The sequence below is a fragment of the Serratia sp. BNK-4 genome, assembly GCF_048685115.1.
In the GTDB taxonomy this organism is placed as follows: Bacteria; Pseudomonadota; Gammaproteobacteria; order Enterobacterales; family Enterobacteriaceae; genus Serratia; species Serratia bockelmannii.
The window spans coordinates 1-41,680 of record NZ_JBLQTM010000002.1 but is presented as its reverse complement, the minus strand read 5'-3'; the positions used below and the strand labels follow the sequence as shown (position 1 = coordinate 41,680).

Below are 41,680 nucleotides of genomic sequence, written 5' to 3'. Positions count from 1 at the left end.
ATCGTTAAACATGTCCTCAAGCTGGGAGAAGTCCGCCGAAGTCAGGCGCTCAACGTCAACAACGTTCATATTGCAAAGGTTCGCGATCATGGCCACTTCATTCTCCAGGTCATTCCCTTTCATCCGGGAGAACTCAATACGGTCACGCACCAGAGGCTCCCGCATGAGCACACTCGTTAACTGGCTGCCGTTTTCGAGGGTCAGCGGGGAGTAAAACTTGATTTCTTTCGTATTGGCTGGATAGCTCATAAAAAACTCCAATAAAAAAGCGGCCCGGAGGCCGCTTGTCAGCGATAAGGAAAGGTTTAAAGGCGGATTTTGGCGGCGATACCGCGCAGCTGATCCACGCCGTTCACGCGGCGAATAAAGCGCTCTGTGTCGATTTCGAACAGCTCCCGGCCTTCAAGGGTTTGCTTGTAGTAGTTGATCGCGATTTCGACCGTTGTCGCCTTCTCAGACAGCGTTTGATTGTCCCGGGCGTCAGGGGTGATCTTCGAGACAAAGCCCTCAATCTCGTCAATCGACCCCAGCGCCCCGCCGTTGCTGAGATAGCCCTCGTAAGCCGCAAAGCGGTTACGGTTGCCCGTCACAAAACCAAAGCGGGACAACATGTCCGCATCGATGCCGTAAAACTTGATCTGACAGGTGAGCGCCTCCATGCCGTCATCCATCGGCGTCGGCGCGTCCTGCGCGCCGGTACGCAGGTCCGTTTTAACAATCGACAGTTCCGGCGGCGTATACTCATGCGCGCCCTGAATACGGAAACCGCCGGCGAAAAACGTCCAGGCCCTTAACGTTGTTGGTTGGCTCATACAGTCCCCAGCTCCTCTACAGCATATTTGTTGTTAATGCGGACCCGCATCGTGATCCGTTCCGTCGGCGACTTTGGCCCAAAATCGTAATCGATATAGACTTCGCCGGCCGCCAGGGTTTCGGCTGTGTTCAACTCCTCATCCAGCCAGGCGCGCCCGCCAAAAATGGCCTTGAGTTTGGTCAATGTGCGCATGTAGGAGTTAATCGTGCCCAGGATGTCATCGATGTTTTCGAGATCCAGCGGGCGATCGACGTACAGCAATACAGTCTCCTGAATGCTGTCCTCGATGACGTCAGCCGTTCGGCGCACAGACTCAAATTGCCATTGCGGATCCTTGATGCAAAGGCGGTTCCCCCAATGGCGAAAACCATCACGGCGGATAATTGTTGTGACGTTTTCCATATTCAGGAGGTTAGCCTGGCAGTTGCGATCGCCGAGAATAAACTCGTCAACCTGTTCAACGCCGAGAATATTGGCGATCGGCTGATTCGACTTACTCCACCACCAGCCCTTTTCCAGGTCGATTTTGGCACGCAGGCCGGCCGCACAGGCGGAGTAAGGGCGAAATGCAATCTCACCGTTGGCCTTCACTTTCGAGACGCGGGGGCGTAACAGCTCAACCCGGGCGCCGTACATCTGGCGGCGGGTCACAACCTCTTGCGGCGTGGCCATCGACTCACAATCCACATAGGCCACTGCACGCAATTTGTTTGCGGCCGTCTCCAGCGCCTTCCCGATCGCGTCATCTTCACTAAACCCCGGGGCAATCAAGATCCGCGGGCGGTAGCCGGTGATTGATTCACTTTGCGACCAGGCACCCATTGCGGCGATCAAGCTGGCCCGGGTATTCACGTCAACATCAAATTTTTGCTCTGTAAGAAGTTTGGCGCCGCCCTCTGTAGTTAAGGCCTCCCCTTTCTCAGTGCTCAGCACGCCGGCGGACTTCCCTTCTTCTTTGTCAGCTGCACGCACGACAATGATCAGCGCGTTCGTTTGATCGGTGATATCCGTGATCGCCTCGCCCAGCGTACCACCAGCACCGAGGGCGCTGAGTTGAGTGCCCCCAATGACGGCAACAGGCGTATTGACAGGAAACGGCTCATCGGTCCCGCCGGTTAACAGGGCAGTGAATGGCGCCACAATCCCCGCCGCCGTCGTTTCTTCGGCCTTGATTTTGCTATCGGCCACGGCATTCACCGCTGTCACCACGTCGGCCGTCGTCGCAGTCACAGCGCCTTTATCATCTGCAGCCAAGATGATCGACAGCACGCCGGCCGCATAGCTGGCCGAGGTTTTCACGCCGGCGGCGCCGGCGACAGCTTCAACACTGTACTGATTACCCTGGCGGCCAGGGTCTACCGCTCTGAATACCAGCTCGTTATCCAGTAACGGCGTCCCGGTCGTCACACTGGCCGGCGAGCCTTTCGACGCGTTCGGCGCCGTTCCCACCAGGCCGATAATCGCGGTCTGAATCGTCGTCACAGCAACAGATCCGCTATTCAGCTCTATCGTTTCAACACCATGTAATTCTGCCATTGTTATCTCCAGGCATAAAAAAACCGCCGGCGGCGGTCAAGGGAGGGGGGTTATTCAGCTGGCAATGGTGGCCAGGGAACATCTGGGGCCTTGTCGAGGCTGATACGGCTCAACATCACGCGGTATTTCTTCCACGCAGCCAGGCGCTGCTCATCGCCGGCGGCAGCAATTCCCGTTTCTGCTGCATCGTTTAGCAATTCGATTTGCCGATCTGCCTGCTGCCGCAGCTGCAGCCTCGTTACCGTCGCTTGTTCTACGGCGGCCCGCTTCATAGCATCCGTATCCGTTACCCATTGCTCACCGTCCCAGCGGTCCCATTGCGACGCCGGCGCGGTAAAGGTGCAATCAGGAGGGAGGACAAAATAAGCATTGGGAACCACCTGGGGACTCCCGTCGGCGGTGTAATACGTCTGCCCTGAACGGTCCTCAATTTGCTGCCAGGCGCCGGCGGTATACAACACAACGTGGCCAGGTTCAGGCGCCGGCGGCGCTTCGGTTACTGCCCACTCAGGAAATGCGGCCAGCTCCATCATGACAAACGGCCGGCCCTGTTCATCCCAATATGTAGCGCCGCGCACGTCGGCCACATACTTCCAGGCTTCCCCGTTCCATATTCCCGCCTGGCCAGCTTTCGGGTTGCACTTCACAGGCGTGCAATTCGCCGGTAAGCCGGTATGCGGTGCAACGTAAAAGTTGAGCGACCCGGTAAAAATGCCTGCATCATCAAAACGGTATACCCATACCCAGCGCGGGCTATCAGAAAATTCAAAACTATCAGTCATGCAAGCCTCACGATGTAGTTAAAAGCGATGTTATCAACGGTATTTTTTGCAGCCCCGAATGCATCGATGCGCAGGCCGTGGCCGTGCGGACCAAGCCAAAGAGAGTGTTTATGAGGCGGAACTCCTTCAATTAGCCCGTAGTCCGTAAACTCTTTTGACTGATCAACTGAATGCCTGTTGCTCGTACCGCCATCCAACGCAGTATTGGACGGATAGGACCGCAGGCGAGGACTATAACCACCGGTTTCATTCGTTTCTCGCGACCCTAAATCAGCCGCATAGACCTCCCCGCTGTGGCCGTGGCTCTTAACCTGCCCCTCTGCCCAGGACAATACGGCGCGATCATCAGGTTTCCCCATAATAGTTAGGCCTCGCATATCTGGAAAAACCCCAGATGGGAAGGCCTGCGCCGTGCGCGGATAGGCGTTTTTATCGAAAGCCTGCCCAACCATGAAGGCATGATCTATCGGTGGGGTATCACCAGAAAAAGGCAGCGGAACGATCGGCTGCAGCTCCTCTATCGCGAACGTACCCGCTTTACTTCTCAGCCCCCCGCTCTGTGTATCAAACTCCCAAATACACTCCATCCCGCTATCACCGATTGCGTGGATAACAGGATGAGCGTGCATATCTGTACCCGGCATAAGGTAGCCAAAGCTAACGGCCGTCGGCCACCCTTTGCCTTTTCGAGTCCCTCGCCCTTTAACCAGGGGGATATAAGTGCTTCCAGGTGTCACGGACCAGTGATAATCAGGCGAATAAAATGGGGCGTGGTTGTCCAATTGCTCCTTGTACATGCCTGCGCCGGCCGGTATGCCGTTCGTGCCGTTTGCCTGGAACATTGGGGCGCCTAGATCCCCCGTCGCTGTGTCGCCCTTCCTGAAGAGATAGCGGGCATCAGCCTCTTCAATCGTCAGCACCGAAATATTGGGGTCAATCTCGAGCACCACGCTTTCGGCATGTACCAGCGGCATAGCAAAGTTCACCACCAGCTCTTTTACGATCGAGTCATTTTGTTCCGGTAAGTAGGTGTCTGGATAGGCGCCATAGGCAATCAGAACGCCGGCGCTACTCATCAGCCCAAACTCCCGAACCACTTTACCCGGGTGCTTACGGGCGTTAATCACCGCCTGGCCGGCAATCATGCCGCTACCCGATTCCCCCTGCGTAAAGGGCACATCCCCAAATTTATTGACCAGTTTGGTTACGGCAGGGTCAGGGGTCACAGAGGCCCCGCCACCATCACCGAACGCGACGATCGGGATAGTGACCACCTCACCGGCCTGATAGGCCGCCTCTATCGCCTCGGCCCCGACGGCGGTTAAAATTAATCCTGCTGCCATTATTCACTCTCCAGTTCAATTACGGCGGCCGTGCAATATCTGTCCGGGTTAGTCAGCCCCAGATTTTTCCCTCGGCCATACTGCAAAATAATGGCCCACCGGGTACTCTCTGGATTTGGTCTTCCCGGGGTGTCTGTGACATACAAATGCCGGTCTGTGTTATCTTGCAGCCATCCATACACCACCATGTTTCCCCACTCGTTCCACAGCGCACCATTACCTCGCGGAGCAAATTCGTTGCTCTTTAGCGATAACTCTTTTTCATGTGGCCAGCGGCCGTTGTTCGACGCCAGAAAAGCAGGCATATCGGCCTGATACATACGCTCGGGGGTTGGTATGAGATAAAGACGCGGATTAATCGTGTGTACCAGTTCGCGGCCTTTGGCGTCAGTTGCAATGATTGACACTTTCCCCGGACCCGTAATGGTTACCGTTCCGTCAGACGCCACCGTAGCCGGGCCATCCGCCCGCCAGGTTATCAGGCCAAAATTGCCTTGCGCCGAGAGGGTATAGGTTGCGCCCTTAAATGATGTCGTCGGGGTAAAATTTGACGTCATCCAGCCATTGATATGCACACCGATAAATTCAAACGGCTGCAAAATCTGGATAGACTCCGACGCAATCATGTAGCCGGCTAAAATCGCCTTACCGTCCAGGTTCCCCTTAAATGTCACATCGAACCAGGAGCGCAAATTCTTACCTTTCATCACCGCGCTTTTCAGGTCCTGCACATCGCCCAACGTGATCGGCCGGTCGTCCTGCGTCACCTCAAGAGAGAACGTGTAAGGCTCCCCCCGTGGCGTCTTTTCGAACCACTCGATAACATCGCTGGCGAACGGCGAGGAGGACAACGACATTTCGATCGCCGCCCGCGTACCTCTATGCCGATGGATATAGGCAGCACGGGCAATAGCCGCCCGTTTCTCCTCCTCCGTCCAATCCGTATTCCAGGTGTCCACGCTGTACTCCCACGCCAGCCACGGCAGCAGCTCAACGGGACATAACGCCGGGTTTTTCACTATCCGGATCAGGTCCGGGATAGAGAGCACCTCTTCAATTGTCGCGCGCTCCAGGGCGCGCTCTGCCGGAATGGCATTGGACGGGAGGAGGGTTTTAAATTTATTCGGCATTGATGATCACCTTACGCAGCGTCACTTTTGAGCATCGCGGCGCCTGCCCCATTCCCATGCCGATATCTGCAGCAGGTGAAAGCAGCTTTACCGTCACTATCCCGGGCTGATGTAAGGCGCGGTCTATGGCCGAACGTGAAACCAGCCGGCCGAGGCGGTGAACAATGGCCAGGTACTTGTCCAGCGCATCCTCCGCCGCTTTCATCACCGTGTCAGTGTCCGGGCCGTAGGGGATCTGGATATCTGCGGTCACTTCAAAATCCACCAGTTCCGCCGGCTTTACCGTGACAAAATCGGTCAGCGGCCGAACCTCTTTTTTATTGACCGCCTCGGCGACCTTCTTCAGCACCTCGGCCGAAGGGATCCCCCCGTTGGTGCGGGACAACACATAGAGATAGACCTCGCCGAGAAGCTGGTGATCTTCAGGGCCGTATGCGCGGACGTCGAGCACATCGGGATCGGCAGACGCGGCAAAAAACGTATACGCATTTTCAGCGCCGGCGGTACTTAAACGGGACCACGCCAGCTGTATTCGGGTACGAAATGCCTCATCATCTTCGAATACCGGTTCAACCGGCGGGACCGCACTCGGATCCCCGGGCTTTATCAGCAGCCGCTCCACATCAAAGTTGGCGCCGATCTGGTCAAGGTCATTCCCTTTCGCGCTGGCCAGCAATACAGCCCGAATGGAGTCATTCATGCCCTGGCGGATCAGCGTTGAGTGATACGCCAGGGCTTCCCCTTGTTTAAAAACGGGGTCAGACTCCAGCAAGGCATCATAAACCGGGTCCAGCTCGCGGAGCCGCGCCAGCCAGCCGGCAAAAATCAGCGCCGGATCGGGCATCTTTACCGCATCGGGTACGGGCAGCTCCGACAGGTTAATCGTTGCGGAATTGGTCGCCATTTATCGTTAGCTCCTCCAAAGTGATCGGGTAGCCCGTTTCTGTGTTGATGCCGTAAATCGTCAGGTCAAATTGCCCGGAGCCGGAAAACTGCACCGTCACCGATTTAACCTGCAGGCGTGGCTCCCAGCGAGCCAGGGCGCCGGCAGTCGCTGCGATGATATGCACGCGAGTGCTTTCGTCCTGGGGATTGTCCACCAGGTCTAACAGGCGGCTCCCGTAATCTCGCACCAGAACGCGACTACCGATCGGCGTTGTCAGAATGTCAAAGACGGACTGGCGCAGGTGCGCTGTCCCGGCCAGGCGCTTGCCGCTGGCCGCATTAACTCCCTGCATATTGCCCCCATAAAAAAACCCGCCGGAGCGGGTTACATTTCGTTGTTCGGTTTATCGGTGTCCCCACCGTGGGGATCGCGATGGGTGTGAATATTGAAAATTTCTCTGACCCGCGCCAGCGTGCTTTTGCCGTCGGAAATATCCCCCGTGGCGGACAGGTCGCCGGTAACGGCAGTGTCTGCCTGCAGTTCCGTTTTGCCTTTCACCGTCAGCGTGTCCGTTATTTCTACCGGACCGCGCAACGTCCCTTTACCGATGATTTCATAGGTGCCGTTTTCGGGGAGTGTCAACGTAAACGCGTGCGTTTCGCGGTTGTAACGAAACTCGGCGCCGTCGCTGAATCGGGTGATGTGTTCCGCGTCGCTGCCTTCTGGCGCCGGCATGGCGCCCGTATTCCAGCCAGGGAAAACGCGGCCGTTATTCAGCTCCCCGCTTTCTGAAAGTACCGTAACAGGATCGCCCACTGCACAGGGGTTTGAGTCACTGCGATGGGCGCCGGCGAATCCCTGACATAACGGAAGCCAGGTTGTAATATTCTCGCCAATCTCCACGCGGCAGAATGGCTGAGGACCGTGCTTTACCGAATGAATAACCCCTCGGCGGACCATGTTGGCAACCCGGCGCTGCAGGTCTGATAACACGTCATCACTCATCGCCGGCGCCCTCTTTTTTCTCGTAAATAAGGCGATAATCGTCAACGTGCGCGCGGCCGATGTTTGGCGCCTTGCCCAGAAAGACCTTTTTCAATGGCCCGGCTTTCGATTCAAACGGATCTTCGCCCATCGCAGCCACCTGGCTGAACGTGACACGCCAGACGATATAATCTTCCATTGCGATATCAAATTCATCCGGGCCAGCTCTGACAAACTCCGCCGGCTCCAAGCCCTCAAGCCCAAACGTTCTCCCCTGGATCCATTGGCTCAAGTCCGCGGCCGCCGTTCGGATGTAAACCTGGGGCTTTGTGATTTCGTTTGTGCCGGCACGGTCAACGACAACAAAGAGATCATGCTCAAACTCAACGCGCAGTTGGCCATCCGAACCGGGGGCATTTTCCCAGCCGGCGATCGACAAATACACCGCCGGCGTTTCCAGCTGCGTCACTACTTCCGGGTAATCATCTGCATTGGCTATCCACTCAATTTCGCGCAGTGCGGACAATATCGCGTCGTGATAACTCGCCATTAAAATCGGTGTTGGCATAAAACCCTCACACGTTGATCCGCGCCTTCACGCGGCCTTTTAAATCCGTTTCAAAGTGATGGAAGAAAATCCGCGCCACGTCCGAAAATGCGTTGTCTTCGATGTAATCCAGCATCGGAGCATAGATATCTACCTCGGCCTCTTTTGCGCGGCGGGTCTGAGGGTCGCGGATCAATACTGTCCGACGGCCGGCGCGCGTTCGGCCCACTTCACCATCAGGGAAGTTTTTTGCAGCCAGCAAGGCCCCTTTAGGCTCAAACCCAACTTCAGCGGCGGCCCGGCGCCTGGCTGCGATAAATCGCCCCGTTCTCGGGTCCCGACGGTCATGATGAGGCCGGATCCGACCTTTTACCCGGCCTTTCAAGTCCTTCACCTTGATAGCATTCAGACCAAACCACAATTTACCCTCGTCCAGCTGGGAGCCACGGGTTAGGCGAAACGACAGGAGACGCCGGCGGATCATGGATTGGTTGCGCGGCGCTATGCCGGCCTTCATATCGGCAACGACACGCTTTCGCAACGTCACGGCAGTACGGTTTAATGCCCGGGAGTAGGCGCGCAAATACTGCTTATGGTTCGCGCCGGCGGAAACGGCTATTCGCTGTAGCACCTGCAGATCGATATCAAACGGCAGATCACGCCTTAACCTGCTTTCTCGGGCCATTATTTACTCCATTTATCGATCGCTGGCTGTTGTCGCCCAGGCTCCCCTCTGGCAAGGCGAACCCGCGTTCGGCCTTCTTCATTCGCCCCGATGTGCGTCACCCAATAACTCACGCTATCAATAAGCACCTGGCAACGGTTTTTCAGGCCGAGAATATCCCGGGTATACGCGCTGATTGCTGGCGATCGGTCATCGATTTCACCACCGCCAGGGATAGTGACCAGAGCATCCGGCTCCTCAAAAATGACCGTAACGGGGCGATGTTCCGCCCCGATCACTAAAACCGCCTGCACGTCCTCCGCAAATGCACGATCAACACGCTGATCGGCTCGCCTTAGTCGTTCAGAAAAACGGGACATTTAGAACCCCAAACGCACCGGGGCCGATTCTTGCCCTGCTTCGCCATCACTCCAGGCGCTACCGGCCAGCGGAGAGGCGACGGCCTTCGCCTTGGCGCCGCCATCATCAGCTTTAGCCGTCAGCGCGCCGGTAGCATCCAAATACAGCTTATCGCCGGCGTTCCAGGTCTCATCGGCCAGTTTCGGCAGAACAAAGACCCCCACCATATGCAACACACCCCACAAACCGGCGGGAATGTCGTTATGTGCAACGCCGACCAAGCCCCCCACCGCGACAGGTTGCCCCGAAAGGACGGCTTCGGCTGTGGTGTTGTGCCAATCCAATGTTGTGCCGTCTTGCTGTAAATTCGTTGCCATATTGATTCTCTCCAGATATGAAAACGGGTAGCCGTAGCCACCCGCAGATATAAAAAAACCGCCGTATCAGGCGGTTTATCAGGCTTTGCCGGTAGACTTCACCAGGCCGCGATAGTCGAGCGGCGCGACACCGGCATCGATGCGTACCTTGAAAGCGGCCCCGTCGATAGTGAATCCCTGTTGTTGCTCCAGATAAACCGTATCGATGCCATCAAGATATGCCACCTCGATCGTGTCCTTACCCTGCGCGGCCGTCAGATACCAGGCATCAGCGCTATTATTATCAAGACGCGCCTCCCCGATCACTTCGACAAAGTTTTGAATTGGGTTGCTGATACCGCTGTTTGCGTCGGCACCCGGCACACTGACCGATTTAATCAGCTGATTCGCTTTGGATTCCAGCGCTATCGGCGTCAGCATGAAGGCAGGGCGGATATTGAGCTGGCGCTTGCCGTTAGTCTGCAGCAGCATCGCCTGACGCGCTTTATCCAGGCCGTCGATCGTCAGCGGCTGATTGACCAGGTTTTTGTGTTCGGCACTGAACAGCGCTTTTTTGTCGCTCATGGCCGGGTTAGTGGTCAGCACCGCCCACACCAGATCGCCGACGGTATAACGGGCGGCGCCGCCCATCATCTGCGGGATGCGGGTTAACATATCCATGTCATCGTTGATAATGGTCTGGCGATCGATACTGAACAATTCGCCGTAGGTGGCCAACGCGATAGGCTCCCCTTTATCGCCGACTGTGACATATTTGTATTCAGCCCCCGGGCGAACCTCGCGCAGCTTGTCGAGCGCCCCCAGGCCCACACGATGAGCCGTTTTGAAGTCGGTCAGCGTGCCTTTACGCGTCCAGCGATCGAAACTTTCGTTTGCCTCTTCCCAGCCCAACAGCGCCGACTTGTGCGCCACATCCATCAGGATGTTGCCAAAATCCGAACTGGAATGCGTGAAGGCCAGGCCAACCATAGTTTGGCCAGACATACCGGAAACCCCGATACCGCGATCGGCTAAAGATGCCCGCGCCAGCTCGCGCAACGTCATTCCCTGGTAAGGGTTGTCTTTTTCTGCCTGCGCATGGCCGGCACGGCTCATCACCGACGCGCGAACACCATCGCCGACCAAGTTACCATTGCCGGCATAAATGTGAGCGCTGGCGCCACCGCTCGGCGTAGTCCCTTCCGCCAGCTTCGCCAGAAGGCGATCTTTTGCCGTACCCGCATCACAACTCATGTCGTTAACGCATTCAGAGCACAGGGCCGCCAAATGAGGGAACCCCTCAAACACAGCTTTCACCGCCGTAACACGCGCGGTATTGTTGGCCTGCAGGGTTTGCTGCAGCTGCACAGCCAACGCGTTGACGTCGATCTGCGTCGCCGCTTGAGTCGTCACTTGAGTCGTGGCTTGGGTTGTGGCCTGTGTCGCATTGTTTTGCGCCGCCTGCGTTGTCGCCTGAGCGCGCGCCCCAAAGAGAGAATTGGCTTCTTGTGGCATATTTTGGTAATCCTTCAGTTTATTTTGATTAAGCGATGCAGCTGCATCGAGTGGTTCTTCAAGCACGTCGGCGAAGCCTTTGGCCACCGCCTCCGCACCATCCATCCAGGTTTCAGCTTTCAGCAATGCGGCGATTTCATCGCGGGAGAGACCCGTTTTGGACATGTACGCGGTCAGCATCATGTTTTCATTGCGATCCAGGAAGTCGGCATAGTCCCGCATTTCATCCGAGTCCCCCGCCATACCTCCCCACGGTTTATGGATCATCATCCAGGCGTTGGAAGGCATATGCACCGTGGCATTAGGCAGACACGCAATCACCGACGCCATGCTCGCCGCCAGCCCATCGATATAAATATCGACGGTCCCTGTCAGCCGCTGCATCGTGTTGTAAATGGCGAACCCATGCATAACATCCCCGCCTGGGCTATGAATATGCAGCTCGATGTTTGTCGCCTCAAACACCCCGGCATCACGGCAATCATTGATAAATGACTGCGCAGAGATCCCCCACCGGCCGATCTCTTCGTAAAGATAAATTTCTACGCGGCCAGGGCGCCCAGCTGCAGCCCGGATTTCATACCAACTTTCATTATTTACAGCATCAATCCCGCTCAGGCTTGCCTTTGGCGCCATCCACTGCGGGGGTTGTGTCTTCTTCATTCGCTTTAGCTCCTGAGTCATTGGCGGCGTCAGAATCCAGCACCAGCCCATTTTTGCGGTTAAACTCAATTTCCCGCACGCGCTGGCGCTTAATCTCTTGAGGGGACTCACCCCGCGCGCGGATCCATTCGGCCTCTGTTCCAGCCCCACCCCTAACAATCGCTTTCCAGGCTTTGGCCTCCTTCTCCGGATCGATCCACGGCATCACCGGCCCCAGGTAGAGCGCGTTATAGAGCGTGGACATATCAACATCATCGGGAAGTTTAATTTTGGACAGGCGCAGCATATCGACCCACGCCCGATAAATCGGCCGGCTTTGTTGGCCTACAAACCAGTTTTGCAGGACGTAATACCCCTCAAACCCTTCAACCAGTTCCTGACGCTGGCTGGAATAACTGCCGTTGTAGTCCCGGGCAATACTCGAATAGCTCCCTCGAGTCCCGCCGGCAACCGCGCGTAACTGACCGTTACGGAACTCATACAAATGCACATTGGGGCGATTTGACTCCACCATGCCCAGATCTTCACCGGGGCGCAGGTCGTCATAAATCACCCCAGGCGCGATATCGAAATGGCGATGTGTCCCTGGCTCAGAATATTCCCCATCCTCTCCCTGACTCGCATCGCCACGCTTGATATAAAACCCCAGCGAGGCCGCAATACGAGCGGCAACGCGCTCGGACTCCTCATAGTCCTTAATGTCTGACAGCCGCGTAATGACGCCATGCAACAGACTGACGCCACGCAGCTGATGGAGACGCTTGCGCATGGCCAGGTGCAGCATGTTCTCTGCCGGCACACGTTTGGTTGCGGTAGACATTCGGAGAGAGCTGGCCGGGTGAGCCTTGTAAACGTTGAACGCTACCGGCCGCCCCCAGCCATTCACCTCGATCCCCTGCACAACATTCCCACTATTGAGGCTGTTCAGGTTCATCGGCACAAAATCGGCTTCAAGACACTCCAGGGAAAGCGGTACGCTGGTCGCATGACTTAACCCAGACACAGGGCCTCGCACCAGCTGAGTAAACACCTCTCCATCACGCAGCGCCGAGCGCAAGATCAGCCGCTCCATTTCGGCCCGGGTGAACATTCCCGTCACCTCGGGCCTTACAGACCACTCCGACCAATGCTTAGCCAGGATCTCCGCACACTCTTCATGCAGCGTGCCATCATGGCGCAGGGGTTGAGGCTCCACCTGGATCCCATTAGAGCCGATCACCCGCTCTTCCAGCTTGTCGAGGATGCCGATCACAATGTCGTGGTTTTCATCCAACCACCGAGCTTGTTCTCGCAACGACACGCCGGAAGCAAACACAGCCGTATCTGCTGCCCGCCCCTCTCGCTTCGCCTTGTGCAATCGGGATGAATTCGTCGCTTCATAGGCTTTTAACTGGTATCGGCTTCGCGCGCGTGACAAAGCCCACCCAGGCGCCAGCGCACCGAGTGTTTTTTCGAATATCCCCATGTATTACCTACAAGAAATTAACGAGTTTATACCCACTGCCGCGATTGCTTGCCTTACGCAGACGCCGCTCCCAATATTCCAACTCTGCTCGCATGGCGGCCGGATCATGATTGGTAATCGCTCGGCCATTGACTCCAGTGAACGACACGGCTTTTCCGTCCAATGAGTCGTTGTAATATTTTCGAACCAGTTCAAGCTGAGCCTGAATTTCTTGCCGGGTCATAGCCAACCACCTCCCCCCGTCCCGGAACCCGAACCACTCAGCCAGCTGCCACCGGCCGCCTGTTGGGGTGCGGCAGGTTTCGCCTCAACTTTGGGTTTTCGTTTCGCCACCACAACCTCCCGATGCGAATCTTCGTTAAAAATATTGGGGTTTGTATCTTGAGGCTCAGCCCAGGCCGGCGGCTGGTCCCACTTAATACGCTCATAACGCCGGAGCATGGCCACGGCGTGGGCATAACAAAACAGGTCAAAAGCCTCATTATTGCCCTTGCCCGGCTTTCGCCATTTGCCATCTGCGCCGCGTTCTTCATACGTCAGCTCGTCAAAAAACCATTCACCGAGCCAATTAGGGAAATGAATATACCCAGCGCCCGGAGCCTCACGGCTCAGCGAGCTGCTTAGTTGATCTTTCAGCGCGTCGGTTTGCAGCAAATACACCGGCACATCACCGCGCGCAGAGGCACGGCGATCACTGCGATCGGTATTGTCCGGGTGAGTTTTCGTGATGGTTTTTTGGCGGCGGTTACTGTCCCCTTTGATGAGGTACACACGTTTATGCACCCCATCACGGCGACACTGGCGCCAAAACTTATAGGCATTGTCGGTAACACCGTCTTCACCGCCCGTGTCTACCGCCATTGCCAATATGGGCATTCGCTTATCCGGTTGCTCCTGCAGCCGATAGGTTTTATCGAGCACATCGCTGATCAGCAACTGCCAATCCTCCGGGTAAGCACCAGGATGAATCGGCAACGCCTCACCGGTTTCAGCATCGCACCGCATAGACTGCTTGATGTTGTAGCGGTCAACCAGCCAGCGCTCCCCGTTCTCGCCATATCCCATGATTTGAACCACAAAGCGGCGGTTTTTGCCGCCTTGCACATCCACGGCAGCCAATAAAAACCGGACCTTTGGCGGCACCAGGCGTTTACCGTAATCCTCGACACGCGCCAGCAGTTCCTCACTGCGACGTTGTTCCGATGCCGAACGCGGCAAATAAGGGCGCCCCCAGTCGGTATTTATTACCGTCTTGAGCGCTTCCTCTGCGCCGGTTGCCTCATAATCCTGCTCAGCGGTCAGCAGTTTGTAAACGAGCTGCGCCCATGTCTGGTAAGCCGCCGCTGGACCTTCCATCCAAAACGACGCTATGCGTGAACGGCGAGGCTCACCGCCCCGATTGCCTGCTGAGTCGATACTCTCCCCTTCACGCAACCAAACGCCCTTTTGATTCAGCGCGCGCTTATGCTCGGCGGTGATCGTCTGATTGCAGTGAGGACAACTCATGTAAGCGGCCTCACTGGCTTTAACCGGGTCGGATACCTCACGATAGCCGGCCATAACTTCCAAAATCGGCTGAAAATACTCTCCGCAATGCGGACAAGGCCAATACCATTTACGGCGATCGCCACGATTAAATAGAGAAAGAATACCGGTAGTTGGCGGCGCCTCATGCTCTGATCGCCGGCGCCATTTCGAATCTCTGATATCTCGCCCTGGGGAACTTTCTACCAAGGTCATGCCCGCACTCATAAACGTTGTCGTTCGTTTTGAGGCCAGTAAAAACCCATCGCCCTCGCCATCAATATCTTCCGGCATACGGTCGTAGTCAGTCAGCGCTACGCACTTGTAATCGGAGGATGACATGATATTGACTGAGGGCCATCCCAGCTTGAGATAGTTACCCGCCAGAAAGGTCCGGTCGTGAACGTTATTATCGTTACGGCGTGGGCTTAACCGCTTGGCAACTTCAGGGCTAACACGAAACGTCCGCGATAAGCGTTTTTTGGAGTGCTCCCGCGCCTTTTCCTCTGAGATCTGAACCACCAACATATCGGCAGGATCACAAACGATGTTGTAGACAACCCAGCCATCTATCAGGCCGATTGTTTTACCCGTTCGGGCGGGACCAACAAAGATAACTGCATCGTATTCACGCGAAGCCAGGCAGTTCATCGGCTCAATCACATACGGCGCCACGCTCGGGTCCCACTTAACAGAGTTGCCCGCGCCCATAGGCACATGCATAAACTTTTCAACAGCTTCAGCAACCGGTATGCGGCGCGGAGCCTGAATAATACCGGCCATATTTCGCCGGGTTTCTGCGGCTGATGCCTGTGCGACCATTACTCCTCCTCGGGCATTTCCTCCTCAATCTCTGTATCAGCGTTCATAACCTTCAGCGCTATCTGATCGCGCAGGTCATCGATAATGGACTGCACCCGAGAAACTGCGGATGGAGCCAAAGCACAGTCACGCTCCAGAATATCCGGCAAGGTTTCCAGTACCTGGACCATAGCTTTAGCCATATTTGAAAATTCACGGGTCACATCAGCTGCGGGGATCAGCTCGCCGATCTCCTGCTCAAATTTGAGGCGTTCCCGCTCTGACTGAAACCAGGCTTTCCTGTCCATCGGCTGCATTTCATCAACATCAGCCACAGGCGCAGATTTCACCAGTTCAGCTAGCACATCCGGCAACGTGTAGAGCTTCAATTTGGCATTACTGCCAGGGGCTGGCTCGACGTTTTTCAGTCGTGCCGCGATGGTTTGCCGATGTGATCCCGTAATTGCCGCCAGCTGATTCAGGTTCAGCCTGACGTTCTCCAATTCTTTATCCATGATGGTGAACACTTTTTATACGATTCGACATCTTGAAAAATTTATTTCAAGTAAAAACAATCAAGTGAACACATGATGATGATGTCAATAAAATGCGAAAAACTAGTCGATCCCCGCGTGTCTCAGCCCCCTCGGTGTTCAAAATCGCGGAAGGGACCCATAAAAATGAGATTCATTCTCATTGTTTGAGTCAATTTCCAAGAGGTGGCGCAGGAGGTGGCGGCGGTTTAACGAATGGGGTTTCGATATCAGCAGGCTTTTCTATGAATCCGACACCATGCTCTATCTGAAATGCTTCTGATAGAGTTGCGTCTCGCCAGGCTGTTTCGTACCTGCGCGCTGTAACCTGTGCGCCCGCTGTAATGGTTTTCTTTTCCAGCACAACCTCCACCTGCAGCACAGGTTTACCTGTCACCAACTGACGCCGGCCGCGCGCTCTCCCCGTGATGCCTTTCTCGCTAACTACTTCATGCGTCATTGGTCTGTGCATTATGAAGCCTTAGTTGATTGTTTTATCGTCCGCAGAGCGTCGGCTTCCTGTAACCCCTGAAGTTGCCTATTCAGCTTGTCCACCGTGACCAGTAGCGGCTCAAGCCAGTAAACAGCCTGGCCGTATGTCAATCGGCAGCCGGCGGCAGCGGCGGCGGAATCTGTTGCAGTAGCGCCGGAGGCAAGGCCTGGCACTGCGCCGGAACGTAGACGGTTCGCGTAGTCGAGCACGCGGTGAGCGACAACAGGATCAACACACTGCCGGCCAGCCGGGTCACGCTTAACAATCGTGCGGATTTCATTCTGAGCCTCTTCTGACTTTAGGCCGACGGCCATTTGATACCCGGCCACGGCGCCGGCGATTTGGTTCATCCGGTTAAACTGAAGCGCCTGTGTTGCGATAGTTTCCCCCTGCAGAGAGTTATCGGCCTGCAGCTGCCGCGCGCGCCCCTCGGCCCTCTCCGCTCGTTCTGAGTAGTACGAGACAGACCACAGACAAATAGCCAGGGCAGCGACAAGCGCCGCCCCCACGCCTAAGCGCCAGTTTTTGAGCAACGCGCCGGCAATCATGCGGGGATCTCAACGTGTGGAGCGTCCAGGAACTTCGCCGGCGGGCCTTCTGGATTATCCGTCCAGGTGATACCAAATCGCAGCTTTACGCCCAGCTCTTGGCCAGCCTGGCGCATCGCCACCAGCACCGGAAGCCAACACTTATAGTTGTTCCAATCGGCGCCAACCGGTAGCAAATCCACCGCATTACCAGACAGGTGCCGGCTGTTCATGGTCTTGCTAGCGCCGGCGTTAAACAATTGCTGTTGCCTTGCCTTGGTGCGCAGGCCTTCAATAACGGAAAAATCAACCGGTGATAGCTCAAGGGCGCGGCGTACAACGGCCACCAGCTCGGGGTTAACACCAACGAGGTTTTTCTCGCTGCGTTGGCTGAAGAGGTAATTAGCGGTCATTTTTCGGTTTATCCTTCTCTTCCATTGGTACATGCGTTTTCATGCTGGAAAAGGCGCGCAAAATGGCCAGGCAACGCTCTACACCTATCCCACCAATCACAACGCCAATCAGTAATGCGTTGTCCTGGCTCATTCCAAATAGCTCCAGGGAATTGATGACGCCCATCGAGATCAGCAGGCAAATGGCGCCAGCATAAACAGCATCCATCCATGACTTGCCATCGCGCAGCGTCAGTAAGGTAGCCATGCCAAACGCAGCGAACGATCCATAAAGCACGGGGGCATTAGTTTTCATCCACAGCAAAGTCGCCTCCAGGAATCCCGGCGGCAGGTGTTGGTTATTCATTGCCCGGCTCCGGGTATCAGAAAGAGAAAAGGCCACGCATAAGCGCAGCCAGCAAAGAAAAAGCCCCGGCGGGTCAGGCTAGGGCTTTTGGGGGCTGAGGTATGTCTGTACCGAGAACGCAAAAACATCACGTTATGAAAAAAGGTATAGCAAAGGCTCAAATCTGTCAATTCATTTTGAAGTTATGCCAACTCATTTTGTGGTTAAACTCTTTTTTTCGAACAGATTGCGCATAAATACAGCTATCGATTTATGAAGAGGAAAAGAAAGTTGACGGTCTTAATAGGGCAGCATACTTTAATGCCTGCATTACTAGTAAAATTTATACCTACTTAAAAAGAGATTGAATAAAATGGCAAAAAAACCAAAAGTTATACCTCCTTCCGTGCCCTCTACTGCTCCAGTTATTGGCAATTTGGTACAGGATTTACAATTGACCGATTGGAAAGCATCCAGTAAATCGGGCCAAGTCACGGTATCCGGCATCAGTGGAAGAACTGGCCAACACGTCCGCGTTACCACCTATGAGGGACCAGGCTTCACAGAGCGCACTGTTTCAACTTGCGATCCAATGTCTTTGGAACAGCGCCGGCAAGAAACGCAACGCCTGCGGAGCACGGGTTTGAGCCAGCAACAAATTGCCGACCGCTTAGGCGTATCTCAGAAAACAGTTAGCAACGACTTGAAAATGAAATAATGATTATCCCCCGCTGTGACACGTCACATTAATTTGCCGTGACGCGTCACAAGGTTTTAAGCACCAGCTCTTTCCATATCAACGTTTGAGCGCATACCGCTTCACCATTTCGCCAACACCCACCAGCAGGCCCAGGCATCACCTCGCCACACGTCGGACAACTCTTTTTCGCCAGCTCCGCCAGCTTCAATTTTAATGACCGGTCATCTTGAACGAACAATAATTCAGCGTATTCCTCCACGGTATACGCCGCCTTTCCTGGCCGACGTAAAGCCGCGTTTCGCCGGTACGCTTCATACTGCGCCTCTGTGACCACCAGCTTTATAACGCGCTGGCCGCCGGCTTTCAGTTTTTCCCGGGCTTCCCGGTCGCGCCGGCGCTTCTCACGCTGGCGCGCTGCAGCCCGCTCCCTGGTGTCAGCCATCGGCGCGAAGTTTCCCCGTTGCTACAAGCCGCTGTAGCTCCTCCTCGGCCTTCTCGCTCCACTTCTCACCGTGTTCCAGGTAATGCCCCAGCATGAAGTAAATCACAGCGGCCTGTTCGGCTTCTGCCTTTCTCGGGATGTCATGGCCACCAGCTCGAAGCGCCGCCGCCAGGTGAAAGCATTGGAAATTAGGGCGTCCGAGGATATCCGCTAATTCAGCCGTCAAAGGCGGGAGTTTGCCCAGGCCTGGAGCTGTTGCCTTCAGGTCTTCAATTTGGCTGCGCAGCCCCTGCGCGCAGTCATGTGAACCACTTAAACCACGCTGCCAGCTAAACCCACAATCACAGGTAAAGGTGTTCCCTTGTTCGGTTATTTTCATTGCTTCGCGGCTCCCTCACGATAGCCCTTTATGTAGTCCAGCGCCTTCAGAATCCCCCAACCGTAGAGGCTGAGTAATACACCAGCGATGAAGTAACCAAAAGGCCCAGACCCTGTGACTTTAATGTCAGAGACAACAAGCACCGCCGCTACAAAAATTAAGGTGCGAATAACACCGATAAATATGTTCATCACTCGTCTTTCCTCATTCATGATTGAATTGCTCCATATGTCGCAACAGTGAACACGATAGGCTTAGCTAACGCCGCTGGGTTCGGGGTTTCCAGCCCTATACAACTTTTCACCAGCAGGGAAAGCAAAAAACAGGCAATCACTTTTGAAATTGTCATGCGCCCCTCGATCCAGTTAGCCGCAGGGGCCACCATCAGGCAGATAATCAGGATGGGCGCGCAGCCATTGTTGCAGCTGCATACGGTCCGCTTTTGATGCCTTGCGCCAGTGTGGCGACTGGCAAGCGTCCGGGCCGGGTTCGCACCACTTTTCCCACATTTCCAGGCCTGGCTCGTCGAGCTTCGCGAACGTGGCGCGCTGATAGCGTGTCCCGTCCGCCAGCTTTACCGCCCAACTGCGGCGAATGTAAACATCATCACAGGTTAGGCCACCGCAAAACCGTAGCTCGGCCCCTTCAAAATTGATTGGCTTGGCCATCAGTTCACATCCTCCACCAGCTCGCCTTTTGTTAAACGGTTCAGGTTTATCAGCGCCGCGCGCAACTCTTTTGCGTGGCGCAGTTCGCCGATCAGGCGGTGAATCTCTGACGTCATAAACTCCACAGTCGGAACCGTGATCGTTTCCATGTTTGCCATTGCCGGCGCGCGGGCCTGCGTCACATCATTTGTGCCTGAGCCACCAGCTGCAGGAACTACCGGCGGCGCCGGCGGGCTATCATCCGTTACGGCAGGCGCGGCAGGCGCGGCAGGCGCGGCAGGCGCGGCAGGCGCGGCAGGCGGCACGCTATCGCGCTTTTCTTCCAGCTTGTAGTAATTCACTCTATCCAGCGTGATCAGCCGCACGCGGCAGGCGCGGCGGTCATGAGCCAATAGCGGCCCAATATGCCCCGAACTTATCCCAGCTGCAGAGGCCAGCTCCGCAGCGGTCATTTTCCCTCGTTGCGCCAACAGTTCACGCAGCTGGGCCGACGTCACTTTTGGCTTAGCCGGCGCCGTTGGTTTTGCCGCCGGAGTTGGTTTGGATGCCGGCACGGCCGGCGGAGACATGGTTAACCTAACGGCCTCTTGCTCTGCTGCGCTTAGGACTGAATACAGCCCGTTATCAAATCCAAGCGTTCCCCGGCGATAAGCCCCAGTTAACAGCGCGCGTAACGTGGTTTCGCTCTCGTCCAGGACGTGCGCCAGCGTGTCCAACGACGACGGCCCCCGATCCTCCAGCAAGCTGATCACCTCTGAAAGTTTTACGCTCACTGTTAGCCCTCCCCTGGCGCGCAGCAGCTGCACAAATCAGCCGCCACCCAATGACAGCCACCAGCACAGCCGCGCGAATAGGAACAGCCGCACACGCGGCATTTTTGGGCCTCGTCAGGTGTAACCCGATAAACACCGGCCATATAGTCGCCAGTGCCATCGATGCGCGTCACAGTGATGTGCTGCCAGGTGCCGAAAACCTTACCGGCCAGGCGGCGCACAGCTCCTTCAGCGCTGGCCGTATTAGTTGCCTGTTTGCCGGCGTGTCTTGCGATGTATGCCCCGCTGGCGTACCGCGTTTTTACGTCAATGCTATGGATCATTCCTTTGCCCTCCCGTTGGCCGTATGGGCCGGATAAAATGCCGATGCCGGGTAATATCCGTATGCGTCGACCGTGAAGCCGCGAAACTGTGCCGGCTCATACTTCACCGCTGTAACCCCCAACTCTCGAACCCAATCAGGGAGCAAAAATTTCTGAGCAATTGGCGTTGGCCAATAGAGAAACACCCAGGAGTTAGGCTTGCGGCGGCTGAATTTATAAGACATGCCCAGCTGGCGGCGCGCGGCGTGATTAGATTTCATTGGCCACCAGCCTTAGCGAGTAGCCGAGCCAGTACCGGCGCTCCTGCAGTTGGGAATTCAGGGCGGAAGCGCCAATGTGAAATAGCGTCCAGCTCCACCAGCTCATCATGGTCTTCAGAGCAAAGCTCCCAGCTGAAAGCCTCGCGGTCCTGCGTCAGCTTGTGCGCTATGTGCTGGACGTTCCCCATACACACCACGTCTACGGGTACGCCATACGGCGGCAACTGCTCAGAAACGGGGATCCATCCATCGGCGCCAGCTGGGGCCACTATGCGGCCATCGGATAACGCTGCGGCGTAAAGGTCCTGATTGCGCTTGTCGCGCAAATTCCACTCAGCCCGGGCGGCGGCGATCAGCAATGCCAGATCATCAGCGTCGTTTATCTCAGCTGATACCTCGCCACTTTGGGCGCCGCACTCATGGCAAAACACAAAGGCTTCATACCAGCCCGGAATTAGCGCGTCACCGCGTGTTAGCGGCTTTTGCGTGGTTTCGTAGCGGATAACCTCCGCCGGGGCGCCGGCGCAATATGGGCACGCGTCCAGCTCTGCAGCTGTGATTTCACTCTTTCGGCACATTGTCGAGACGTCCTTAAAGATTTATTTAAATAAAGATTTAACGCTGCGATGCCTAAAAAAACGCCCCGGCTAGCGGGGCCAAAGACTACACACAGCAATCAGTGTTGCGACACCAGGGCGCTACCCCTGCTTACTTCCCGCCGCTCTGTTTTGGTATTGGCCGCCAGTTGCTGCGGCTCAGCCGATTCACGGGTCTTTGCGTCGGCCGGCGCTGCAGTGCGCTTGCACACATCACAACGGGAAGAGCACTGCCTTTGACCACCTTGCGCCGCTCTGCCCGTAACGTTGCCTTTGCGACCTCACTACCTCGCCGCCAGGGGAAGTTACTCAGGTGCCATGCCACATATCCGGTGCAGTGCTCTTCCCGTTGTGAAGTTGTGACGGCGGGACTTGAACCCGCATAACGTCCGGCCGGACCGCATGAGATACCCTGGGTTATGATCCTTGGGTAGCGCTCAACTCCCCACACAAGGGGCGCTCTAACCAATTGAGCTACGTCACAACTGAAAGGACACTCCAGGTCAGCGACGCCCCCGTCCTGCCATCCACCAGCGCGGCGGGAATGTCCTTTCATGTTGTGCGCCCGCCGGCATAGCGGGCGCGTCTGGAGCCTTTACCTCAACGGAACAACTTGATAGCCGTCATAGCGCGTCATGTTGCGGCATTCACGGGCGCCCCAGGCATCAGCGGCCTGTTTGGTCGGGAACGTGTTACCGTTCACCCACACGCCGCACACGCGGTATTGCAGACGGAATTTGTTAACTGCAGGCTTGCCGGACAGCTGACGCTTTAACCAGTTATTGGCGCCTTTTTCGGTTTTGAATGGCTTGCTCTTTGTGCGGGTCATCGCTGTGAAAGTGCCGTCACCGTTAGGGAAAACACCAACGCTAACGCTTTCATTGTTGCCCAGGTCGTAAGTGGTTTTTTTCATCGGGTTATCTCCGGTTTGGCCCTGGCGGTATGCCCGGCCGGTGAAAACATATTAGGACTTTTAGTCCTAACCATCAAGCTATTTTTAAAGATTTATTTAATTCTTTATTTCGTTATTCCGGGAGGTGTGCCGATGACAAAGACCCGATGCGCGAACGAGTCCGGCGCGTCCCTGACCTCTTTAATCGCTTTGTTGTTGCGCGCCTGGCACGGTACGCAGAAACCGCTACGGACATAGCGAACATTGCCCCCGCATTTCGTACATACGCGGCCGATAAATTTAACGTCCCCCGCCGCGCGCGCTGCCTGGCGATCAGTGCGCATAATTACCCAGCCCGGCCAGCACCTTCGCCAGCTCGTCACGCGCGGCCACAATTTGCCGCGTAGAGACTCCGTGAACCATTCGCAGCGAATGGCCATCCGTTAGTTTTGTCAGAATGTCGATCGCTTCCTCGATCGCCGTTCTATCATCAGCAATGCGGCGCTTTTCCATCATTCCCCCGTTGTTTGCTCAACCAGGCCGCGATAAATCCGCGGCCCTTTGCTAAGCGCCGTTTGTAGGTGCTCAGCGACATAAAAAGGGCGTGGGCTTTGTCTATCTGTCTGGCTTTTTTGTCGAGGCCCCCCAGATCCCACGCCCCGTATTCAATTCGGATTACCGTTGCCGCATTTCTATCAGCTGCAGCCAGCGCCATCACAGCGGCCTCTACGTCTGCCTCTACAGTCCACAGCGCTTGGCCACGGCCACCGCCGGAAAACATGCAGCCGGTGATCATCATCATTTCCAACATTGACCCGAAACCAGAGCCGCCATAACCATCGGCGCGGATCCATCTGGCCCACTGCTCCAGAAGGGCGTCCAGCTCATGAGGGCGCATAGCTAAACCTCGATAATGGTGATCGGGTAGTGTTGCTCCACCAGCTTTTTCTTGATTCGATACTCAGCAGTACGGACGCCCTTCACGTCGATAACCTCAACAACACCGTCAGCGCCAAAAACCACAAAATCCGCAACGTACTTCACACCGCCAGGCAGATGAAACGGCACCTGACGGAGGAACATCACAACATCGCCGGCGCGCTGCCGTAGTTTGAGCTGGCCGTAATAAGCCGCTTCTTTTTTGCTGTCGAACGTGAAGCCATCGACAACCGTTTTTTTATTCCCGTATTTCCCTGGTGTTTGGCGCAATGTCTTGTAATTCAGCATTGTTAATTGGCCTCTACCGGCATTTCGCCCAGGCTGAGATCGAAACCTATCTCGTCTTTCACGCTCTGCGGCAGACGTTCCCACGTCAACGCACACAGATAGGCGTCTGTGCCGTATTTCTCGGAAAATTTCACCGCTGGCTTGCCTACAGGGTGACGAACGGCAAAACCGGCAGGCAGGCGAGCACCGACGGGGATTACGCCTCTATGATGCGCAGCGCAAGCGCCATAGCCCCGAAAGTGACAATCGGGATCGGTACTCCCAAAATCAGGATCATGATGAAACTCAGTCCACGCGCCCGGGTTTTCAATTTCGCGGCCGTCCAGGATGCAGGCAATACAGCCAACGGATTGAATTACAGCCGTGATATACAGCCTTTCCTTTTTTGTTGGTGTGCGGCCGTTCATTGGCGCTCTCTCCGCAAAAAATCGTTAAATCGAGTGATCAGGCCAGCGTAAGCCGTGCGGGCGTATGGGTTGCTGTTCAGCTCACTGCGGGACTTGATGCCGCACAATGTGCGCAGCTGCTGCGCGGCGGCTTCTTTGTCGTTTACTGGCGTATTGGTTTCCACAGCCAGAAAGCGCCAAAATTTTGGATTTGCGCAGTAGCGCGCCGCGCCTATGACGTAGCTCATACCGCACCCCGGAAACCGCGCGCGCGGCTGTAGCAGGCCGAAAACGCTTCTTCGGGGGTAATGTATTGCCGGCGTTTCTGCTCAGACTCCAGCGAGCCAGGGCGGCAGCAGACAAAGAGATCGGCAGGTGTGATCGGGTTGTCATCAAAAAGGCTATGTAGCGGCGCGTGCGGTATGCAGATCGTCGCCTGGTGTCGGCGAAGCAAATCCAACTCGCATTGCTCGTTTATCCCTGTGACGACGATCACCAGGTCCCGGGCTTTGCGGTTCGCCTTACGGTTCAATATCAGACGGCGGAGACGGGTAAATTTCTCGCCAGAATCAAGCGAATCGCCGGTGTTGTCGATGTGCTCGACGCGGTAACAACCTTTCAGGTCTTTGGCCAGCTGCCGCACCATAACTACTTGTGCGCTATGCTGGCCTCCCACAAACGCCATAAGCATCATGATAAGCCCCTCAGTGAGTCCCGGCGGGCATCGCGGATAGCCGCATGAATCTCTTCAACGCTCCCCGCGTCCTTGCCGACCTCCTCCAACACAGAGACGGCATTTCGCACCTCTTGCACGGTTACATTAGTTGTCGCCCACCGAGCAACGATCCCGGGGCCGTTCAAATTGCATCGATGCGCCGGCAGCTGCAGCTCATCAAAAACCTGCTTCAGGCGCGCCAGATTGCGAACCATTAGCGACCCCTGCAGGCGGCGCCGGCGCGGTGAGGATTCGGAGCTATTTTTTTTCGTTAAAAACAATTCGCGCATTTGGTTGATCGCCACTAAACCATCAGAAGCCTGAATAATCCGCGCCTGGTTATCAGGGCTGGGGAATCGCTCTAAACGGGACCAGGCGCCAAGAGCCGACGGGGTAAACCCGTGTTTTTCTGAGCACTTTTTAATCCCGCCTTGCTGTTTCACCCACTCTAAAAGAGTCACAGCACACCCTCAAAAACCACACTTAATTTAAAAATAACCACAATTTGAGGTTTCGACAAGCAAAAAAATTATGCAAAACTACAATTTGTAGTAACCTAACTGCAATTTGGGTAAGGGTACGTGATGAAAACTAGAGACGAACAAACTACACAAGTGATCGGCTTGCGCCTGCAGCAAAAGAGAAATCACGCCGGGAAGAGCGTGGTAGACGTGCAAAACGAGACCGGCATACCACGCAGTACACTACAGAACTATGAAGCGGGGATCCGTCAAGCGCCATTAGGTGTGATTCGAAAGCTCGCCAGCGTCTATAGGACCTCAGCGGCTTACCTGGCCGGGCTTTCTGACTATGAGGGCGACGATGAAGCCCTGGCGTTCTCCACTGCTGATCCGTTTCTTGCCGGCAAACAGACAACGAGAGATGACCCGCTGGCGTTCAATAGCTCCATGCTAGCCCAAAAGGGATTATCACCTGCAAAACTGGCACTGATTCAGTCTTCAGATAACTTCCTAGAAGAGGTGCCAAAAGGCGCCGATGTGCTTATAGACACATCCGTCAAAGAAGTTACAGCAACAGACATTTATGCGTTCAAAGATGATCGCGACAACATTATTATTCGGAGCGCACGCCAAGAAATAGGTAAATCCGGGTTTACTATCTACGCTACGAAAGATGTCCATTTTCCACCTAAATATATCTCAGGTGAGGATGACAGCATTTCGGTTTTTGGACGGGTCGTCTTTGTGGGTAGCTGGCGGTAATACCTCGGCACGGCGTTACGTCGTGCATTTTTTTACCCTCAAAAACCACAAAACGAGACCAAGACCACACTTCGAAGCGATCGATAGCGCTCAAAGAGGCCATTATGCAAGATTACAGCAATACTTCTTATGCAGATTACACCATGAATACTAACGATATTTTGTCAAAAAGCATGGCTGTAGAATCTATTCTCCTCAACGTGCTTGATCGAGAGGGAAGGAACCAAGGGGAACTATTCGAAGCTGTATTATCCCTATTATTACAACAAGTAAGGGAAATTGATAGGTTTCGAATTATATGTGAGAAAGATAACCGCTTCTCCGCCGAGCTGATCCGCATTGGCTCACACAATATCGGTGCTGTAGCAATGACCGAGCGGATCCAGGCAGAAGGGGACAAAAGCGGAGACTTGGCTGAGGCGCTGTTAACCCTCATACAAAACCAAATTTTTGAGATTCAGTTAGTTAGGAGTGAGATCACCTCATTCTAAACATACGCGGGCATAGTCGCGCCCGCAATCTTTATTTCTTTATTTAAATAAATATTTACATCCCTCTTTACACCTCCCAGGCATTGCGATAAGCTCCAATACGCTTAATCTTTAAATATTTAATTAAAGATATATTTACGGAGCCTCGACAATGACACTTTCAGTAGCCCTCGCCTCCGGTAAAGGCGGCGTATCAAAATCCACCCTGGCCCGCGCCTTGGGTGTCTCTTATGCAAAATCTGATTGGACCGTACTCGGCGCCGATCTCGATATTGGCCAAGCAACAATGGCTAACTGGATGCGCCGGCGCATTGCGAACAACATCGAGCCGGTTTTTGACGTCCAATCATTCGGGGCGCCGTCCCTGGTGAAAAAGAAAATCGAATCCGGATCGTGGGATATGGTTGTGCTGGACTGCGCCGCGTTCGCGTCAAAATCCACTATAGAGATCGCCCACATGGTAGACCTAATGGTTATCCCGACGCGTTTCAGCCTCGATGACCTGGAGTCCACAGTGCATACGGCTAATAGCCTGGTACAAGCCGGCGTCCCTATCAAAAAGTTGGCTATCGCATTCAGTGCCGTAGCCGAGAACGCGCAGGACTATGAAGACGCCAAGGCATACATTGGCCAAACCCCGTATTTCATGATTGACGGCTACATTCCCCAAAAGCCGGCTTTGAGCAAAACGCAGGACCTCGGCCGCAGCATCATTGAATGCGCCTATGTTGCCCCGCGTGAACGAGCCGATCACGTCGTCCAGGGCATCATCGATCGCCTTGAAAAATTAACGAATTAAAGATTTAAATAATTAACGATATAAATATTTAAGGAGCACATTATGGCAGGCCCATCAAGACCAGCAAAGAAAGGGAAGGGCATTGCGCCAACACTCGGCCAGACCGCAACAGGCGTAGAAACCACAGCCAAAGCGGGCAGGGAGTTAAAAGGCGGCAAGGCAATGAATTTCAACGTTGACCCTGAGTTTTTCACTGACTATAAAACGTTCGCCACAATGAATAACCTGAGCATGAAGGAGCTTTTAGAACGGTCTTTTGCTGAGTACAAGCAAAGACACGGCTGAGGCTAGAAGGTGTAACGGCCGGGATTGCGGCCCGGCCGTTACTGACACATAAACTACGGAGATAGCTTTTATGTCTGAGCAACAATATAACCAACTTTTGAAAACACGTCTAACAGACCTCCCATCCCTTCACGCGGGCGCCCTGTGCTCGCTCCTGGCCAATCGGCCGGCATGGTTGCGCGATATGCTGATCCGTTGCCTGGGTAAATCAGCTTAAATTAATTTTAACCGCCACTTTCGGGGCGGTTAAAACATCAGCTAACTTTTCAGCTCATAACCATCAATCCATTTTTGGATTAATTATTATCGGCGCAAAAATGCGCCGATGTTTCTACTTGCGCGCAGAGTGGCCAGGCGGTATCTTTCCCACATCGCAGCAAAATCTGCGATCGGGATTGAGACCCCGGAATTCTTACAGGCGCATATACCGCGTTAGCGGTTTTTTTATGCGCTAAGCATGGCTGCACCTCAATGGTGGGCTGTGTGGGGCATCCGTAAGGATGGCCGGTTTCCTGTAAGCCCGGTAGTCTCAACCCCACACAGCTCACCACCAGTTAAAGATTGAGACCTTCTGGCGGTGATTTCCAAACGCTTACAGGATACTCATCATGACAGATCAAAGCCCCCTTTTGACCACCCCCGAACACTTCATATCAAGCCAGAACGGCAATCTAATCACCACTTCATACGCAATAGCTGAGGCATTCGGTAAGACGCACAGTGATGTACTGCGCAGAATAAAAACACTAGATGCACCTGAAGACTTCACTAAACGCAATTTTGCGTTTAGCTATAAAATCAACAAGTTAGCAAACAACAAAAAAGATATATACGTTAATACAACAAAAGACGGCTTTATGCTCCTGGTGATGGGCTTCACCGGCAAGAAAGCGATGGCCATTAAAATCGCCTACATCAACGCCTTTAACATGATGGCCGAGGAGCTGGCCAGGCAGCAGAAACAAGCCGACCAGGTGAAGCAAAAGCAGCTGCAGGAGATCGCCGCCAAAAGCGCCCAGGAACACGACCAATTTAAGGCGGCGCCGGCATATCGGAACGAGGCCCGCGATTATGTGTGTGACGTCCTGGCGGGCTGTCAGGCGTTCGCGGAAGAGCATGGGATAAGCATGGCTGATTGGGTGCCCATCGACCGCGACAAAGCCGCCTCGGGCCTCCTGGCGGACCTGCTCTATGGCATCAAGGCCGAGCTGACATTTAGCGCCAGGCTCGAGCCGCAATTTAAAATACTCCCCGCCGGCGCCGTTCACATCATGCCAACCGATCCAGAATGCATGAAAGCCGTTGTGGAGCGTGTTGTAAGCTCCGATATCCTGGCGGCAATGCTCCAAGTAGGCATAGCCCGGTTAGCCGCCGGCGCCAAGTAGTGACATTGTAACCTTTCAACCTGTGACACGTCACAGCGTTAAAATGTGACGCGTCACACCAGCCGGCCGCAAGGCCGGTTTCTTTTCGTGCGCCGGCGATGGTTTCTGACTACAATTTGTCGCTTATTCATCCAGCAGTTACGCAAGGAGCACGATGATTCACGGACGATTCAAACTTAATCGGGACACCGTTACGCTTTTAGAGTGCGGGGTGAACGGGAACTATCCCGCGTTCTCCGGCAACGGCAAATACACCAATCAACCAGGATGCACGCATAAGCCGGACGACGGCGCGCTACCAGCTGGGCGCTATTGGATTGTTGACCGGCCAACGGGCGGCATAGGCTCCCAGGCTCTCACCTGGGCGAAAGACTTTGTTAACCGCACAGATCACGCCACCTGGTTCGCCCTCTACCGCGACGATCACCGCATCGATGATTTCACCTGGATAAACAGCGTTAAGCGCGGACAGTTCCGACTACACCCCATCGGGCCTGCCAGGCTTTCCCTGGGCTGTATCACCCTATACAACGCAGAGGACTTTGTACGGCTCCGGGAGCGGCTTTTACGGACGCCACGGGTAGGAATTCCACGCACGAATAACAAATTGATGGCTTATGGTTCCATCGATGTGATCGGCTATGAGAGGCGTTGCACCGTATGAGAAAGCTAGCGGCCGTTGTGGCCTTTCTTTTATTCATGGCCATCTTGCCGAACGTGATCCCGTCTCAGCTGCTGCTAACGAACAGCATGGCGATTAAAATGGTCCACAAGTCCACGGAATGGGGTCTCAGCGACCCGGAGGCACTATCAACGGCCTATCTGCTCGCTATCTATGCCGCGATCGCTGCAGCGGCCTCCTGGCTCGTCTTGCGCCTCGTCCCAAAAAAATCAGCGTAGCCCACATAGCAAAAAGCCCGCACATTGGCGGGCCTATAAATATTTCTTTAATTATTTAAATCATTATTTTCGACTAACTCAGCGATGCCGCGCCAGCTCTTATACGCTTTTTCGACCTCAGCCAGGGAGTGAAAAACCCGAACGCCTGGGCCGCGATATGCGCGGTGAGCGGCGTTATCAGTATACATTTCCCACCACTCAAATTTTTCATCAAACATCAGCGTCATATCGTTACCACGGGCCACAAGGTTAAAATGCTTGGCGCCGAGAATCGTCACATTTAAAGTCATCGGGTTATCTCCGGTTTGGCCCTGGCGGTATGCCCGGCCGATAGAGATATATTAGGACTTTTTTTCCTACCCTGCAAGACCTTTTTTAAATATTTCTTTAATTCTTTAACGTATAAAAAAAGCCCGCGAATCGCGGGCAATTGTTTGAGTTGAAAAACGAAGGTTTTATTTTTTATGCGGTTTTTTGCATTTCGCGGCGTGCCAGCTCGGCTAAAAAGCCGCTGCGGGATGTATACTCGCGATGCACTTCTACATACTGGTCAATTTTCAACAACAGATTTTGTGGAATAGTGATATTTAACTTTACGGACTTGCCGTCATATTTACTTAAATCGATATCAACATACGCCCAAAACCCACCTTGGCAATCTTCATCATGGAAGTGTGCGGAAATGTCCTGGGCATTTGGTAACGCTTTGCCTTTCTCGGCCTGATACTCTAGATGCGCATCAATTGCGCCATATGCATCGGCGATCGCGTCGTCGATGGTATCACCGGCAAAGTAAGCGCCGATAATATCCGGTACGAAACCGGAGAAACTACCGCCCTCTGCCTGATGGAGATAGATCGGAAATTTCATTCATTCACCTTTAATTAGTTTCTCTTTAAGTGACGCGCCCGTTAGGGCGCGCCCCTTTTACTGCTTTACTACGTTACTGCTTTAACTGCTTGAGAATTTTCTGTAGCGTTCCTTTCGCTAAGTCCTTCTCAGGATGGGGGACCGTAATAATGTCATCTCTGCCTTCCTTCACAAATGTGTGGTGGCTTCCTTTTACGCGGTCTAGCTCCCAACCTTTACTAACCAACAATTTCATCAATTCCTTGCTACTCAATAAAACCTCCTTCTTTTTTCAACTCGGGGGCAGTATACCCACCAATACCTACCATTGTCAATATTTTTAGTGGTTATTGGTGGGTATGGCGTACCACTCAGTGGCGGCCCGGTCATTCTGCACTAATTTGGGGCAAAAGGAGACTATTTAACATAATGGTTGTTAAGCGCCCTGGCGGATCGCTACTCGTCACGAAAACCGCGCGGACACGGTAAAAGAAGGGGTTTTCGGGCCTGATATCGACCCTAAATAATGTTACTGGCTTGTTAACAAAACGACGATTCTGATTTGATGAGGAAATGCCGGCATAACGGCCGTTTTCATCACTTATCTCTGATCGCTCTTTCCATTTCAGCCCAGCGCGCGCTCTCCGCCTCGTAGACGTGATTAAACGCCGCGTGCTGGTCACGATGCACCGTTTCATCATATCGCTCCCAGGAGCGCGCAGACCAATGATAAACGACATAGCCGGCCGCCTCGGGGCGGATAACAAATGATTGGCCAGAATAGAGGAACGGAACGCGCGGCAGCTCCTCCCCGATTTTTTGCACCAGGTAGCCCGCGCCCCCGATCGACATGAAGCCCATAACATCACCATTACTGTGTTTTTATACAGTATAAGTAATAGTGGCCAAAAAAAAAGCCCCCGGAGGGGCCTTAATCATAGGTGTGTATCTAAGCCTGTCAGTTCTGTAAAAGTCGCCTGCAGAACGTCGCAATAGATCATGCTGCTCTCGCTCACCTCTGTAACGTTCATCCCGCGGATTTTAAACGCCTTGATCGTGTATGTATCTGAAGCATCGAGCACGATGTGCAAGCGAGTGATGCCATTTTTAACAAAATGCGCCTTCTTTGGGAGATCGAATTGCAGCCCGCGATCGATGGCTACGAAGTTTTTGGCGCCAGTCATTGCAATCAGACGGTTGCCGCCGAGCTGGGTCAGGATACTTTGTGCAATTTCTTTATTGGTCATCGGTTTATCTCCGGTTTGGCCCTGGCGTCATGCCCGGCCGATAGAGATATACTAGGACTTTTTTTCCTACTCTGCAAGACCTATTTTAAATATTTCTTTAATTATTTAATTATTGATTCGGCGCGCGTGAACCTCCCAGCGCTCGATCCCCATTTTTCCGCAGAATGCCGCCAGGTAGTCCAGGCCGGACCATTCCCGCACATCGCCGCGCGCTTTCTCAACAAACACCGCCATATCGCCAGAAGTCGATAAGCCGAATAGCTGCCAGCGGCCGCGCTCGTTCTTTGTGGCCACAACTTTCGAAAAGGCACCGGCGGAAAACATATCCATAAAATCGGCTCGGCCCTTACGCTTCAATGTTATGCTGCCCACGAAACAAACCTCCGATATGTATATAGCAAATCTATCATTTGTGCTTTGGCGGTATCATGCCCAGGCCAGCGGCATAAACCAGCAGACACCACCCGGCATAAGTTGGGCCAGGCGCGCCCGCAATCCACTTCCTGATCGTTCGACCTTCAACGCCGGCATAATTCCCTGCAGCTGAGCCAGTGAAGCCGGCCAGTGTCATGATCACGCGCATATCGTCGCCCGTCGGCCGTTCCCAGCCTGCTGTATACGGGAGGAGTGTTTTAGGGTTTAGCCCTTTATCGATCGCATCTTGTTGAGCTGCTTTTATCTTTGAATCGGTCATTTGTGATCCTGCGCATTTCTTCTCGATGCGTGAACATTAGGACTTTTTATCCTAATGTGCAAGTTTTAACTATCTTTTAGGCCTGCCTTTCTACTGCATAGAACGCCCATACAGGCCACGGTGTAGATAACCAGGCGAACACCCGCGATTTTTCGCTTGATGCTTACAGCTGGCCACAGAGGCCGAATTTGCCCCCTCTTCCTGCTAAGCGCCCTTTTTGGCACGGCATTACCGCGCTTAATTGGCTTCCGGTCGGAGACAAAAGAAATATTCAGCGATTTGCCCGGGCGCTTGCGCCTGGGAGCTACCTTAGAGGCGCTTGCGCCGATATCCGAACCGGCGCGAGCGTTAGCTCGCTGCAAGGGCGGACGTTATCCCCACAACGTGGGACGTATAAGGTTATGAATAGTCATGATTAAAAGAATGTAATTTTGCATCTATTTCTAATGGAAGCATTCAAAAATGGTTTCCGCTTGCATCTATATGTGGATAAGAGATCGAGATAGGTGATTGCCGGCGGCATGAGGGGGATCTTAGCCGTTGTGATGATTTTTTGGTGGGTATTTATTGAACGATGGCGCCCAGGGCTGGATCGCCGCTAGCGCGGCTGTACGCCACGCTATTCAGGGGAAAGGTTTCAGGATGGGATTATATTGGCGGGCTATCCGCAATCCGCCTTAGCCGGCCCAGCTCGCGATCCACCAGCTCTTTAACCCCTTCGGGGCCGAGGCTGATCAGTTCATCGCGGCCCAAGCGTTTAACCAGGCCTTTTGTGATCTCATGGCGTTGCTCGTCCAGGCTCTTTGTGGCCAGCTTCTTGGCCAAACGCCGGGCGGCGTGATCCTTGTTCTGTTTCTGCCGGCGTTCGAACGCTATACGCCGATGGTTTTCCCGTGCGCGCCGGCGTGCTTCGGTGATCGTGAGCTGCTCAGCGTCTGCCAGAGAAAGGCCGCGCTTTTGGAAGCCCAATTGCTGCCGCTGGGCGGCCTCATACTCTTCATCACTCAGGCCGCACATGCGAATAAATGCCGGCGTAATCTCGATCAGTTTCGGGATCCAGGTGCCGGCCGTTCTATCCCACACCTTTTCGCACTTGAGAATCCCGTACTCCTCGAGCGTCAGCACTGCGCGGCTGGCCCGCGTGATCGACTCATTGCCGGCCGCCGATTTAGTAGCAAGCCCGCACTGGTGCGCCAGCATTTCAACGCTCACCTGAGCTATACCGGTGACAGTGTTCAAGTGGTGCGCGATCGCTTCGGTGACAGCCTGGATAGCTCGGCCACGGTGCAAATTAAAATGCCGTTGGCGCCGGATAGGCTTCAGAGTTTGGGGATTTATCGGCTGCAGCCCATAGAACCCTTCCCACTTCCAAACCTTGCGTTTAGACGCGAAATTACACAGTTTCCTGATGAAACTGGGCCTCGCTTTGTGGTGCTCAGGCGCTACAAACGCCGGGGCGGGATTATGGACATAGTTTGTAAACATGTACGCGGATTCTCGGCGCATTGCGCTTGCTTTTGCCTGAATCCACGTCTATTATCGGAGTTGTCGAGGCGTCCGATAGATTTTTTCTTGTGGATTCCGGCAGAACCCCCGCAGTTACCAGCTGCGGGGGTTTTGCTTTTGTATCTCCCGGAAACATCACCGAGAGGCCGTTAATTCATTTTGTGACTCAAAACCACATTTCGGGGTCACGAACAGACTCTAGCACACCTTTCCCAGCTTCGCATTAGATCTCGAGCCGGTCGAGCGCTTATTGTTCGTTATCCGATCTGGATCCCTAAAGGATCCTTTTGCTGCGATCTGATTCTACTCGTAACCCCCTGTACGTCAAACTAAAACGCAAAAGCGGCAAAAATAACCGATCTTTTCGACCTCCGAAGGGCTGTTTTATGATCGTCCGTGCCGATCAATCAGAAGTTATCGATCGGCTATAACCATTTGCCAACAGCTGCCGATATACCCACTCTTAATAGGTTTATCATAAGGAGCGTGTGGCATGTCGTCCTACAACATGACTTTCTGCAGAACGTGCGGACTTTGGATCGATGATGAGGCTGACTGGCCTAACGGGGAGCCTGGCTACTGTGACAAGTGCAAGCCGGCATCGCTTTTAAAGCGAACGGTGATAAGAATCGGAAATATAATCCGAGCTGTGTTTATTGGAGTCGTTAAAAATTAAAACCACCAGCACCAGGGAACACTAAAATAGGCGGAGTCAACCGCCTATTTTGGTTTCAATCACTTCGTCAATACATACACAATGAAAAATACAACGCCAGCAACCGCCAGGCGAAACCAAAGCGGATAATCCTTCTGCTCTTTCTCTTCCTGAGTCTTCCCTCCCGAAAGTTTCGTTGTATAAGACAGCCCCGATCCAGGTATACCGACCGTTCCGTTAACACCTCTTTTCCCGATGTTAACAGAGGCGCCGCGCGCACCTATTGACGTGCTAATGCCTTTCTTCCCAATGTTTATATAAACACCTGGCGCGATTCTAATTCTTTTTCTAAACCGGATAGCCATAACAACCTCCATGCTGTGTAAGGCCGGCAGCATAACACAATGCAAGCCGGCCAACTATATGACTAAATCACGGTTTATACAGATGGCGCCATTTCACCGAATGTGTATTTAACACTCACATTCCAGGCCGCGCCCTCTTTATAGTCCTCCAAAGCACCGGATGCAACGTCCATTAATTTAACCGGCACACCTACTACAGCCAAAATCATTACTGAGTGCTGGCGCCATACTCCGCTAACTTGTTTGCTTGTTGTTGTTGTGCTCAAGGTATATTGCAAGGGTATTCCTGAGCTATCACATGGTATTTTACCCAGCGAAACATCTACAATCACAGCCCCACTATATTTAGCGGGGACTCGGCTAAGCATTGTTGTGTTTTTAACGCGCCACACCCCGCCCGTTTCACTAAAAGCATTATCCGCTGTAAAATCAGGCCCACCGCCAGTGCTAACATAAGTTCCTGTTATCCCGACGTTGGGAGCTTTATATCTATCAAATAACAATCCGTCGCTGCTATTTGACAGCAAGTTATTTGCATTTGGATCTAGTTTTACACCCCCGCCTAACTCCTTCCATTCCCCCCATGAATTAACATAACTTCGAGTATAAATTACGTTTTGGCTTGTCCTATGCAATATTTGCGTTGCATCACCACCATTAAACCCCACGGAAACAATCACGTTTACACGTTCACCAGCTGCAGCATCAAATGGGAATCCGTTAGCAATGGTGATCGGCGTGATGTTATGCGAAAACTGATAGACGCCCTGATTAGCCAACTGACGCAGGTCGTTGATGGATCCACGCTGCAGGTCGTCGGCAGCGTGCCATGCCGAACTCACCGGATACCACGGCGCCCACCCCGTACCAGCCGCATTTCGATAACGCTGGTAAGATAGCTGGGTATTGCCAGCCACATGGCAAATTTGTACGTTATTACCATTCCGGCCACCCTTACATTCGAGCGTACACGCCACCCCCGCGACCGGGAATCCGTTTGCAATCGACACCCAAGAATCAGCTTTAAACTGATAAATTCCCTGGTCAGCGATCGACGTCATATCGTTAGGGCGTTGGCCGTAGTCACTGTTATCCGCCTGCCAGAACAGGCGCGCCGGAATATCACTCGTTAAGGCAACCGTCGCCCACTCCGTCCAGCTGGCGCCGCTATTTACGCTGTAACGGCTCTGCATTCGGTATTTCGTTTCGCAAACTTGCTGCACAAATGTACCGGATCGATATACCTGCAGAGTGGCATCAAATTTAGTCACTGGCCAGCCGTTCGCAGGCGTTACCTGCTCCGCTGCAGCCCAATAGCTACCAGCCCCAATCACGCCGTTAATGCTGCCCGTCAGGCCTGCTGTGGGTGCTCCCCAGTTGCCAGCGTTAGGCACTTCTGACGAATAGGCCATCATTTGCCATGCTGACCAGGCTGCGCCGCCGTTGTTACTGTAACGAGTACGCGGGCGCCCATCGGTAGCGACGACAGTTTGCGTAACGTTTGCAGTCGGCGCAGTGCCTGAAGTCTGGACGATGACCGATGCCACACCAGCAGTCGGCCAGTTATTCGCCGTGGTGCCGCTGTTTGTGTAATAGCTCCCTGCCTCAATCAATGCGTTAAGATTTCCAGCATATTCACTCATAGGGGCTTTCCAGCGATTATCACCACCTCCGCCCTCTCCAAATGAAAACTTCTTCCACGCGGCCGGCTCATCCGGGCGCTGCATGTCGATATTTACATACATATCGCCGGCGGAATCCAGAGCTAACACTAACCCACCAAATGAGCCTTGATTAAAACTCCTATAGCCCCACGGCAGGGAAATAACAACACCTGGATTTGCAGACGGCGCAAACTCGATATTAGGCCCTTTCCCGTCATTCGTCGGCTTTTGATAGCTATATACGGTTGGTTTATCGCCTATTGTTTCACTAATTTTTAGGTCAAGCTGCTCTAATACAGGAACTCGAACAAAATTAGTATCAACATAATTAAAGTCGGTCAACCCAACCCAGCCACTCCAACCGGAATTAGTTAACACTCGGACTTGAGAGCCTGGGCGATTACTTAAATTAGTCGCAAAGAAAGTTTGGATTATCGTGTCAAACGTTCCACTTTTCACAGTTGAAACATTCATCATTACTTTATTGCCAGAGACAACCGCAAACGGATAATGCAATGCCTGCCAGTTACTCGAGCCATTAACTGTATAACCGCCTGGCGCTTTAACCGTATCTAAATCGGTCGTATTTGGTAAATCGACAAATCCGCCAGCATCACCCTTATCACCTTTATCCCCCTTCAGCGACGCTAAATAATCCGCCTCAGAGCCTTTGTTACCCTGCGCTAACCAAACCTCATAGGCTGATAGTCCATCATCACCGTCAGCGCCTGGCTTTCCTTTAAGGGAGTTAAGGTAATCCTGCACAGTCCCTGTATTGCCTGCTGATAACCAAACTTGATATGCGCTATCACCTTTATCGCCCTTATCCCCTTTAGCTAACTTGGCGATATCGTCAACAGTTGTCACCTCTGTTACATCGTCATTAACGACAGGAATTAATGCATCTCGTTTTAGGTCTTTAACTCGGGGGAGTTTTGATAATGGTAAGGATAATTCGTCTGATTTCCCCTCGTTCGGGGCTAATTTCAACTGCTGCGCAGTCTTAGGGGATTTTAAGTTACCCATTATTACCTCTTTCGCCTGGAGGATTAATCAAAATAGCCAATGCCATCAGATTTCTTTTCTTTCTTCGCCGTCTTACTGCCTGCCGGCGGTTTAATATCAGTGACCAGGTTAAACGCCATCGTCAGGCCGGAGCTGTTCAACGAGAACGCCAGGGACTCAATTAACCAGGTGCGATCCTCCTCTTCGCCAAAACCGGCCGTTGTTATCCGAGCCTCTGCCGTTAACGGGACGTACTGCGGCCGCCCCGGGCCGCTCAGCGTCATTCGCCGCTCGTTGCGGTTGGCCTTCGTCATTTTGGCTTTGGCGCTGCTATCAGCCTGGGCCTTGCTCGGCTGCGTGAACGGGTTAGCCTGGTCAGGCCCGTTATGCTCGAGTGATTGCGTTTTAGTCCGGCCGTCGGCGGCGTCGTAGTATGCAACGCTCACCTTGCCCTTTTTGCCTTTGCCGTCCGCCGTCTTCGCTGGCTTTTCTGTGGTAGCGCCGCGCTGGCCATCTGAATAACTCCACGATGTCAGCGCCTCCCGGGTGATCGTCACATTGGTAAGCCGGCGCCCGCTCGCGGTCGTCGCCTCTCCTTGTTCCAGGAATAGCCAATAGCCGCCGGCAGGCTTGCTAACCGCGTTATACGTTCGCGCCAGGCGAGTCATCAGCGCGGCGTCAGACTCTCGCACCTGATCGATATGCTCGATCGCAATGCTGGCCAGCTGCGCGGCAACCTTCGGGATCAGTCCGTTATCCTTTGCGACCGTCGTCACAATGTCCCCGAGGGTCACAGCGTCCCAGCTGCGGCTTTTCTGGCTCTGTACGTCTCCGGGTTGCTTTTGTGCATTCATAGGGGCTGCAGTGGCATACAACACGATTTTTCGCGGCGGTCCGCTGCTGGCGCGGCCGGATACAACAAACCAGCCCTTGTCCACCAGCTGGCCATTGAATCCCAGGGAAACACGGAGGCGGGCGCCCTTTGGCGGTAGTTTTAGGGTTTCAGACAGGAGGGTGATCTGCAGCTCGTCAGCCTTGCCCGTGGCGCCACCGTTATCGGTCAGGCTGAGATCAACCAGGTTTTCCCGCAGAATCGCGGTAATATCTCGCCCCTCTGCAGTTATGCGAAATTCTGGCCGAAATTCGGCCGGCTGTTTTTGTTGCATCGGTTAATCCCATAGCTGTATCGGCGATTCTGGCGTCGGCGTCTCAATGTCTGGCAAGGTGATGACTATCCCCGCCGGATAGACGGCCCCCAGGGCCGCCAGTTCGCGATTTGCATCCAAAACCGTTACAACGGTTTGGGAAAGGTTCTCCGTGCCATAGTGAGCCGCACAGACGGCATCCAGCACATCGCCCTCACGGGTTAGATAATTCGTCGGCATAGTGTTTTATCGTGATCGAGTAGGTTTTCTTGCGGGGAGCGCCACCAGGCAGAAACGCCGGCGTCGTGTCGGTAAAATCGGTAATGACCCACCAGCCCAATACATCGCCGGCGCTGCTCACCAACTGCTGAGGCTCCGCCTTGTCAGCCAGGTCATACAGCGCATCGATACTGGCCACGCCGTTCCTAAACTGTGAGTGCGCCTCTCCGTCCATTTTGACGGACCGCGCCGATTTCCCTGTGTACTGCAGTAAGTCCTGCCGGCCGATCCGTTCCTGCTCACTCCAGCGCCAACGGGCCTCACGCGTCAGCTGGTTATACGTCGCCGTATCGATGGAAAATTCAAAATTGCCGAGCATCATCATGATGCTGGCGCTGTCTGCCGGCTGCCTGGCTGAATAGGCGCCGGTGATCGTGCCGATAATGTCTACCATTACCAGGCCTCCGCAGGGTCATACATCGCATTATTGCCGTTGAACACGTCCATGTTTTTCAGTGATGAAACCGCGCTATCCGCCACCGCCTGCGCATCCTGGCCAGGTTGAGCGATCACCGTCATATTCACCTCTTGCCGGCGATTGTCCGTCATCGTGGGCTTGTCGCCGGCAGCGCCCTGATTGGTCAGCGATGAAAGGAAAGCAAACGCGCCATCTAATGGATCATCGCCCTTATCCGTCTCACCGATTGCGGCTAACATCCGATCGTCCGCCTTGTCCCAATATTCGCCCGGGCTGAATACGCGTTCAGAGGTCACGGAATATTGCGTATCGCGGTAAATCCCCTGCAGGGTCTTTTGCTTCTCCGGGTCTGCCAGAATTGACTCAAGCCAGGAACCTAGCCCGTGCGACTGCGCAAAATCACGCGCGCCGGCAATGTCACCGCTCCCGAGTGAGCGCACTATGGCTTTTTTGTCGCTCTGCTCGTTAGGTAAAAGCCAGGACAAACGGCGGGCAATGGCCAGAAACAGCTTTGTTACGGTCATGATGCCGTTGGCGAACTCCACCAGGTTCGGGATCCATTTGTTCCTGATCGTGGTGGAGATAATTTCTATGCCGCCATTTTTGAACCAGGCGGAAAGCTCGTCCGCCAGCTGCGTCACTTTCGGCGCCAATGATCCGCCCAGCTTGCCGGCGATTTCCTCAACGGCCGACCCCCACACGCTGCGCAGATTGCTAAACGCGATATTGCCGCGAATGGCGCCATCTGCGCCTTCTTTCGTCACCAGGTTGTAACGCTTCTGCTGATCCATCAGCTCTTTGTAGCTCTTACCGGTCAGGCGCATGTACGTCAGGATTTTGTTCGCCTCGCCGCCCATCAACATATCAACAGCGGACGCCGCTTCCTGCTCGTCTTTATGGGTTAGCGCACGCTCCATGATCTTCTCAAACTGCTGCTCATTGGTCAGGCCGGCAAAGTCGCCGGCGCCAAATTTCAGCATCTTGAAAGCATCGTTAAGCGAGGATTGCTCCCCGGTCGCCTTATATTCGCCGGCTTTGTTCTTCAGCTCCTCGAGGAGGTCCCCGAAGTTTTCACCGTTCAGCCCCATTTGCTTTCCGAAGCTGTCCCAGGCGTTATACGTCTCGATGCCCACGCCATAGGTTTTCGCTTTGCCGACGGCTTCAGCGGTCCGGGCATTCATGTTCACAGGGGAAAGGATCGCGCCGGCAGCGGCAGCCAGCGCGCCACCGCCGAGCGTCATCCCGATCCCCGCTTTCAGCGTGCGGCCGACCGCCGTTTTTGCGCCGGCACCGAAGCGGCGCAGGCGTTCGGCGCGCTGCAAATCACGGTTAAAGGCCTCCTGAGCGGCATCCGCTTTTTTTATCTCGCGCGTCACGCCGGCATAGTCGCGTTTCAACCCGGAGATATCTTTGCCGGCTAACTTCGCCTTCTTCATTTCCAGCGCAAGCGCCTTCTGTTGCTTGCCCAGCTTTTCAGACTGTTTTTCTACAGAACTCAATCCCTTTTTCAGGCCGTCCGTAGAACGGCCCCAGGAGGAGTCGATATTGCCGCCGAAACTGATAACGGCCTTTAATTTCTGGCTAAGTCCGGCCACGATTGATTATCTCCACTTCAAGCACCAGAAAATCGCTAAACACGCTGAATGGCATGTTCAGCCAGTCGCCCAGCGTGTAATGCAGCCGGCGCCCCAGGAGCCTTAGCCCTTGCTGGATTTCGGTTTCCCCCGCTTGTCGGGCGGCAGCAAAAA

57 protein-coding genes, 1 tRNA gene and 1 pseudogene are annotated in these 41,680 nt (G+C 54.1%); 8 read left to right on the top strand and 51 right to left on the bottom strand.

Going from position 1 to position 41,680, the window contains the following annotated elements; translation table 11 throughout:
* From ACMGGW_RS24545 to ACMGGW_RS24445, 21 genes are all read right to left on the bottom strand, one after another.
* Positions 1-249 (bottom strand): phage tail assembly protein (locus ACMGGW_RS24545; protein WP_420279574.1); only part of this gene is annotated, 249 nt, incomplete at its 3' end.
* Between the two features lie 56 nt (positions 250-305).
* Positions 306-812: a phage major tail tube protein gene (locus ACMGGW_RS24540; RefSeq protein ID WP_171884981.1), complete on the bottom strand. Its 507-nt coding sequence runs from the start codon at positions 810-812 to the stop codon at positions 306-308.
* The gene (locus tag ACMGGW_RS24535) at positions 809-2,350 is read right to left on the bottom strand and encodes a phage tail sheath family protein (protein ID WP_265260606.1); all 1,542 of its coding nucleotides are present in this window, start codon (positions 2,348-2,350) and stop codon (positions 809-811) included. The genes ACMGGW_RS24540 and ACMGGW_RS24535 overlap by 4 nt, the downstream gene beginning before the upstream one ends.
* 50 nt (positions 2,351-2,400) lie before the next feature.
* On the bottom strand, positions 2,401-3,132 hold the full coding sequence (locus tag ACMGGW_RS24530) for a tail fiber assembly protein (protein WP_420279573.1): 732 nt from the start codon (positions 3,130-3,132) through the stop codon (positions 2,401-2,403).
* Entirely contained in the window at positions 3,129-4,475 is a 1,347-nt protein-coding gene (locus tag ACMGGW_RS24525; protein ID WP_420279572.1) for a phage tail protein, read from the bottom strand. Before ACMGGW_RS24525 ends, ACMGGW_RS24530 begins: the two co-directional genes overlap by 4 nt.
* Entirely contained in the window at positions 4,475-5,605 is a 1,131-nt protein-coding gene (locus tag ACMGGW_RS24520; RefSeq protein ID WP_420279571.1) for a phage tail protein I, read from the bottom strand. Before ACMGGW_RS24520 ends, ACMGGW_RS24525 begins: the two co-directional genes overlap by 1 nt.
* Positions 5,595-6,509, bottom strand: a complete 915-nt coding sequence (locus tag ACMGGW_RS24515) for a baseplate assembly protein (RefSeq protein WP_420279570.1) — start codon at positions 6,507-6,509, stop codon at positions 5,595-5,597. The genes ACMGGW_RS24520 and ACMGGW_RS24515 overlap by 11 nt, the downstream gene beginning before the upstream one ends.
* Positions 6,484-6,843, bottom strand: a complete 360-nt coding sequence (locus tag ACMGGW_RS24510; RefSeq protein ID WP_420279569.1) for a GPW/gp25 family protein — start codon at positions 6,841-6,843, stop codon at positions 6,484-6,486. The genes ACMGGW_RS24515 and ACMGGW_RS24510 overlap by 26 nt, the downstream gene beginning before the upstream one ends.
* A 32-nt stretch (positions 6,844-6,875) precedes the next feature.
* Positions 6,876-7,496 carry a phage baseplate assembly protein V gene (locus ACMGGW_RS24505; RefSeq protein ID WP_420279568.1) on the bottom strand — a complete coding sequence of 207 codons (621 nt, stop codon included), beginning with the start codon at positions 7,494-7,496 and terminating at the stop codon, positions 6,876-6,878.
* A complete protein-coding gene (locus ACMGGW_RS24500) occupies positions 7,489-8,043 on the bottom strand; it encodes a hypothetical protein (protein WP_197813971.1) in 555 nt (184 codons plus the stop codon). Before ACMGGW_RS24500 ends, ACMGGW_RS24505 begins: the two co-directional genes overlap by 8 nt.
* Positions 8,044-8,050: 7 nt before the next feature.
* On the bottom strand, positions 8,051-8,707 hold the full coding sequence (locus ACMGGW_RS24495) for a hypothetical protein (RefSeq protein WP_085337283.1): 657 nt from the start codon (positions 8,705-8,707) through the stop codon (positions 8,051-8,053).
* Positions 8,707-9,066 carry a head-tail joining protein gene (locus ACMGGW_RS24490; RefSeq protein ID WP_085337282.1) on the bottom strand — a complete coding sequence of 120 codons (360 nt, stop codon included), beginning with the start codon at positions 9,064-9,066 and terminating at the stop codon, positions 8,707-8,709. The genes ACMGGW_RS24495 and ACMGGW_RS24490 overlap by 1 nt, the downstream gene beginning before the upstream one ends.
* Positions 9,067-9,423 (bottom strand): DUF2190 family protein, encoded by a 357-nt coding sequence (locus tag ACMGGW_RS24485; protein WP_420279567.1) that lies wholly within the window; start codon positions 9,421-9,423, stop codon positions 9,067-9,069. It lies immediately after the preceding gene.
* A 78-nt stretch (positions 9,424-9,501) separates the two neighbouring features.
* A complete protein-coding gene (locus ACMGGW_RS24480; RefSeq protein WP_420279566.1) occupies positions 9,502-11,580 on the bottom strand; it encodes a ClpP-like prohead protease/major capsid protein fusion protein in 2,079 nt (692 codons plus the stop codon).
* Complete coding sequence (locus ACMGGW_RS24475; protein ID WP_380692124.1) at positions 11,522-13,045, bottom strand: phage portal protein; 1,524 nt, start codon at positions 13,043-13,045, stop codon at positions 11,522-11,524. Before ACMGGW_RS24475 ends, ACMGGW_RS24480 begins: the two co-directional genes overlap by 59 nt.
* A gap of 7 nt (positions 13,046-13,052) precedes the next feature.
* Positions 13,053-13,268 (bottom strand): hypothetical protein, encoded by a 216-nt coding sequence (locus ACMGGW_RS24470; RefSeq protein ID WP_075686225.1) that lies wholly within the window; start codon positions 13,266-13,268, stop codon positions 13,053-13,055.
* A complete protein-coding gene (locus ACMGGW_RS24465) occupies positions 13,265-15,391 on the bottom strand; it encodes a phage terminase large subunit family protein (protein WP_420279565.1) in 2,127 nt (708 codons plus the stop codon). The genes ACMGGW_RS24470 and ACMGGW_RS24465 overlap by 4 nt, the downstream gene beginning before the upstream one ends.
* A complete protein-coding gene (locus ACMGGW_RS24460; protein WP_075686245.1) occupies positions 15,391-15,885 on the bottom strand; it encodes a DUF1441 family protein in 495 nt (164 codons plus the stop codon). Before ACMGGW_RS24460 ends, ACMGGW_RS24465 begins: the two co-directional genes overlap by 1 nt.
* Before the next feature lie 489 nt (positions 15,886-16,374).
* Positions 16,375-16,944, bottom strand: coding sequence for a hypothetical protein (locus ACMGGW_RS24455; RefSeq protein ID WP_420279564.1), 570 nt, complete (start codon positions 16,942-16,944; stop codon positions 16,375-16,377).
* Positions 16,941-17,336 (bottom strand): M15 family metallopeptidase, encoded by a 396-nt coding sequence (locus ACMGGW_RS24450; protein ID WP_154871517.1) that lies wholly within the window; start codon positions 17,334-17,336, stop codon positions 16,941-16,943. The genes ACMGGW_RS24455 and ACMGGW_RS24450 overlap by 4 nt, the downstream gene beginning before the upstream one ends.
* Positions 17,326-17,682, bottom strand: a complete 357-nt coding sequence (locus ACMGGW_RS24445) for a phage holin family protein (protein ID WP_154871516.1) — start codon at positions 17,680-17,682, stop codon at positions 17,326-17,328. The genes ACMGGW_RS24450 and ACMGGW_RS24445 overlap by 11 nt, the downstream gene beginning before the upstream one ends.
* Before the next feature lie 352 nt (positions 17,683-18,034).
* Between ACMGGW_RS24445 and ACMGGW_RS24440 the strand changes: the two genes are divergently transcribed.
* A complete protein-coding gene (locus ACMGGW_RS24440) occupies positions 18,035-18,379 on the top strand; it encodes a helix-turn-helix domain-containing protein (protein WP_420279563.1) in 345 nt (114 codons plus the stop codon).
* Positions 18,380-18,425: 46 nt separating this feature from the next.
* Here the strand turns inward: ACMGGW_RS24440 and ACMGGW_RS24435 are convergent, their stop codons facing one another.
* From ACMGGW_RS24435 to ACMGGW_RS24360, 16 genes and pseudogenes are all read right to left on the bottom strand, one after another.
* Positions 18,426-18,803, bottom strand: a complete 378-nt coding sequence (locus tag ACMGGW_RS24435) for a hypothetical protein (RefSeq protein ID WP_420279562.1) — start codon at positions 18,801-18,803, stop codon at positions 18,426-18,428.
* Complete coding sequence (locus ACMGGW_RS24430; RefSeq protein WP_420279561.1) at positions 18,796-19,182, bottom strand: hypothetical protein; 387 nt, start codon at positions 19,180-19,182, stop codon at positions 18,796-18,798. The genes ACMGGW_RS24435 and ACMGGW_RS24430 overlap by 8 nt, the downstream gene beginning before the upstream one ends.
* Positions 19,179-19,394, bottom strand: a complete 216-nt coding sequence (locus tag ACMGGW_RS24425; protein WP_171884959.1) for a hypothetical protein — start codon at positions 19,392-19,394, stop codon at positions 19,179-19,181. Before ACMGGW_RS24425 ends, ACMGGW_RS24430 begins: the two co-directional genes overlap by 4 nt.
* A 153-nt stretch (positions 19,395-19,547) precedes the next feature.
* A complete protein-coding gene (locus ACMGGW_RS24420) occupies positions 19,548-19,850 on the bottom strand; it encodes a hypothetical protein (RefSeq protein ID WP_420279560.1) in 303 nt (100 codons plus the stop codon).
* The gene (locus ACMGGW_RS24415; RefSeq protein ID WP_420279559.1) at positions 19,850-20,623 is read right to left on the bottom strand and encodes a helix-turn-helix domain-containing protein; all 774 of its coding nucleotides are present in this window, start codon (positions 20,621-20,623) and stop codon (positions 19,850-19,852) included. The genes ACMGGW_RS24420 and ACMGGW_RS24415 overlap by 1 nt, the downstream gene beginning before the upstream one ends.
* A gap of 319 nt (positions 20,624-20,942) precedes the next feature.
* Complete coding sequence (locus ACMGGW_RS24410) at positions 20,943-21,206, bottom strand: hypothetical protein (RefSeq protein WP_420279558.1); 264 nt, start codon at positions 21,204-21,206, stop codon at positions 20,943-20,945.
* Entirely contained in the window at positions 21,203-21,784 is a 582-nt protein-coding gene (locus ACMGGW_RS24405; RefSeq protein WP_420279557.1) for a hypothetical protein, read from the bottom strand. Before ACMGGW_RS24405 ends, ACMGGW_RS24410 begins: the two co-directional genes overlap by 4 nt.
* Before the next feature lie 375 nt (positions 21,785-22,159).
* Positions 22,160-22,286, bottom strand: a tRNA-Met gene (locus ACMGGW_RS24400).
* Positions 22,287-22,568: 282 nt separating this feature from the next.
* Positions 22,569-22,715 (bottom strand): annotated as a pseudogene (locus ACMGGW_RS24395) (DUF1391 family protein); the annotation flags it as partial.
* A 312-nt stretch (positions 22,716-23,027) separates the two neighbouring features.
* On the bottom strand, positions 23,028-23,207 hold the full coding sequence (locus tag ACMGGW_RS24390; RefSeq protein ID WP_420279556.1) for a hypothetical protein: 180 nt from the start codon (positions 23,205-23,207) through the stop codon (positions 23,028-23,030).
* Positions 23,185-23,592, bottom strand: a complete 408-nt coding sequence (locus ACMGGW_RS24385; protein WP_420279555.1) for a hypothetical protein — start codon at positions 23,590-23,592, stop codon at positions 23,185-23,187. The genes ACMGGW_RS24390 and ACMGGW_RS24385 overlap by 23 nt, the downstream gene beginning before the upstream one ends.
* A 2-nt stretch (positions 23,593-23,594) precedes the next feature.
* Complete coding sequence (locus ACMGGW_RS24380; RefSeq protein ID WP_420279554.1) at positions 23,595-23,921, bottom strand: DUF1064 domain-containing protein; 327 nt, start codon at positions 23,919-23,921, stop codon at positions 23,595-23,597.
* A 2-nt stretch (positions 23,922-23,923) separates the two neighbouring features.
* On the bottom strand, positions 23,924-24,328 hold the full coding sequence (locus ACMGGW_RS24375; protein ID WP_420279553.1) for a Ref family recombination enhancement nuclease: 405 nt from the start codon (positions 24,326-24,328) through the stop codon (positions 23,924-23,926).
* Positions 24,325-24,555 carry a hypothetical protein gene (locus ACMGGW_RS24370; protein ID WP_238969668.1) on the bottom strand — a complete coding sequence of 77 codons (231 nt, stop codon included), beginning with the start codon at positions 24,553-24,555 and terminating at the stop codon, positions 24,325-24,327. Before ACMGGW_RS24370 ends, ACMGGW_RS24375 begins: the two co-directional genes overlap by 4 nt.
* On the bottom strand, positions 24,552-25,001 hold the full coding sequence (locus ACMGGW_RS24365; RefSeq protein WP_420279552.1) for a hypothetical protein: 450 nt from the start codon (positions 24,999-25,001) through the stop codon (positions 24,552-24,554). Before ACMGGW_RS24365 ends, ACMGGW_RS24370 begins: the two co-directional genes overlap by 4 nt.
* A complete protein-coding gene (locus tag ACMGGW_RS24360; RefSeq protein ID WP_154871500.1) occupies positions 24,998-25,483 on the bottom strand; it encodes a hypothetical protein in 486 nt (161 codons plus the stop codon). The genes ACMGGW_RS24365 and ACMGGW_RS24360 overlap by 4 nt, the downstream gene beginning before the upstream one ends.
* 123 nt (positions 25,484-25,606) lie before the next feature.
* On the opposite strand from ACMGGW_RS24360, the gene ACMGGW_RS24355 reads away from it, so the two are divergent.
* From ACMGGW_RS24355 to ACMGGW_RS24325, 7 genes are all read left to right on the top strand, one after another.
* Positions 25,607-26,245: a helix-turn-helix domain-containing protein gene (locus tag ACMGGW_RS24355; RefSeq protein WP_420279551.1), complete on the top strand. Its 639-nt coding sequence runs from the start codon at positions 25,607-25,609 to the stop codon at positions 26,243-26,245.
* A gap of 104 nt (positions 26,246-26,349) precedes the next feature.
* On the top strand, positions 26,350-26,736 hold the full coding sequence (locus ACMGGW_RS24350; protein ID WP_420279550.1) for a hypothetical protein: 387 nt from the start codon (positions 26,350-26,352) through the stop codon (positions 26,734-26,736).
* Between the two features lie 151 nt (positions 26,737-26,887).
* A complete protein-coding gene (locus tag ACMGGW_RS24345; protein WP_154871497.1) occupies positions 26,888-27,535 on the top strand; it encodes a ParA family protein in 648 nt (215 codons plus the stop codon).
* A 42-nt stretch (positions 27,536-27,577) separates the two neighbouring features.
* Positions 27,578-27,820, top strand: a complete 243-nt coding sequence (locus ACMGGW_RS24340; RefSeq protein ID WP_154871496.1) for a hypothetical protein — start codon at positions 27,578-27,580, stop codon at positions 27,818-27,820.
* Positions 27,821-28,428: 608 nt separating this feature from the next.
* On the top strand, positions 28,429-29,205 hold the full coding sequence (locus ACMGGW_RS24335; protein ID WP_420279549.1) for a Rha family transcriptional regulator: 777 nt from the start codon (positions 28,429-28,431) through the stop codon (positions 29,203-29,205).
* Positions 29,206-29,359: 154 nt separating this feature from the next.
* Positions 29,360-29,869, top strand: coding sequence for a DUF2778 domain-containing protein (locus ACMGGW_RS24330; RefSeq protein ID WP_420279548.1), 510 nt, complete (start codon positions 29,360-29,362; stop codon positions 29,867-29,869).
* A complete protein-coding gene (locus ACMGGW_RS24325; RefSeq protein WP_420279547.1) occupies positions 29,866-30,105 on the top strand; it encodes a hypothetical protein in 240 nt (79 codons plus the stop codon). The genes ACMGGW_RS24330 and ACMGGW_RS24325 overlap by 4 nt, the downstream gene beginning before the upstream one ends.
* A gap of 47 nt (positions 30,106-30,152) precedes the next feature.
* On the opposite strand, the gene ACMGGW_RS24320 is transcribed toward ACMGGW_RS24325, so the two are convergent.
* The 14 genes from ACMGGW_RS24320 to ACMGGW_RS24255 all read right to left on the bottom strand — a co-directional run bounded on the left by ACMGGW_RS24320 (position 30,153) and on the right by ACMGGW_RS24255 (position 41,527).
* The gene (locus tag ACMGGW_RS24320) at positions 30,153-30,395 is read right to left on the bottom strand and encodes a hypothetical protein (protein WP_238969661.1); all 243 of its coding nucleotides are present in this window, start codon (positions 30,393-30,395) and stop codon (positions 30,153-30,155) included.
* Positions 30,396-30,567: 172 nt separating this feature from the next.
* Complete coding sequence (locus tag ACMGGW_RS24315; protein ID WP_420279546.1) at positions 30,568-30,975, bottom strand: type II toxin-antitoxin system HicB family antitoxin; 408 nt, start codon at positions 30,973-30,975, stop codon at positions 30,568-30,570.
* 73 nt (positions 30,976-31,048) lie between these two features.
* Positions 31,049-31,228: a type II toxin-antitoxin system HicA family toxin gene (locus tag ACMGGW_RS24310; protein WP_420279545.1), complete on the bottom strand. Its 180-nt coding sequence runs from the start codon at positions 31,226-31,228 to the stop codon at positions 31,049-31,051.
* Positions 31,229-31,551: 323 nt separating this feature from the next.
* Positions 31,552-31,815, bottom strand: a complete 264-nt coding sequence (locus tag ACMGGW_RS24305) for a hypothetical protein (RefSeq protein ID WP_238969658.1) — start codon at positions 31,813-31,815, stop codon at positions 31,552-31,554.
* A 74-nt stretch (positions 31,816-31,889) separates the two neighbouring features.
* Positions 31,890-32,201 (bottom strand): hypothetical protein, encoded by a 312-nt coding sequence (locus ACMGGW_RS24300; protein ID WP_238969657.1) that lies wholly within the window; start codon positions 32,199-32,201, stop codon positions 31,890-31,892.
* 105 nt (positions 32,202-32,306) lie between these two features.
* Positions 32,307-32,531 carry a hypothetical protein gene (locus ACMGGW_RS24295; protein WP_238969656.1) on the bottom strand — a complete coding sequence of 75 codons (225 nt, stop codon included), beginning with the start codon at positions 32,529-32,531 and terminating at the stop codon, positions 32,307-32,309.
* Positions 32,532-32,607: 76 nt separating this feature from the next.
* Entirely contained in the window at positions 32,608-32,895 is a 288-nt protein-coding gene (locus tag ACMGGW_RS24290) for a hypothetical protein (RefSeq protein WP_154871534.1), read from the bottom strand.
* 648 nt (positions 32,896-33,543) lie between these two features.
* Positions 33,544-34,380, bottom strand: coding sequence for a plasmid replication initiator RepA (gene repA, locus ACMGGW_RS24285; RefSeq protein WP_238969655.1), 837 nt, complete (start codon positions 34,378-34,380; stop codon positions 33,544-33,546).
* Between the two features lie 756 nt (positions 34,381-35,136).
* Positions 35,137-35,421, bottom strand: a complete 285-nt coding sequence (locus tag ACMGGW_RS24280) for a DUF4236 domain-containing protein (protein WP_420279544.1) — start codon at positions 35,419-35,421, stop codon at positions 35,137-35,139.
* Positions 35,422-35,495: 74 nt separating this feature from the next.
* Positions 35,496-38,111, bottom strand: coding sequence for a pyocin knob domain-containing protein (locus ACMGGW_RS24275; RefSeq protein WP_420279543.1), 2,616 nt, complete (start codon positions 38,109-38,111; stop codon positions 35,496-35,498).
* 23 nt (positions 38,112-38,134) lie between these two features.
* Positions 38,135-39,256: a contractile injection system protein, VgrG/Pvc8 family gene (locus tag ACMGGW_RS24270; RefSeq protein ID WP_420279542.1), complete on the bottom strand. Its 1,122-nt coding sequence runs from the start codon at positions 39,254-39,256 to the stop codon at positions 38,135-38,137.
* Between the two features lie 3 nt (positions 39,257-39,259).
* On the bottom strand, positions 39,260-39,475 hold the full coding sequence (locus tag ACMGGW_RS24265; RefSeq protein WP_085337420.1) for a tail protein X: 216 nt from the start codon (positions 39,473-39,475) through the stop codon (positions 39,260-39,262).
* The gene (locus tag ACMGGW_RS24260) at positions 39,450-39,908 is read right to left on the bottom strand and encodes a phage tail protein (RefSeq protein ID WP_049232666.1); all 459 of its coding nucleotides are present in this window, start codon (positions 39,906-39,908) and stop codon (positions 39,450-39,452) included. Before ACMGGW_RS24260 ends, ACMGGW_RS24265 begins: the two co-directional genes overlap by 26 nt.
* Positions 39,908-41,527, bottom strand: a complete 1,620-nt coding sequence (locus ACMGGW_RS24255; protein WP_420279541.1) for a hypothetical protein — start codon at positions 41,525-41,527, stop codon at positions 39,908-39,910. Before ACMGGW_RS24255 ends, ACMGGW_RS24260 begins: the two co-directional genes overlap by 1 nt.
* Between the last annotated feature and the right edge of the window lie 153 nt (positions 41,528-41,680).

Excerpts from the sequence above, each read along its gene's own strand:
- ACMGGW_RS24330 (WP_420279548.1), top strand. The coding sequence starts at position 29,360 with ATGATTCACGGACGATTCAAACTTAATCGGGACACCGTTACGCTTTTA.
- ACMGGW_RS24420 (WP_420279560.1), bottom strand. The coding sequence starts at position 19,850 with ATGGCCAAGCCAATCAATTTTGAAGGGGCCGAGCTACGGTTTTGCGGT.
- ACMGGW_RS24320 (WP_238969661.1), bottom strand. The coding sequence starts at position 30,395 with ATGACTTTAAATGTGACGATTCTCGGCGCCAAGCATTTTAACCTTGTG.
- ACMGGW_RS24480 (WP_420279566.1), bottom strand. The coding sequence starts at position 11,580 with ATGAAGAAGACACAACCCCCGCAGTGGATGGCGCCAAAGGCAAGCCTG.
- ACMGGW_RS24335 (WP_420279549.1), top strand. The coding sequence starts at position 28,429 with ATGACAGATCAAAGCCCCCTTTTGACCACCCCCGAACACTTCATATCA.
- ACMGGW_RS24410 (WP_420279558.1), bottom strand. The coding sequence starts at position 21,206 with ATGAAATCTAATCACGCCGCGCGCCGCCAGCTGGGCATGTCTTATAAA.
- ACMGGW_RS24510 (WP_420279569.1), bottom strand. The coding sequence starts at position 6,843 with ATGCAGGGAGTTAATGCGGCCAGCGGCAAGCGCCTGGCCGGGACAGCG.
- ACMGGW_RS24445 (WP_154871516.1), bottom strand. The coding sequence starts at position 17,682 with ATGAATAACCAACACCTGCCGCCGGGATTCCTGGAGGCGACTTTGCTG.
- ACMGGW_RS24540 (WP_171884981.1), bottom strand. The coding sequence starts at position 812 with ATGAGCCAACCAACAACGTTAAGGGCCTGGACGTTTTTCGCCGGCGGT.
- ACMGGW_RS24340 (WP_154871496.1), top strand. The coding sequence starts at position 27,578 with ATGGCAGGCCCATCAAGACCAGCAAAGAAAGGGAAGGGCATTGCGCCA.
- ACMGGW_RS24520 (WP_420279571.1), bottom strand. The coding sequence starts at position 5,605 with ATGCCGAATAAATTTAAAACCCTCCTCCCGTCCAATGCCATTCCGGCA.
- ACMGGW_RS24275 (WP_420279543.1), bottom strand. The coding sequence starts at position 38,111 with ATGGGTAACTTAAAATCCCCTAAGACTGCGCAGCAGTTGAAATTAGCC.
- ACMGGW_RS24280 (WP_420279544.1), bottom strand. The coding sequence starts at position 35,421 with ATGGCTATCCGGTTTAGAAAAAGAATTAGAATCGCGCCAGGTGTTTAT.
- ACMGGW_RS24500 (WP_197813971.1), bottom strand. The coding sequence starts at position 8,043 with ATGCCAACACCGATTTTAATGGCGAGTTATCACGACGCGATATTGTCC.
- ACMGGW_RS24535 (WP_265260606.1), bottom strand. The coding sequence starts at position 2,350 with ATGGCAGAATTACATGGTGTTGAAACGATAGAGCTGAATAGCGGATCT.
- ACMGGW_RS24450 (WP_154871517.1), bottom strand. The coding sequence starts at position 17,336 with ATGACCGCTAATTACCTCTTCAGCCAACGCAGCGAGAAAAACCTCGTT.
- ACMGGW_RS24515 (WP_420279570.1), bottom strand. The coding sequence starts at position 6,509 with ATGGCGACCAATTCCGCAACGATTAACCTGTCGGAGCTGCCCGTACCC.
- ACMGGW_RS24525 (WP_420279572.1), bottom strand. The coding sequence starts at position 4,475 with ATGGCAGCAGGATTAATTTTAACCGCCGTCGGGGCCGAGGCGATAGAG.
- ACMGGW_RS24345 (WP_154871497.1), top strand. The coding sequence starts at position 26,888 with ATGACACTTTCAGTAGCCCTCGCCTCCGGTAAAGGCGGCGTATCAAAA.
- ACMGGW_RS24465 (WP_420279565.1), bottom strand. The coding sequence starts at position 15,391 with ATGGTCGCACAGGCATCAGCCGCAGAAACCCGGCGAAATATGGCCGGT.
- ACMGGW_RS24370 (WP_238969668.1), bottom strand. The coding sequence starts at position 24,555 with ATGAGCTACGTCATAGGCGCGGCGCGCTACTGCGCAAATCCAAAATTT.
- ACMGGW_RS24380 (WP_420279554.1), bottom strand. The coding sequence starts at position 23,921 with ATGCTGAATTACAAGACATTGCGCCAAACACCAGGGAAATACGGGAAT.
- ACMGGW_RS24505 (WP_420279568.1), bottom strand. The coding sequence starts at position 7,496 with ATGAGTGATGACGTGTTATCAGACCTGCAGCGCCGGGTTGCCAACATG.
- ACMGGW_RS24435 (WP_420279562.1), bottom strand. The coding sequence starts at position 18,803 with ATGGCTGACACCAGGGAGCGGGCTGCAGCGCGCCAGCGTGAGAAGCGC.
- ACMGGW_RS24530 (WP_420279573.1), bottom strand. The coding sequence starts at position 3,132 with ATGACTGATAGTTTTGAATTTTCTGATAGCCCGCGCTGGGTATGGGTA.
- ACMGGW_RS24270 (WP_420279542.1), bottom strand. The coding sequence starts at position 39,256 with ATGCAACAAAAACAGCCGGCCGAATTTCGGCCAGAATTTCGCATAACT.
- ACMGGW_RS24425 (WP_171884959.1), bottom strand. The coding sequence starts at position 19,394 with ATGAATGAGGAAAGACGAGTGATGAACATATTTATCGGTGTTATTCGC.
- ACMGGW_RS24290 (WP_154871534.1), bottom strand. The coding sequence starts at position 32,895 with ATGACCGATTCAAAGATAAAAGCAGCTCAACAAGATGCGATCGATAAA.
- ACMGGW_RS24315 (WP_420279546.1), bottom strand. The coding sequence starts at position 30,975 with ATGAAATTTCCGATCTATCTCCATCAGGCAGAGGGCGGTAGTTTCTCC.
- ACMGGW_RS24300 (WP_238969657.1), bottom strand. The coding sequence starts at position 32,201 with ATGACCAATAAAGAAATTGCACAAAGTATCCTGACCCAGCTCGGCGGC.
- ACMGGW_RS24485 (WP_420279567.1), bottom strand. The coding sequence starts at position 9,423 with ATGGCAACGAATTTACAGCAAGACGGCACAACATTGGATTGGCACAAC.
- ACMGGW_RS24495 (WP_085337283.1), bottom strand. The coding sequence starts at position 8,707 with ATGGCCCGAGAAAGCAGGTTAAGGCGTGATCTGCCGTTTGATATCGAT.
- ACMGGW_RS24385 (WP_420279555.1), bottom strand. The coding sequence starts at position 23,592 with ATGCGCCCTCATGAGCTGGACGCCCTTCTGGAGCAGTGGGCCAGATGG.
- ACMGGW_RS24325 (WP_420279547.1), top strand. The coding sequence starts at position 29,866 with ATGAGAAAGCTAGCGGCCGTTGTGGCCTTTCTTTTATTCATGGCCATC.
- ACMGGW_RS24295 (WP_238969656.1), bottom strand. The coding sequence starts at position 32,531 with ATGGATATGTTTTCCGCCGGTGCCTTTTCGAAAGTTGTGGCCACAAAG.
- ACMGGW_RS24260 (WP_049232666.1), bottom strand. The coding sequence starts at position 39,908 with ATGGTAGACATTATCGGCACGATCACCGGCGCCTATTCAGCCAGGCAG.
- ACMGGW_RS24405 (WP_420279557.1), bottom strand. The coding sequence starts at position 21,784 with ATGTGCCGAAAGAGTGAAATCACAGCTGCAGAGCTGGACGCGTGCCCA.
- ACMGGW_RS24490 (WP_085337282.1), bottom strand. The coding sequence starts at position 9,066 with ATGTCCCGTTTTTCTGAACGACTAAGGCGAGCCGATCAGCGTGTTGAT.
- ACMGGW_RS24365 (WP_420279552.1), bottom strand. The coding sequence starts at position 25,001 with ATGATGCTTATGGCGTTTGTGGGAGGCCAGCATAGCGCACAAGTAGTT.
- ACMGGW_RS24350 (WP_420279550.1), top strand. The coding sequence starts at position 26,350 with ATGCAAGATTACAGCAATACTTCTTATGCAGATTACACCATGAATACT.
- ACMGGW_RS24265 (WP_085337420.1), bottom strand. The coding sequence starts at position 39,475 with ATGCCGACGAATTATCTAACCCGTGAGGGCGATGTGCTGGATGCCGTC.
- ACMGGW_RS24470 (WP_075686225.1), bottom strand. The coding sequence starts at position 13,268 with ATGACCCGGCAAGAAATTCAGGCTCAGCTTGAACTGGTTCGAAAATAT.
- ACMGGW_RS24440 (WP_420279563.1), top strand. The coding sequence starts at position 18,035 with ATGGCAAAAAAACCAAAAGTTATACCTCCTTCCGTGCCCTCTACTGCT.
- ACMGGW_RS24430 (WP_420279561.1), bottom strand. The coding sequence starts at position 19,182 with ATGAAAATAACCGAACAAGGGAACACCTTTACCTGTGATTGTGGGTTT.
- ACMGGW_RS24390 (WP_420279556.1), bottom strand. The coding sequence starts at position 23,207 with ATGGAAAAGCGCCGCATTGCTGATGATAGAACGGCGATCGAGGAAGCG.
- ACMGGW_RS24455 (WP_420279564.1), bottom strand. The coding sequence starts at position 16,944 with ATGATTGCCGGCGCGTTGCTCAAAAACTGGCGCTTAGGCGTGGGGGCG.
- ACMGGW_RS24375 (WP_420279553.1), bottom strand. The coding sequence starts at position 24,328 with ATGAACGGCCGCACACCAACAAAAAAGGAAAGGCTGTATATCACGGCT.
- ACMGGW_RS24355 (WP_420279551.1), top strand. The coding sequence starts at position 25,607 with ATGAAAACTAGAGACGAACAAACTACACAAGTGATCGGCTTGCGCCTG.
- ACMGGW_RS24305 (WP_238969658.1), bottom strand. The coding sequence starts at position 31,815 with ATGGGCTTCATGTCGATCGGGGGCGCGGGCTACCTGGTGCAAAAAATC.
- ACMGGW_RS24460 (WP_075686245.1), bottom strand. The coding sequence starts at position 15,885 with ATGGATAAAGAATTGGAGAACGTCAGGCTGAACCTGAATCAGCTGGCG.
- ACMGGW_RS24475 (WP_380692124.1), bottom strand. The coding sequence starts at position 13,045 with ATGGGGATATTCGAAAAAACACTCGGTGCGCTGGCGCCTGGGTGGGCT.
- repA (WP_238969655.1), bottom strand. The coding sequence starts at position 34,380 with ATGTTTACAAACTATGTCCATAATCCCGCCCCGGCGTTTGTAGCGCCT.